We start from the raw sequence: 57,671 nt of genomic DNA, 5'->3' as shown, positions 1-57,671 counted from the left end.
TTCATTTCTTCTGTTTTCAGATTGTTTTAATAATTACAGCCGTACCACCACTTTACCCATTGTATGTCCTGTTTCGATTTGCAGATGTGCTTTTGCCATTTCATCAAATTCAAATATGTGTGAGACATAAGGTTTCAATACACCGGTTTCCAACATAGAGGCAATGTGGCGCATATCGGTATCATTGGAATAAACAGACATAAAATAACACGCATGTAAATTCTTTTCACGGGCTTTGAATTCATCCTCTTTTGTATGTCCGGAGGGTAAAGTGACAATGGTGCCGAACGGCTTCAAGACTTGTACTGATTTTTGAAAGTTAGCCCCTCCAACAGTTTCCAGTACAAAATCAATATCACACAGTATTTTTTCGAATTGCGTTGTGTGGTAGTCAATATGTTCATCAGCACCCAGTTGCAATACGAAATTCCGGTTGGAGGCCGAGCTTGTAGCAATGACATGCGCTCCGATGTGTCTGGCGATCTGTACCGCAAAATGCCCGACGCCTCCCGCAGCAGCATGAATAAGCACTTTGTCTGTCGGTCTCAATTTCCCATATTGGTCAAATACCTGCCAGGCTGTTAATGCTGCAAGCGTGCTCGCAGCAGCTTCCACATGACTAACATTTTCAGGTTTTAGTGCAAGATGTACTTCCGGAGCGGCGATGTATTCCGCGTAGGCTTGCCCATGGCCAACGAAATTGATCATACCAAATACTTCATCACCGATTTGAAACCGGGTCGCCCCCTTTCCGACCTCCACAATTTCTCCCGAAATGTCCCAACCTAAAATCAACGGATCATGTTTTGCTAGTTCTTCTGCCAATGGAGCCTGTCTGCTGCGGACTTTAACATCCACCGGATTGATGCTGATGGCTTTGACCTTGATAAGTACCTCACTTGCCTTTATTTCAGGCATTTTAACGTCTTTGTAAACCAGATTTTCAACGCCTCCAAATTGTTCTAATACGATTGCCTTCATACTAATTATTTATATTGATTTGCAAAAATAGACTGGTGAAAACATCAAAAACAGGTACATTTATAGCTTGTTTGAGTACTTTTGCATCATGGCCAGAGAAAATATCCATCAATCACTTGAAGTATTTTATGAAAAAGTAGACGACTGTCCTTTACGGGACAGGCAGTTCAATTTTTTCGAAATGGTCTATGTGATTTCTGGTACCGGAAATCATATAGTCAATGGTAATAAGTTCGCTTATTGTGCAGGAGACTTATTTCTGATCACCCCAAACGACTACCATGGATTTGATTTGGAGAGCACCTGTGAGTTTATGGTGGTGCGTTTTGGTGAAAGCTACGTCAGAGAATACCAATGGAAAAGCATTGATCACATTGAATGCCTTTTGTATTATGCATCGCATTTATCGGGTTCAGTCCTTGTAAAAAAAGATGATAAACAAATGGTCGGTTTATTGATGCAAAATTTGAAGCAAGCGGCAGATTATAAGGCCATTTACAGCGAAGATCTGGTACGTCATCTGGTGAATGCGATTATTGTTATTGCCGCCCGGAATATTGCTGTAATTAAACCAAAGGAAGTTTCTCCCAATACAGATGCCCGCGTGTTGCAAATATTGGATTACATACAGGAACATATACGTAAACCTGAATTTCTGAAAATTGCTGTGATCGCTGAAAAGTTCGGACTTTCGTCCACATATCTGAGCAGTTATTTTCGCAAACAGTGCGGTGAATCGATACAACAGTACATGTCTTCGTACCGGCTTCGGCTGATTGAGCATCGATTACGTTTCAGCGAAAGGAGAGTGCATGAAATAGCAGATGAATTTGGATTTGCGGATGAAAGCCACATCAATAAATTCTTCAAAAGGCACCATGGCCTTAGTTTGCGTGCTTACAGAAACACCTGCCTGGCTTCCTCAGCGGCTTGATTATTTGTTAATTGTTGGACACGAAATCACAGTCAAAAGCTGGTTTACGACTGGTAAGTTGCCTCCAAACGCCCTTTCAGCCCTCTATTTCAATATCGGTTTATGCCATTATCTTTGTCGGATATTGGCAGAGGTTAAGCAAGATTTGATGTTTTATTAAAAAATAGAATAAAAACACAAAATATTTATACAATAACCTTGCATAACGAAATTTTGCCTTTATATTTGCATTCAACCTTGTTGAATGAAGTGAAACAAATTATAATTTAGTAAACAAGGTTGAAACATATGTCAACAGGTGAAAGTAATACGCTTAATATCGGAGACCGGATACGAATATTAAGAACGAGCCAAAAAAGAACATTGCAGGAGGTAGCCGATGGCAGCGAATTGTCAAAAAGCATGATCTCCAAAATTGAAAATAATAAAACGGTACCATCCGTTGCGGCGCTGATTAAAATTGCCCAGACATTAGGTACCAACATTTCCAGTTTGCTGGAAACAGAAGAATGGTTGAATGCGATTTTAACGACGAAGCAAAAGGCGGAAGAGAATCTGACGAAAACGGAAAAGGGGTATTTCATTTATCCGTTTGGTCCGGAATATCATCAGAAGAAAATGCAGCCCATGCTTTTCATGGCGAAAAAAGGGGAGGTAAAACAACACGAACTTTTTCATGAAGGGGAAGAATTTATTTACGTCATTGAAGGAGAAATGAAAATGACTGTCGGAGATGCAGAGTATCTTTTGAAAGCAGGAGATAGTATGTATTTCAATTGTCTTCAAAAACATGGCATCATGCCGGTTTCTGATGAAGTTCGCTATCTGGATATATTCGTATAGATAGATACGTTCAAATATTATTACTGCACACACATATGCAGCTTTCCGTCTGGGAGCTGCCCTGAAAACTTATATTTAGTAATTAACCAAATTGCTTGTCCCGTTGCCTGCGTCACTTCACAATGATGTCAGCGAGAGCGTATTGTGTTTTTTGTTTCTAATAATTTAAACAGTTTTTATAACTGGCAGAACGCTTGTGCCCTGTCTTTCCGGTAGCCAGGGTTGTAAGATGATACTGCCCGCATCTAACTTAATTAAACTTATGAAAACAACGATACTCAGCCCTTTCAGGGATAGAAGAGTGTGTCTCTACTTTTGGGTTACTGATTTTTAGTGGTTCAAAAAGAGTGTGTTACAAGAATCAGGATTTGTCACACTGAGGACTAATTTTAGTTCATAAAAAAACAATATGACCGGGTCGCCGCGGGGCCGCCCGTGCGGTGCGATGACGCTTAAAGTGGTTGTCATGCTGAGCGGAGTCGAAGTGCGAGCGACCATATATAAATTATGAACAATCAGTCACTTACTAAATGCGCCAATGATAGCTAACGGAGTCGCCCGCCGCCATTGACACTCTTACTAAGTGCTGATTATCAATAATGCTAAATTGGTTGCCCTGGTTTCGACTCCGCTCAACCTGACAAAGATCATGTCATTTTCAAGAGATTGTTTGCTCCAAAAAAATAGATACTCAGCCTGACAAGATTAGCGTCATTTTCAATCGGACCGCAGTGATGGATTCCGTATAAATGATACCTGAAACGGGAATGTTATTTGCTCCATCCAACACACCCATTTCGCAAAAAAATTACAAATAATACACCTACGTAAACTTCAATATGAATGAAAAAACAGGTCTATTTTAAAGTCCCTGTAACAGCCTGGATTTTGCTGTTGGGATTAATATTTTATCATCCCCGGACGCTGTTTGCCCAGCAGACAACGGAAATTTCGGGAACGGTTAGAGATGCAGCCGACAAGTCGGGAATGCCTGGCGTGAATGTGCAGGTAAAAACAAGTGGTACCAATGCAGCGACGGATAGGGACGGGAAATATACTATCCGTGCGGTACCAGGTGAAGTGGTAACATTTTCTTTTGTAGGTTATGTAACTCAGGAAATTACATTGGGTCAGCAGAGTGTACTGGATATTAACCTCCAATTCAACACCGAAGCACTCGACGAGGTGGTGGTTGTAGGTTACGGTACACAGCGAAGAGCATCGGTAACGGGTGCGGTAAGTGCGATTACATCTGATAAACTGGCGCAAACTGCTGCAACAACAACGGCAGATGCGCTTGTTGGTAAAATGCAGGGGATCACAACCAGATCAACCAATAGTTATGAAGGGGATGCACGTCCAGGTTCGCCGGCTGTTTTACAGATCAGGAACATGGGAGAACCACTTTTTATCATCGATGGAATTCCTCAAACCAGCGGACAGTTCAACAACCTGAACGTAAATGATATTGAAAACATATCGATTTTGAAGGATGCCTCTGCTTCTGTTTATGGTTTCAGGGCTGCCAACGGTGTAGTGTTGGTTACAACTAAAAGAGGGCGAAACCAGACTCCTCAAATCAATATCAACGGTTATTACGGTGTTCAGAATCTTACACGCTTCCCGTTTGAAACACCTGCAAGTGCTTATCTTTTTCACCAGACAAGAGCCGAATCTCAGCAAAACCGGGGTTTGCCAGTGACGATGCCTGCGGCTGAGCTGGAAAAATGGAGACTGGGAACGGAGCCTGGTTACCAGAGTTTTAACCAGTATGACTATGTTGTGAATAATCCGAATGCAGCTCAATACAGCGCTAACGCAAGTGTTTCAGGTGGATCCGAAAAAACGACCTATTACTTTTCAGCAGGTCATGTGAATCAGGATTTCGTAATGAAAGGTCATGGCTTCAATCGTACCAACCTTCAGTCTAATCTTCAGACCACCATTGCCAAAGGTTTTACAGTTGGAACGCAGCTGAGTTACCGGATAGAAAACCGGGATAATGTTGCGATTCCGGGTAGGGAAGACCCGATCTGGAATGCTTTTCTTGGCGCAAACAGCTCATGGCCAATGGATAATCCTTATGCGAACAGCAATCCGAATTACATCAATGGGAATGTGCGTTACCTCACAAGGTTGCCTTCAACATACACCAAAGAAATTGCGGGCTGGCAAAAGGATGTATGGAATAACGCAACCGGAAACTTCTTTGCAGAATATGCTTTTCCATTCCGTCTGAAAGCCAGAGCGACATACTCACATTCGATCAAAAATAACAAGTTTGACCGTCAGCGATATAGTTATGATGCTTACCGCTACGTTCCTGAAACCGATACTTACGAGGTATACGGCGGGTTCAACAGTCCGCTTCGTAATCGCAACAGACGTGAGGTTCAGGATCGGTTTGTACAGATGCAGCTGAGTTATGATAACTCTTTCAAGGATCATTATTTTTCAGCAGTAATGGCCTACGAACGTTCGGATAACGACGACACCTACACAACTGTGCAGTCTGTACCGCCGATTAACGACAACAACCTGATCAACTTTGTGGATGTAAATGATGTGACCACTACCTGGTCCACCAACGCCCGTGCTTCGGTAATTGGTAAGATTAATTACGATTACAAAGGGAAATATCTGCTCGAACTTTTGGGTCGTTACGATGGATCGTATCTATACGCTCCACAAAAAAGATGGGGACTTTTTCCGGGAGTTTCTGCCGGATGGCGCATTTCGGAGGAAAAGTTTATGAGTGACAAACTATCTTTTATCAGCGATTTGAAACTGAGAGCATCCTGGGGACAGGCTGGCCGTGAAGAAGGCGTTTCGCCATGGGGTTATCTGGGTGGTGCAACATACGGAAGCAGTGAGTACATGCTGGACGGCCAGGTAATTGTTGGGTCTCGTCCGCGAGGTTTGCCCGTAACCAATCTGAGCTGGGTTACCAGTACTTCCAAAAACATCGGGATTGATCTTTCGCTGTTTCAAAACAAAATCACAGCGCAGTTTGATGTGTTTGAGCGTAAATTAAGTGGCTTGCCGGCTGCACGTTATGACGTACTTCTGCCAAGTGAAGTTGGTTACGCACTTCCTGCTGAAAACCTGGAATCGGAAGCAAACCGGGGTGTGGAAGGGATCATTACTTACACAGGGAAAAAGGGTGAGTTTACATACAGCGTTGGTGTAAATGCAACTTTATCACGCAGGAGAATTCTGGACCGCTACAAACCCCGCTTTGGAAACTCATGGGATGAGTATCGTAACGCTACTGAAAACCGTTGGTCCGGAGTGAACTTTGGTTATCAGGTAATTGGTCAGTTTCAGTCGATGGAGCAAATCGAAAACTATCCGATTAATAATGACGGACAGGGAAATACAACATTGTTACCCGGTGACCTCATCTATAAAGATGTAAATGGTGATGGGCTTATCAATAGCCTCGACGAAAGACCGATTGGATATGCTTTGTACGACAACCCGATTCTGGGTTTTGGTCTCACCAGTAGTTTTGGATACAAGAATATATCATTACAAGTTGATTTGGCAGGCGGAAGCATGTACTCATTCAACCAGAATCTGGAAATGCGTTTTCCTTTTCAGGGAGGTCACAATTCACCTGAATGGATGTTAAAAGACCGCTGGCATCGGGCCGATGTATACGACAACAACAGCGAATGGATTCCGGGGAAATATCCTGCAATACGTGAAAATTCAAGCCATTCCAATTACCGCAACAGCGATTACTGGCGTACCAATGTAAATTATTTACGCGTCAGAAGAATCGAAGTAGGTTATGCCCTGCCAACCAAACTGATCGAAAAAGCAAAAATGAGAGCAGCTCGGGTGTACGTTAGTGGCACCAACCTGTTCACGTTCGACAACCTGTCGCACATTGAACTTGATCCTGAACTGGCGATGGAGTCGGGTCTGCGTTATCCGTCTCAGAAAATTATCAATGTAGGTTTCAATTTGACTTTCTAATCATAAAAGTTAAACAAATGACATTTAAAAAAATGAAAGCAATATATAAACCCATACTTCTTTTCCTTCTGCTCACTTCCAGTTTCAGCTGTAACAAAGACTGGCTGGAACGTGAACCGGAAAACCTACTAACTGACGAACAGCTCTGGACCAATCCGCAACTTATTCTTAGCACCGTTGCCGATTTTTACAGCCGGTTGCCGCGTCATACCGACTTTGAGGGACCTTATGGCTGCGGTTCTGCTGGCGGATATTGTGGTTGGAAAGATTATGCCTCCTACGACGAAGCGATGTGGTCGGGCGTCAGCAATTTCGATTATGAGTTCAGGAACAGTTTGATTGACTATCCATTTAACAGGTGGAGCCTTTGGAATTACGACCTGATACGGGATATTAATCTGGCGATTGAAAATATTGAAAAGGTGAATTCACCCAAAATGACGGAGGCTGTAAAAGCGCAGTTTATTGCTGAGCTGCGTTACCTGCGGGCGTTCAACTATTTCGAGTTGGTGAAAAGAATGGGCGGTGTACCCATCATCACGAAACAGATGATCTACAATTTTGAGGGTGATCCGTCTTATTTGCAGCAACCCCGGAATTCAGAAGAGGAGGTATATCTTTTTATAGAATCGGAATTAAACGCGATTCTGGACGATTTGGGAAATACAGATAGTAAAACCCGTGCAAACAAATACACGGCGCTTGCCCTGAAAAGCCGTGCGATGTTATACGCCGGATCTCTTGCCAAATACAATAGCCTGATGGCCGCGCCTGTTGTCCTCCCGAAAGGCGAAGTAGGCATTCCAGCGTCCCGTGCGACTTATTTTTACGAATCGTCTCTTGCAGCATCCGATGCGATCATCAACAGCGGTTCGTATCAGCTATTTGAAAATAACCCGGATCGTGGGCAGAATTTCTACGAAGCATTCACGGCTAAAACCAATAACCGGGAAGTTATTCAGGCGATTGATTACTCGGTGAGTCAGGGCAGACGTCATTTGTTTACGCTGGAAAATATTCCGCGTTCATTGCGAAAAGATGTAGAAAACGTAAGCGGTTCATCCGCGCTGTCGCCATCTTTGAATCTGGTGGAATCATATGAATATCTTGATGGCTCCAATGGTGCATTGAAAGGAGTGGGAACGGGTAGTAATACCGCGGACGGACAGGCAAACTGGATTTTTTATACCAATGCAAACGACATATTTGCCAACAAAGATGCGCGTCTGGCCGGAACCATTATATACCCGGGAAGCTCATTTGGCGGACAGGCTTTGCAAATGCAGGCTGGGGTGTACGTTTGGAATGCGACTACAAATAAATATGATCGACAGGAAGGTGGGTTAAATACGAAATATACCGACGGTGGTGTATTGACAGGAGGTGACGGTCCGCTTCACAATGAAAACTATGTTTCAGCAACCGGATTTTACCTGCGAAAATACCTGGACAGCTCTCCCGCGGCAGCTACAAGTGCAGTTCGTAGTGATATTTGGTGGATACAATTCCGCCTCGGGGAAATATATCTGAATGCAGGTGAAGCGGCATTTGAGCTTGGCAAAGGGAATGCCGTAACCTACATCAACCGTGTGAGAGAAAGAGCAGGTTTTGGTGCCAACAGTCTTAAAACGCTAACGATTGAACGGATCAGGAATGAACGTAAGGTTGAGCTGGCTTTTGAAGATCACCGAGTTTGGGATTTAAGAAGGTGGAGAATTGCGCATGAAGTTTGGGATGGTACAACCGGAAATCCTTCATCCAATATTTACGCACTTTTCCCTTACAGGATCATCCGCCCCGGTCATCCGAATCACGGAAAATATGTTTTCGACAAATTCCGCTCATCTAGAAATACACGTCCGAGACATTTCCGGGACGGAAATTACTATTCGGAAATATCCCAGTCGGTGATCAATAACAACCCCAAGATCGTACGAAACCCGTTTCATTAATCTTCAAAAGCAATCTTATGAAACTGATTCATTTAAGCATCAGCTTATTTCTGCTTCTCGCATTTACATCCTGCGAAAAGGATAATTATCAATTACCCCAGGCCACACTTTCAGGTCAGGTCGTGTACAAAAACCAACCCGTGTGGCTTAGAAGCGGCGGCGTGCAACTCGAATTGTGGCAACCGGGCTTCGCTTTGAACACCAAGATTCCGGTACATGTAGACCAGGATGGTACTTTTTCGGCCTCGGTTTTTGACGGAACTTATCGGCTTACTTATCTGGCAGGAAACGGTCCGTGGGTTGTTACCAGAGATACGCTCGTGGTGGATGTGAAAGGAAATACAATGGTAAATTTTCCTGTAAAACCTTATTTCAATGTTAAAAATGAAGCGATTACTGCCGAGGCCGGGAAATTATCTGCTGCTTTCAATCTGGAAAAGGTGGACGATACACGAGCATTACAATTTGCGGGGCTCTACATTGGAACAACCACAGTGCTGGATAATATAAACAACAAACAGAAAGTAGAAGTGCAGGCCGCGAGCATTACATCTCTGACCGACCCTGTGAAACTGAGCGCAACGTTGTCAGCAGCTTTGGCATCGAGAGATTATGTTTTTGCAAGAATTGGTGTGAAAACATCGGGTGTCAATGAGCTGATTTTTTCGCCTGTTGTGAAAATTGAGCTTTGAGGCGGGTCTGTCGATGAATTGAAATCTAATTAACTCTGAATAAAAATAATATGTTACAAAAAGCGATTCGAAAGTCGGCTGCGATTGTTACCGGTTTGGCTTTGTTTTCTACCTCATTCGCAGGTGCGCCTTCCGATAGGTTACCTCAGTATTCCGTCGCCGACAGTGTGCAGACTTTGACAGTGGATCTGGATAAAAAAGTGGGTAAAATGCAGCCGATGTGGGCCTACGTAGGTTATGACGAAGGGAATTATACCTATTTGCCCGAAAGTAAAAAGCTGATGGGTGATCTGGTAAAACTGAGCCAAAGTCCTGTGTATATCAGGGCTCATAATTTGCTCAATACCAACGAAGGATCGCCGATGGCTTTGAAATGGGGATCGACCAATGCGTATACGGAAGACAAAGACGGGAACCCGGTATATGACTGGAAGACAGTCGATAAAATTGTGGATACATGGGTTAATATGGGGATCAAACCGTTGATGGAAATCGGATTTATGCCAAAAGCCCTTTCTACCAAACCAGAACCTTACAAACACAAATGGTCGCCCGGAGATGCTTACAGCGACATCTGGACTGGCTGGGCTTATCCGCCAAATAATTACGACAAATGGGAAGCCCTGATTTATGAATGGGTCAAACATTCGGTAACGCGTTATGGACAAAAAGAAGTGGAAAGCTGGTGGTGGCAACTGTGGAACGAGCCTGATGCTGGTTACTGGGCAGGTACGGATCAGGAGTATTTCAAACTTTATGATTACACAGCAAAAGCAGTCAAAAGAGCTTTGCCTTCTGCCCGCGTGGGAGGGCCTAATGTGACAGGTGGACTTTCAAAAAGACAATCACAGTTCCTGACCGATTTCCTGGAACATTGCCGCAATGGGAAAAACAATGCAACCGGCAAAAAAGGAACACAGCTTGATTTTGTTGGATTCCACGCCAAAGGTTCACCGAAAGTCGCCGAGGCGGGTCACGTTCAAATGGGTTTGTCAACGCATTTGAAACAAATAGATGCGGCATTTAAGATCATCAAATCTTTCCCTGAGTTTGCGAAACTGCCCGTTATCATCGGAGAGTCAGATCCGGAAGGTTGCGCTGCATGTTCTTCGAGTTCGGGTTATTCCAATATGGCTTACAGAAATGGAACCATGTTTTCGAGTTATTTCGCAGCTTCTTTTGCAAGAAAATATGAGCTGGCCGACAAGCACAATATCAATCTGGAAGGAGCTGTAAGCTGGACCTTCACGTTTCCCGGACAACCGTGGTTCGATGGTTTCCGTTCTTTTGCAACGCATGGCGTGGGCAAACCTGTGCTTAATGTGATGCGTATGTTCGGGCTGATGAGCGGTGATCGTGTGGCAGTAAGCCGTGCCAATGCTTACTCGGCTGAGAAAATTATGCAGCAGGGCGTTGTAGGTACCTCGGACGTGAACGCCATGGCTACACGTGATGCCAATTCGGGGTCTGTGATGGTTTGGAATTACAACGATGAAGACATTGAACTGAGCCCGGCTCGCATAGCGCTTTCGCTAAAAGGTATTCCGGTATCCCGGGTGTTGGTACATCAGTATCGCATTGACGAAACACACAGCAACTCTTTCACTGCCTGGCGGGAAATGGGTGCGCCTCAGCAGGTCACCAATGAGCAATATCGCCGTTTGGAGGAATCAAGCCAGCTCGAATTGATCTCTTCACCACAATGGGTGGATATCAAAGACGGAAAAAGTTCGATCAATTTTGAATTACCTGCTCAGGGTGTTTCACTGTTCAGAGTTACCTGGAACTAGTAAAAACGATTAAAACCAAATATCATGTTTTTGACAAAAACAAAATCACTCCTGTTAAATGCTGCATTGTGTTCGGCATTGGTTTCTCCTGCTTTTAGTCAATCGACGGCACCAGTTACCATCGACGTAAACCTGGCGGTGGTAAAAGAACCCATGAAACCGATATGGGCATTTTTTGGCTACGATGAGCCGAATTATACCTATATGAAAGATGGTAAAAAGCTGTTGACAGAAATGTCACAATTCAGCAAAGGGCCGGTTTATGTTCGTGCGCATAGTTTGCTGGTAACCGGCGACGGCGAAGCGGCACTGAAATGGGGATCAACCAATGCTTACACCGAAGATGCACAGGGCAACCCGGTTTACGACTGGACCATTGTTGACAAAATATTTGATACCTACATTGAAAGAGGCATGAAACCCATCGCACAGATTGGGTTTATGCCGCAAGCACTTTCAACAAAACCGGAGCCTTATCGTCACAACTGGAAGCCCGGAGATAATTACAACGACATTTATCTGGGTTGGGCATATCCTCCGAAAGATTATAACAAATGGTCTGAGCTGGTGTATCAGTGGGTAAAACATTCGGTTTCCCGCTACGGACAAAAAGAAGTGGAAAGCTGGTACTGGGAACTTTGGAATGAACCCAATATCAGTTACTGGAAAGGCACGATGGAAGAGTACATCAAGCTGTACGACTATACGGCTGATGCAGTAAAACGTGCGCTGCCTACTGCGAAAGTAGGTGGGCCGGAAGTAACAGGACCATCCTGGGACAAATCTCAGGTATGGATGAAAGCATTTCTGGACCACGTTACAAAAGGGAAAAACTACGCCACCGGCAAAATTGGTACGCCTATTGATTTCATTACCTATCACGCCAAAGGAGCACCTAAACTGGTAGACGGCCACGTGCAGATGAACATGGGAACGCAGATGCGGGATCTGGATAAAGGTTTTGAAATTGTTGCTTCTTACCCTACACTGAAAAAACTACCAATCATTATCGGAGAGTCCGATCCGGAAGGATGCGCGGCTTGTTCGGAAGATGTGAGTCCGCAAAATGCGTATCGGAACGGCACCATGTATTCAAGTTATACAGCGGCATCATTCGCCAGAAAATACGAATTGGCACATGCCAGAGGGGTGAATCTTCTAGGCGCGGTAAGCTGGTCGTTTGAATTTGAAGATCAGGCATGGTTCCGTGGTTTCCGGGATTTGGCAACGAATGGCGTCGACAAGCCGGTATTGAATGTGTTCAGAATGTTTGGTATGATGGAGGGAAATAGAGTGGAAGTGAAGCAGAATCTGGCTTATGACTTTAAAAGAGTGAGGGATGAAAGCGTGCGTGGCGAGGCAGATATCAACGGACTTGCATCCAAAAGTGCCAACTCTGCCGGCGTGATGGTTTGGAATTACCATGACGACAATGTTCCTGCTCCCGATGCACAAGTGAAAGTTTCGGTGAAAGGATTGCCGTCTCAGAAAATGATGCTTTACCACTACCGGATCGACAAAGAAAACAGTAATTCGTATGAGGTCTGGAAAAGCATGGGTTCTCCAAAATCGCCTTCGGAAGAGCAGATCAGAGTTCTTGAAAAAGCTGGACAACTGGAATTGCTGACTTCACCCGAATGGATCACGCCTAAAAATGGCAGTGCAACCGTCGACATGAAGCTTCCGCGCCAGGGCGTTTCCTTTCTTCACTTCAAGTGGTAGATTTTAGTCATTAAAAAGCACACGTTGATAACAAGGTTAGGCTTTTGCCATAAACTGTTTCCTGCGAGCTGTTTACAATGACCTTTTTACGATGAACTGATTTACGGTAAACTGTTTACTTGCAACTGTTTACCGTAAACTCTTCACACGTGATTCACAACTGTTAACTCCAAAAATATGAAAATTACAAAAGTAAGAACCAAGCTGTACCAATGGAACGGCCCGGTGCTGACCAGCAATACTGTGTTCGCTACACCGCTTAGTCCACTGCATTTTCAAAGTGATACACAGGCTGCATTCCGTTTTTTTAGCTGGCTTGTGGTCGAAGTAGAAACCGACGAAGGACATGTTGGTTATGGTAATGCGGGGCTAAGCCCTGATATTACCAAAGCGGTTATCGACAGTAAACTGTCATCGCTCCTGATTGGAGAAAATCCGTTAAATACAGAATATTTGTTTGAAAAAATGTACCGGTCTACGGTGGCTTATGGGAGAAAAGGGACGGTTATTGCAGCCATCAGCGCTATTGATATTGCACTTTGGGATATCAAAGGAAAAGTGATGAAACAGCCCGTGTTTATGCTCATGGGCGGACGAACCAGACCGAATATCGAAACCTATTACAGCAGATTGTATACCAGAGATCTGGACAGTTTGCAGGCAGAAGCCATTCATTACAAAGAGCAGGGTTTTTCGGGAATGAAATTACGTTGCGGTTACCCGCTTACCGAAGGTGTTGCCGGTATGCGTAAAAATGTGGAAATGGTGAAAGTGGTTAGGGAAGCAGTGGGTGATGATATAAATGTAATGCTGGAAGGTTACATGGGCTTTAATCTTGCCTATGCCAAACAGTTTCTGAAAGCATTGGAACCATACAATCTGCGTTGGGCAGAAGAACTTTTGCTGCCGGACGAAATTCACAACTTTGCCAAGCTACGCCAATATACCGACATTCCGTTATCCGGTGGCGAACATGAATACACCCGCTACGGTTTTCATGACCTTTTGCAAACTGGCGCACTGGATATTTTCCAGTTCGATACCAACAGGGTGGGCGGTTTCACCGAAGCACAGAAAATCTGTAACATGGCCCTTTCGCATGGAGTTGAAGTGATTCCGCATGGTGGGCAAATGCACAATCTGCATGTGGTGATGAGCTCGTTTGCAAGTCCGATGGCGGAGTATTTTCCGCAGACAGAAATAGAGGTTGGCAACGAAATGTTCTGGTATATTTTCGATGGAGAAGCCATTGCGGAAAATGGCCGCTTACAGCTGGATGATACACTACCGGGCGTTGGCCTCACGCTTAAAACAGAAGGACTCGAACATTTCATCATTACGGAATAGACTCAATGGAAACTCTTACAATGCAACATAGCATTCTCGACCTGTTTAAACTCAACGGACAAACTGCGCTGGTTATCGGCGGAAACCGTGGTCTGGGCCTTTCGATGGCCAAAGCGCTTGCAGAGGCAGGTGCCAATATTGTGATCGCCGCGCGTGATGAGGCTGTTAACCGTGAATCGGAACAGTTGCTCAAAGATTCTTACGATACCCGGTGCATCAGTGTGACCTGTGATGTCACATCGGAAGAAAGTATTAAAGCTGCGGTAAAATCTGCTGTGCAAACTTTTGGTAAAATTGATATTCTGGTCAATTCAGCAGGGATAAACATCCGCGGGCCTATTGAATCGCTTTCACTGGATGATTTTAATAAAGTACAGTCGGTGAACGTTACAGGAACCTGGCTTGCCTGTCGCGAAGTAGTGCCGATCATGAAAGAGAACGGATATGGACGAATTATCAACATCGGCTCCATGCTGGCGCTCACTGCCATTCCGGAGCGGACGCCTTACGCCACCAGCAAAGGTGCGATCTTGCAACTAACACGTTCGCTGGCCATGGAAGTTGCATTGGACGGTGTTACGGTGAACGCCATTTTGCCAGGCCCGTTTGCCACTGATCTCAACCTCCCGCTGATCAATGATCCGGAAAAATACAAAGCTTTTATATCCAAAATTCCGATGGGACGTTGGGGTGAACTGCACGAAATAGGAGGAATTGCTTTGTATCTCGCAAGCAAAGCTTCAAGCTACACCACGGGAGGATGTTTTTCAATTGATGGCGGATGGGTTACGCAATAACCGGTTGTCGTCAGTAAATAAGTATTCGATTTTATGAAAAATGAAATAAGGGTTGTACAGATTTTTGATGAAGATAAAGGGCGTGCAGTTGCGGTAGTGCAGGAACCATCGCTGATTTTGGTAAAAAACTTCACCTCCGTATATGCTGCTGCGTTAGAAGCGGTGCGAACCAAAACAAAGTTAACAGACCTACTGAATGCAAACCTGTCTGACACCAAACTTGACTATGATAGTGTCTACGATGGCAGAAGTTCATGGCGGTTGCTACCGGCTTTTGATTTTCCTGATAATCCTTTTGGTTGTCTGGTTGCCGGGACAGGGCTAACTCATAAAAACAGTGCCTTGAACCGGCAAATGATGCACGCTTCCGGTGGAGATTCCAAGCCGACGGATAGTATTGTGATGTATGAATGGGGAGTTAAACAGGGCTTTCCCGCAGCAGGAGAAATAGGCGTTCAGCCGGAATGGTTTTACAAAGGAAACGGTTCGGTTTTAAAAGCGCATGGCGAAAAACTGGAAGTGCCGGCATACGCCAACGACGGTGGCGAAGAACCCGAAATCGCAGGTATTTACATCGTTGATGAAGAAGGCATTCCGCACCGGATTGGCTTTGCCACTGGTAATGAATTCTCGGATCATGTGATGGAAAAGAAGAATTACCTGTATCTGGCTCCTTCCAAACTGAGACAATGCGCAATCGGTCCGGAATTGGTAATTGGCGGAGAATTTTCCGATTTGAAAGGGACTGTAAGTATATCAGACGGAGAAGCAACGAGATGGAGCTCGGCTATTAAAACGGGAGAACAAAATATGGCGCACAGTCTGGAAAATTTGGAATACCATCATTTCAAATATGCTGGTCATCGGTTGCCGTTGCAGGCACACGTTCATTTTTTCGGAGCCGATGCGTTCAGTTTTGGAAATAATGTAACTCTGCAAAACAATGATCTGATGACCGTTCACTGGGAAGGCATGGGTCGACCATTGCAAAACAGCATTTCAATTTCAAATGAAGCTGAAACGCTCGTGCCGGTTCGCCAGCTTTAAGTCCATATTCATAAGTAGCTGCTGGCAATTAGCTTTTGGCGATTAGCTATTTAAAAACTTGTATTTCAATTGGTTTTAAAGAGAAATAACCGAAACTAATTTCGCTCAAATTCATATTGCCTAAACCTTATTTTTAATGGTAGAAAATAATATACCCGTATCCCCGGCAATGAAGCTTTCCAAAATGCGCTGGGTGATGGTCGGGATGGCTTTTTTGGCTACCGTTCTGAATTACGTTCACCGGTTGTCTTTCAATTATCTGAGTGCAGAAGGAGAGTTGCGGGCGCTCATTCCGGATGAGGCTTTTGGTTATATAGGAACCGCTTTTTTCGTGGCCTATATGATCTCCAATGCTTTTTCAGGATTTCTAATCGACCGTCTTGGAACCAGGCTGGGCTATTCACTTTGCATGGCTTTCTGGACCACCGCCGGACTTGTTCACGCCTTTGCCACCACGCCGCTGCAATTTGGTATATGCCGGTTTATGCTTGGTATTGGTGAGGCAGGTAATTGGCCCGCTGCCATCAAACTGACCACCGAATGGTTTCCGCCACATGAGCGTTCAACGGCATCGGGCATTTTCAACAGCGGATCTGCTTTGGGTGCTGTTATTGTTCCGCCGCTGGTTGCCTATTTGGGTATCAGCTACGGCTGGCAAATGACTTTCATCATTCTCGCGCTTTGTGGTTATCTGTGGCTGGTCATTTTCTGGTTTTTGTACTATACCCCAAAAGAAACCGAGGTTAAAGTGAAAACCTTTACCATTCCTGCAATCAAGCTTTTGAAGACCCGGTTTGTGTTGATGTTCACCTTGTCAAAAACCTTTATGGATCCGGTTTGGTACTTTGTTACTTTCTGGATCGGGCGGTATCTGGTAGATGTGCACAATCTGGAATTGAAGGAAATTGGGATGCTCGCCGTGATTCCATTTTTGATTGCCGATGTGGGCAATCTGGCTGGTGGTTATTTTACGCAATACATCATAAAAAAAGGAACACCTATTCCGAGAGCAAGAAAAATTGCGGTAACCATTGCAGGACTGATCATGGGCGTACCACTTCTGGCGGGACCATTTGTAATTTCTTCACCCATGTCGGCGCTGCTGGTTTTTGGTTTGGCAGGATTTGGATACACGGCCTATACCGCCAATGCTTTAACCTTTCCGGCTGATGTGGTTCCTAAAAATTCAGCAGCTTCTGTATGGGGAATGGCCTGCGTTGGTACTGGTTTGGGCGGTGCTGTTTTTCAATCGGTTTCAGGTATCGTACTGAAAAATTATGCCGTTGAGATGGGTTACAATTATGCATACAGTATCCTGTTCATGGGCTTCGGGATCATTGCCTTGATTGGTCTGGCGATCATGTTGTTTTTCATGGGACCGTTGGTGCCCAACGAAGAGCTACGCAGATACGCCGAAACCGGAGGAGTTGAGGAATGAGTTGGAAAGTGCCTGCCGGTGAGCGGTAAGTCTGTAGTAAATCTCAAACTCGAATCTCAAACCACGGTGCTTTTGAAACTGGATTGGTAAAAATAAAACCCACCGCAGAACTCATTTCCAGTACTGCGGTGGGGTTTAATTTAGAAAAAGGAATTCATTATTGGCACTTTATTGCAAAATGACTTCAAACTTGCTTAAACAGCCGGAAAGCAGCAGTATCGATTTCATATCGCAGGTTCTCACAATGATGACTCCAAACTCAGATTACTCGCCTCAGATAAGGTAATGGTTTTTGCCAACGCACCGAATTCGTGCAAATCACCAAAAACTTCCATACGTATCGATTCTTCAATTTTGCCAATCCGAACCGGTTCAAATCCGTTATCATGTATGAGCTCTTCAATTTTTACATTGATACTGGTGTCATCGGTGGCATAAAACAACACCGCTTTTTCTGGCTGACGGAAAGCTGCGTCAGCTAGTGAACCTGCTCCCAATGAGCCGAGTGCTTTTGCAAGTTTTGCGCCTTTTGGTAAAAGTGAAGACAGGATTTGTCCGGCAGATTCGTGCTCGCCAATAATTTTTTTGAACCCGCCATTTTCGTCAGGAGCAATCGGGTTGGACGGATCAACGATGATCTTGTTTTGAAGCGCTGTTGCATAGGTGCCAAAAAACTCCTGAATGGTATTGAACCACAATGCTAATACGATGATGTCGGCGTTCTGAATGGCATCGGCAATTTCCTGGGGTTCAGCCAAACTTCCCAGCTCTTCTGCGTAGTTTTTGGCTTTGTCGAACGTGCGGTCTGCAACGATTATTGAACGGTTTCCTTTAACGAGATTGGACGCTACAATGCTGCCTATGTTTCCCAGGCCAATTACTGCAACTTTTGATTTAGTGCTCATATCTATTTTTTAAACGGTTGATTAATGGATACAAATTTTGCCCGATTGGGTGAATTGCTCCAATGACCTGGTTTAAGAAATAGTCTTGATGTAGATTAAGGTTTTAAAGGGTCAGCGGCTCGGCTCCTCAGGTTTCTCAGTCGGCTTAAAAATTCGGGTGTTACTCCAAGGTAAGCCGCAATCTGTACCTGCGAGAGGCGATTGACCATGTGCGGATATTGTTCCAGGAAAGATTCGTACCGCTCTTCGGCTGTGGAACTGATATTTTGAAGCAATCTTTCCTGTAAACGCACAAGGCTGTTTTCAACCAACACACGGAAAATTCTGTCAAATAAAGTGCCTTCTGTGTAAAGGAAAATGAGGTCATCCAGACTGATCTGAAACACAACGGTATCTTCGAGCGTATCAATATTCAGTGTAGATGGCTTTAGTCCGTGAAAACTACCGAGATCGTTGATCCATCGGGCTGCGGGAAGATTATTTTCAGAAGCAAATTGAAGAATATGAATATTCCCTTTTTCGTCGACTTTGTACATCCGCAGACAGCCTCTTACGACGAAATTCAACTGTGTGCACACATCACCTTCTTGGAGCACAAACTGACGCTTTCGGTAAAGACGCGGATGGAATTTGTTTTTCACCAATTCCTGATCATGCTCGCTTAATGGGATTAGTTTGTTAAAATAGTCGAGCAATGGCTCAATAGAGATTGGGTAAATGGGTTGTTTCATCTGAACTCCTGCGTTATGTTAGTAGGAGAAGTAAAAGTAAGAAAACACTTGTCAAAACGATGCAGCAGTTAAATTCGGAAGGTAGTAGCACACAACTGCTATAAACGCCAAAATGATTAAATATTTCATACAATTGCGGTCTGATGATCTTAGAAAATTGGTGATTACTGCCGCAGCGAACCAATGATGTAGATTAAGAAAACATCTTGATGTACATCAAGGATCGATGATGAAAGAGGCTGACTTTTAAAGACGAAACCCACCGCTGCACTGATTGATTTCCAGTACTGCGGTGGGTTTTAACGATATCTGCATTTAAAATACTATTTTAAACTAAATCGTGATACGACCACCCGTCGCCGGAATGGTGGCTCCTGAAACATAACTGCTTTCTTCGGATGCAAGAAATACGTATGAAGGTGCAATTTCGGCCGGTTGTCCTGGTCGGCCTACGGGTGTGTTGTCCCCAAAAATATCCGCATCTTCCCATTTGGTAGACGGAATAAGTGGTGTCCAAACGGGACCAGGTGCAACAGCATTTACCCGAATCCCTTTGCCTGCGTTCAGCAGAATCTGACTCAGGTTTGCCGTGAAATTTTGTATTGCCGCCTTGGTAGCAGCGTAGGGGAGCAGGTCATCGGATGGACTGTATGCGTTCACCGATGTAGTATTGATGATTGAGCTTCCCGGTTTCATGTGTGGTTCGGCTGCTTTACACAGGTAAAACATGCTGTGAATGTTCACGGCAAAGGTACGTACCCACTCCTCGGACGGAATGTCCTGCAAGGATTTCCTCGCCATCTGAAAGGCTGCGTTATTTACCAAAATATCGATCTGACCAAATTCCGCGACGGCTTTGGTCACAATTTCCTTACAGTGCGCTTCACTGGTTATGTCGCCTTTTACGAGAATGCATTTCCTGCCGGCTTTTTCAACATAACCAGCTGTATCATTCGCATCTTCGTCCTCTATATCACTCAGGTAGCTGATAAGTACATCCGCACCTTCGCGGGCAAATGCAATGGCTACGGCTTTACCAATACCAGAATCTCCTCCGGTAATGATTGCTTTTTTACCTTCCAGTCTCCCGGAACCCTTGTAGCTATCCTGCCCATGATCGGCCAAAGGCTGCATGGCTGCTTCCGTTCCCGGAAACTCCTGCTTTTGCTTAGGGAACGGAGGTTGAGGATACTTGGATTTTGGGTTTTGTTGTTCGGTGTTTTTGTGATTTTCTTCCATAACGGTTGTTTAGTTTAATTGCTGAGGGTAAATACTGCCAGCAACTTGAAATGTTATGGAAGAAGCTATAAAAAACCATACCGTTGAACCACCAGGAATATATTAACGGCAGCTTTCCGAAATCAAATTTTGTTTAACCAAGTGCAACATCCAGGCTCATCATGATGATAAAACCACCTATAAAACCGAGTGTTGCGATGTCGGTATTTTTGTCCTGTTGTGTTTCGGGAATCACTTCTTCCACAACTACGAAAATCATCGCTCCCGCAGCAAAGGCAAGTGCGTAGGGCAGAACGGGAGTGAAAAATGAGACTGCAACTGCACCCAAAACTCCGGCAATCGGTTCCACAATGGCACTGGCCTGCCCATACATAAAGCTCTTTCTTCGGCTCATTCCCATTCTGCGTAGCGGCATCGAAACTGCAATTCCTTCGGGAAAGTTTTGCAAACCAATTCCAATAGCCAATATCGTAGCCCCGGCAATGGAAGCCTCGGGAATTCCGGCAGCAACACCACCGAACAACACACCCACAGCCAATCCTTCGGGTATATTGTGCAGGGTGATGGCAAGCACAAGAAGCGTTGTGCGCTGCCAGGGAGATTTTACGCCCTCTGTTTCCTTGAAATTGATATGCACGTGAGGTAAAACTTTGTCCAGCGCGAAAAGGAAAAGAGCTCCGCCCAAGAATCCGATAGCGGCAGGCATTACCTTTACAAATCCATCTCCTTCGCTCATCTCAATTGCAGGAGCCAGCAAACTCCAGAAACTCGCGGCCACCATCACACCACCGGTAAATCCCAGCATGCCGTCGAGTACGGTGCGGTTCATGGTTTTGAAAAAGAAAACAAACGATGCGCCAGCGGCAGTTACCAGCCATGTGAAAACGGTCGCATACAGCGCCGCCTGTACCGGATGAATGCCTTCAAGATATTGTATTATAGACTCAAACATGGTGTAACGCTATTCCGGTTTTTATTGTGTCTGGCAAAGCTGTGCTATTTCATCTCGCTAAATAAAATAGTGCCTGTAAGTTTGCAGACCATTAATGTAGCGGGAAATTATCAAAGATTGTTTACCAGATGAAAAATTAAGGAATGCGCTGCTGCAATTTGATGATGGTTACTTTGTCTTTCCTGATACTCATCTTTAATTGCTTGGAGCTACGACGACAGGTGGGAAGTAATATTCGTCGATCTGGTTCCAGGAGTAGCGGTAGGTGATCCCACGAACTTCTTCAATAAAATCGGCTCCATCTTCGTCGGTCGTTCCGGGGCGCCATTGTGTTGTGTTCTTAATCCTGAATTTGAGAACCGAAGAAGGGGGCGGCAAATCCTCATGCGTTAATATCTTAATCTTCATAACTTCTAACTTTTTGATTTTCAGAAGTTACGACATTTTATCGGAGATAGTGTTTGATTAACGTGATAGATAGCGAATGTTTTGAAATGGGAGATAGCTTAACCATCAGAAGTAATCTATTTTTTTAATGATTATGGTTGAAATCTGACAGCATGTAGCTCTGAGCAAACTATTTTTTGGAGCAAACAAACTCTCGCTTCGGCAATCCGCCGGGTGGCCGGTGCCATTGAAAATGACATGATCCAGGTCAGTTGGAGTAACTATATCGTTCTCAACAAGCTACTTGAAAGTGACACTGATTTTGTCAGGCTGAGCGGAGTCGAAGCCCGAGCAACCAAATTAGTGCCATTGATAATCAGTATTTTATAAATGTGTCAATGGCAGCGGACGGGGCCACCCGTGCGGTCGAAGACCGGGTAAACAAATTGGCTTCATTGATTATGACGACTTTATATATCTGTCAATTGCAGCTTTCGGATCGTTAATTCGTTTTAAGCTTTTTGATTAAGTAGAAATAATCAATTATTTATATAAAGTGCCAATGATGGCTTCCAGTGCTCTTACTTTTTTCATTCGAATATAATTTTGCAAATTGTTGTTAATCAATAAATTAAATACAGTTAACAAAGTAAAATTTCATTCTCGTACTCGAAGTACAGCCCTGTGTGCTTAACTGTATTGCAAGCCAGTTTCTTGAGCGGGGTAAAACCACCAGTTAAAAGAACGGCTTTGTATCAAAATCGTTAGATTGTTTCCAACAACTTTAATTCCTTTTGTAAATAGGCAACTCGCTTAGCCTTTCTTGTCTTTTCAAATTCTGCCGCATCAAAGCCTAAATATGGTACCCGATCTTTTAGAATATGGTAAATGGCACAAAGGATCTTATGTCCTACTATTAAAAGTGCTTTTTTACTTCCTTTCCGCCCGATCATACTGTCAAATTTTGCCCGCAAATAAGTATTCTTTGTCCTGGTTGCGGCCCATGCACATTCTACTAAAACTGGCTTCAAATATTGGTTGCCATGGGTGGTTCTAGAGCTTTTTTTTTACCGCCACTTTCATTGTTACCTGGGCAAATACCAGCCCATTTGGCCAGATGTTTCTCTGATGGAAAGGCCTCAACATCTACACCGATTTCTGCCACAATGTTGGTAGCGGCCTTTTTGTCCACGCCTGGAATAGTACTTAAAAGTTCAATAACGCTCTTGTTATCCGTTAATATTTCGTCCATCTGAGCTTCTAAATCGGCTATCTCCTGCTCTAAAAACGCAATGTGTTTTTTAATTTTTCGCAACATAAACCGATGATGGTCGGTTACTCTTCCAGTGACAGCTTTTAATAAATCGGCTTTTGTTGCTTTTAACTTTTTGGTATAAATACTATTAATAAACTTCTCTAAATCGGCTTCACCTTCAATTAGTGCGTCAATTAACTTGGTTGAAACCATTCCCGAAATACTGCTTACAACGCTGCTGAGCTTTATATTGGCATCTTCAAGAATTTTCTGAATCCTGTTCTTTTCTGAGGCCGATTGCTGAATAAGTTTGGTCGAATACCTACTCAGGTCTCTGAGTTGTCTAATCTTTTCCTGTGGTACATAGCTAGCTTTTAACAGTCCACTTAGTAATAGTTTGCAAATCCACTGACTATCAATTTTGTCAGTCTTTCGACCGGGAACACTTTTCAAATGACGGGCATTGACCAATATTATGTGGAAATTCTCTTCTAAAATGTTGAATATCGGTTTCCAGTACACACCAGTACTTTCCATCGCCACATGAGTAATCCGATGTGAAGACAGCCAATCAGCTAATTCTTGCAAAGAACTGGTAAACGTATCGAACGTACGAGTTTCAAGCTTTAAGCCAATTCCATTAATGGTGGCTACAACCATTTTCTCATGTACATCCAAGCCACAGCCTCTTTCGATAATCTGCTCAAATTCAACAACCTGATACTCTTTTGATGAATCCATAACTTTGCGGTTTGTTTCCATAAAGTTGGCTATTTTCCAAAATATTCATACCCCTGTGTGTTTAAAATCAATCATGAATGCTTCTTGATAAAAAAAGTAACAAAAAAATCAAGACGAAAAAATGCTTCCACCCACATACCTACGCACACCCCGCTTTTTCGTCGGGCTACACACGCATTGTGCTTGTCGCTGCTTTGAAGCTTGTGCATCGATCCTCAGTTCTCATTTTCTTTCGAACTATATGCAGCTAACAAATCTGTCAATTGTAGCGAGCCGGGTTACAGGTGCGGCCGAAAGAATGTGCGACGATTAAGGGGGACAGTCCAAATAGAGAAGTTTATGAAATCGATAATTTGGATTTAAATACAGCGAAATTAAAGATGGGCAATGCGACTATAGAATACCAAAATTAAATATATCACCAACCTTAACATTGAGGTAATATAGAAGTTTAAAAAAAAGGTGACATTTGCGGGTTCTAACTGACACTGATTTTAACTGATTATGAGAAAGTGGATCTGCGGACTCCTTTTTACGATATTTTATTTCCATTCACAGCAAATACAAGCTCAGCGTTTCTTAATGGATATGGTGGATACCACCAATCAGATGGGGAAGGGGATGCTTTCCATTTATGAGCGATATGATCGCATTAAAATGAGTGGTTATATCCAGCCTCAGTTTCAATACATCACTAAAGAAGGTGCAGAAACTTTCAACGGAGGTAATTTTTCGTCTGTTTCCAACAACAGATTCATGCTTCGCAGGGGCCGTCTTCGGGTCGATTATGCGCATTTGAACAAAAAAGGTGAGGCGACATCGTATTTTGTTTTTCAATTTGATGGTACCGAGCGAGGTGTGGTGATCCGGGATTTCTGGGGTAGATTTTACGAGAATAAATACAAGATTTTTGCGCTTACCACGGGTATGTTCGCGCGTCCGTTTGGTCAGGAGATCAACCTTTCGTCAGCCAATCGGGAAACGCCGGAACGGGGTAGAATGTCACAGATTCTCATGAAAACGGAACGTGACATCGGTATCATGCTAACTGTAAACGACAGAAAAAGAGACAGTAAATGGTCGAACTGGAAGCTGGATTTGGGTGTATTCAACGGGCAAGGCATGGCTGGTCCTGTCGATTATGACAGTCGCAAAGATGTAATTGGTCGGGTTAGTCTCAAACCTACCAAGTTGAGAGGCATAGCGGGAACGCCTCTTTTGTCAGCCAGTGTGTCGGGATATGCTGGTGGAATTACCAGTCAATCCAACGTTTTGTATACAACACGTGACATGGGCAACGGATTCAGAATGGTGCGCGACTCATCGGCCAGCAACAACCATAAAATGACACCGAGGAACTATGCCGGAGCAGATTTTCAGCTGGTATTTCCTAATCGGGAGGGCAAGACTGAATTTCGCGCAGAATATATCGCTGGTAAGCAGACTTCCACCTTTGCCAATAGCGAATCGCCGGGTGTTTATCCTGTAACGAACGGGGTAAAAGATCCGCTTTACACCAGAAATTTCGATGGCGCGTATTTCTATTTTCTTCAACATCTTGGTAGTGAAGAGCATCAGTTTGTGATGAAATACGACTGGTATGATCCGAATAAAAAGGTGTCTGGGAAGGAAATTACTGCCGAAGCCGGTTTTAGCAAAGCCGATTTGCGGTATAATACCCTGACAATGGGTTATGTACACTATGCCAATCCATCGTTGAAATTCCTGTTTTTCTATGATATTGTACGAAATGAGAAGTCAGGGCTTGCCGCATTTACAAACGATGTTTCAGATGACATTTTTACTTGCAGGGTGCAGTACGACTTTTAATTTTCCTCCGTTCAGCCCGGCCAGCGTGGCCCGCTAAAAAGCGTCCAGATCTGAGCAACTCTTACTTCTTTTAACTCTTTAACTTCCTGTAACTTCTGTTCTCCCGGCCAGCGTGGCCCGCTAAAAAGCGTTCAGACCTGAGCAACTGTAACTTCTGTTAACTCCTTAACTTCCTGTTAACTTCTATTCCTCCCGTTCAGTCCGCTAAACAGCGTCCAGACCGGAGCAACCCTAATTTCTGTTAACTTCTTAACTACCCTTAACTTCTGTACCCGTTCAGACCTGAGCAACTGTAACTTCTGTTAACTCCTTAACTCCTCTTAACTTCTTCTTCCTCATTCCCCCCAAACCGTAACCATCAAATTTCTTGTACCTCCATAATCCCGGTGTTCGCAGAGGTAAACGCCCTGCCAGGTTCCCAGAGCAAACCTTCCGTTGCGGATCGGGATCATTACGGAACTACCCAGAATGGAGGCTTTCAAATGAGCCGGCATGTCGTCAGAGCCTTCGTAGTCGTGCTGGTATTCCGGATCATTTTCAGGGACGGATTTGCTAAAATACATCTCAAAATCGGCGCGGACAGTCGGATCTGCATTCTCGTTGATCGTTAGTGATGCAGAGGTGTGTTGAATAAAAACCTGACACATGCCGGTTTTGAATGAACCAAGCTCCGGCAAGGCTTGCAGAATTTCATTGGTAATGAGATGAAAACCTCGTCTGCGCTGTCGTAACTGAATGGGCTGTTGCAGAATTTTCATAACGTTGCATCGGGTCGTGCAGAACTCCGGTTACTTGGTTTTTACATAAAAATGGGAAGCATTGTTTTTACCGGTATGGCGCTCTTCTACCTGCAAAACCTTGATCGAGCGTATCAGATCCAGCAACTTTTTGTGACCATAATTCCTGGGGTCAAAGTCAGGACGTTTTTTTAAAATCATATTTCCCAACACGCCAAGGAAAAGCCAGCCGTCTTCATCGGCAATGTCATTGATACTTTCGGATATGAGCCTGATCAGACCTTTGTCAATTTTGGCAACAGGCGGCGTTTCTTCTTTTACTGCTGTTTTGAATTTGGAAGTTTCCTGAGTTGGAACCTCTGGTTTGGCTTCTTTTTTAAGAATTTCGATGTATATAAACTTGTTGCAGGCTGCTATAAAAGCCGCTGGTGTTTTCTTTTCTCCAATACCAAAAACAAGCATTCCCGCCTCCCGAAGTCTGGTAGCAAGCCTGGTAAAATCGCTGTCACTGGAAACAATACAAAACCCGTCGACACGGCCTGTGTACAGAATGTCCATCGCATCGATAATCAGCGCGGAGTCGGAGGAGTTTTTACCAGAGGTATAACTGTATTGCTGTACAGGCGTGATGGCATTTTCGAGTAAAACCGTTTTCCAACCCGATAAGGTAGGTTTGGTCCAGTCTCCATAAATTCGCTTAAATGTAGGTGTTCCATAAATGGCCACTTCTTCCAGCATTCCCTTGATGTTGGAATACGGCACATTGTCGGCATCAATGAGCACGGCAAGTTTGAGTTCTCTGGTGTTTTCCATAAATCAAAGTTAAAAGGAAACAAAGTAGAAACGGCAAGGCCACAAAAAAAGGGAGAAAAAGCCCAACGCCCTTTCTCCCTTTTTTATCTCTCCGGTCTGTACGCCCCTTGGCGGACTGAACGGTGCTAATTGTAAACTTTTAATTCCTACTTCCTAACCGTTCAGTCCGGCCAGCGTGGCCCGCTAAACAGCGTACAGACCGGTAACGCTAACTCCATAACTTCTCTTAACTTCTTATATCCGTTCAGTCCGCTAAACAGCGTACAGACCGGAATCGCTTACTCCTTAACTTCTTAACTTCTTAACTCCTTATAACTTCTCCCTCCTCACTTCAACTTCTCCTCAAACAACTTCAAAATCCTCTTGTACTCATCGGTCCATGACGATGGCTCTACAAATCCGTGATCTTCCATTGGGTAAGAAGCCAGTTCCCAGTTGTCTTTTCCAAGCTCAATAAGTCTTTGCGACAACCGCACCACATCCTGATAATGGACATTAACATCCACCATTCCATGACAAATAAGCAGGTTGTTTTTCAAACCTTCCGCGTGATAGATCGGTGAGCTTTTGCGGTAGGCAATGCTATCGGCCTGAGGTTCGTTGAGGATATTCGCTGTGTAGCCATGGTTGTACGCCGCCCAGTCGGTTACGGGACGCAAAGCAGCTCCCGCTTTAAATACATCAGGTGTTGTGAACAGGCCCATCAACGTAATGAAGCCGCCATATGAACCACCATAAATTCCAATTTTCTTAGTATCAATACCGTATTTTTTTACCAGCCATTTGGCTCCGTCGGTGTTGTCAGTCAGGTCTTTTCCACCCATAAAACGATAAATTCCGGTACGCCAGTCGCGGCCATAACCGGCGCTTGCACGGTAATCCATATCCAACACTGTGTATCCCATATCGGTCAGTAAGTTATGGAACATGTATTCGCGTGAGTACTGGCTCCACCATTTGTGCGCGTTTTGTAAATATCCAGCGCCATGGACAAAAATGACTGCTTTACCATTCGATTTTTTAGGCTCGTACACCCTTGCATATATATCCTGCCCGTCTGTGGCTTTAATCGTTACAATTTTTGCCTCACGCCATTTGTATGAGAAAAACTCATCGGAAGTTGATTTAGTGATTTGTTCGGGCTTGGCAGCAGGTTTGTTGTCCATCAAAAACAATTCCCACGGCGTGGTGCTGTTGGAATAACGTACTGCAAGTTTGGTTTCGTCAGGAGAAAGAATAACCTCATAAGCGCCGGTTGTTTGCGTAATGCGTTTGCGCTCGCCGCCTGTCACAGCCATGCTGTAAAAGTGCTTTTCACCCGGATGTACTTCGTTGGTGATGATGTAAAACGTCTTTTTATCCTTTGAAAGCTGCACATTCTGAACCTCAAATTTACCTGAGGTCAGCTGCGTTTTTTTGCCAGTTACCACATTTACAGTGTACAGGTGAGAATATCCGGATGCCTCACTTTGGAAGTAAATGGTTTGGTCATCAATCCACCCCAACTCACCTCCCGAGAAACCGCCAATGCCTGGTCCGCCGATCCAGGCTTCGTCTCGCTGGCGGTCAAGTAGTCGAAGCGAAAGCGAATCAGCATTCAGCGCCATTATCCATCGGTCTTTATTGTCCTGCGAGCGTATGATTACTACGCCATGCGCTCCATTGTCTGACCAAAATGGTCCCGTAACGGAAACCTCGCGTTCTTTTTTCTTCCAGGCGCTATCCAGTTTTGGGTAGTCTTTAAGATAATCCGGTTTGTCACCAAAGCCCGGAAGTTGTTTCATGCTCACTTTGCGGGCAGTGTCCTTTTTGATATCATATACCCAAAACTCATGACTGGTTGCCGGAGCGCCCACTTTGGTACGTCCGGGAATGTCTTCGGTAAAGCCAGATTCAGTTACGTAATTGGGAACAATGGTCGATTTTGCAGCTTTGTCCGGCTGCGAAAGTCGGTAGGTTACAAAGTGGCCATCAGGACTAAGTTTGATACTGTTCGCACTTTTTTCGCCTGAATATATTTCTTTCGGCGACTTCGGCTTTTCATTTTCACTGTTCTTTTTACCTGCATCCTTCTTTTCCTTGCGCTCTTTCAAAACCTGGAACATGCCGATCTGGTCCGCTTTCAAAAATTTCTCTTCGTCACTTAATTTGGGATCAGATTTCTTGTTTCCGGTTTTGAAATCGGTGTGTTGGGTGATCAGACCATTGTCCAGTGCGATGCTGTACAGGTTATTGCTTCGTTCAAAAACCACACTTTTTTCGTCCCCGCTGAAACCTGGATTACTCTCACGGTCTACCGTATTGGTAAGCTGCCTGGTTGTGTAGTTTTTGCAATCAACAACAAACAAATCTCCGTTTTTTGCAAACACACGAAGCGTTCTTGCTTTGTTATAAACGCCGTCGCTATTGAAGATTTTCAACCGGTCATCAGCAGTGGTTTTGTTAATTTTCTTGTCGAATACTTTGTAGGAGTAAAGCGAATCAGACAGGTTTTTATCGGGATTCCAGTCGAAGTAAATCGTCTGGGAATCTTCCGACCAACTGATGTTTGAAGGAGAAGTTCCGATCCACATTTTAGGATCACGCATGATCTTTTCAACGGTCAGTTTCGAAAGTTTTTGAGCCTGTAAAAGTGCAGGATTTAGGAGGAAAAGAATTAAAATGGATTTTAAAAAGTATTTCATGGATTTGAAAGATGGTTCGGTAAAAGGTTTGGTGTCTTTTTTGTTGGATTCTTAAATGTACAGATTTCAGTGTTATTTTTGTTCAACCTTTATCACTTTATCAGGACTAGAAACTGAATGAAAAAATCCTTACTTGCTGCTGTTCTATTAACCTGTTTCAGTTTTGTAAAAGCGCAATCTCTACAATTCAAATTCGCGGACAGCACCTTTCTCCCTATGAAACCTGCCGGACAACTTCACGGAATTTCGGCGATAGAATATGAGCCTTCCAAAAAGCAATGGCATCTGGCGGGCGACAGAGGGGCCTATTTTGTTTTCAGCAACATCAACACCATCCGGGACTTTGAACCGCAGGAAAAAACACTCATTGCCAAATCGACGCACAACTGGTTCGAGGCGGTGAGGTTTGATAAAACGAACGGCAGGTTTCTGTATGCAGTAGAAAACGAATACGAACCCGTTTGGGAAAATATTGATACCACCACTTTTGTTGCCTATTACGACGGTTATCCACCCAAAAGTGAGAGACCCAAGTTCCTGATTCCGCCTATGTGGCTACCTGCGGATAATAAAGGGATTGAAGGCATGGCGGTTTCGGATAGTGGGGTGGTGTGGGTAGCGCCGGAAGCTGGCTGGGCGGGAGAGACGGAAGTAGGGCAGGACACCATTCACTTTTGGAAGTTTGAAAAAAATGACATCGGTTATGTTTCTCCGCAATCGTTCAGTTATGTGATTGATCGCAGCGGATGTCCATACAGTAAAACGGAACACCGTGGAGGTATTTCGGAAATATTGTCGGTAAATGAAAAGCAGTTACTCGTGCTGGAAAGGTGCTATGACAATGGCAAAGGCGGCAGTGAAATTGTGAAAGCAAAACTTTGGCAGGTAACGGTGGAAGGAAATCATTTGAAAAAAGACCCGGAACCAGCATTCGACTTTAACAAAGGTTTACCTTTTATTCCTGACAATCTGGAAGGAATGTCGTGGTGGCCAACCGAAAGTGGAAAACGTAAATTGGTGGTGGTAAGCGATGATAATCCTGGTCTCAAAAATAAGCAGCGTACGCAATTGATTCTTTTGGAGGAGAAATAGATGGTGCTTTTTGTCGAAGTGTCAATTTGATTACCAACTTCCAATCTGTTACATCCCTAACGGGATTTGGGGTATGTGTGGGATTGATTTTTCTACCAATATTACATCGCTACGCGATTGAGTTTGCTGCATTTAAGAGCGGATTCTGGTAGAATTAGTTCAGCAACCATCGACTTTAACGTTGTCCAGAAAATGCCGTTAGGCATGAAACATGGATATGTTGCAATGTTTTATAAATGGAAATCCTCCTGAAATTTTGTTACATCCCTAACGGGATTTGGGTATGTGTGGGATTAACTTTTCTTCCAATATTGCATCGCTACGCGATTGAATTTACTGCATTTAAGTGCGGATTCTGGCGGAATTAGTTCAGCAACCATCGACTTTAACGTTGTCCAAAAATGCCGTTAGGCATGAAACGGACTTTCTTCAGTTTGGCATAGACGAAATTTTCTTCTCCAAATCAATGATTATAGTGCGCATATAGATTCTGAATAGATTTTTCGAATCCAAAGAATTGAAATGCCCTCCACCCACTAATCGAAAATTCGCTTAACTTGCTTGTGATTCAGTTCATAGTCCTGCTAGTCCGGATTATTTGCAATTTTTTAATATTCCTTTATCCTCATGCGTTGTTTCATTTCATCTTTCATAGTTGTCCTTATAATTCTTTCCGTTTCTTTTAGTTGTAAAAAACAAAGCGATCAACTTCCTGACAAAGGAGTTTCATTTGCCTTAAATGAACACCGTAAAAAGACCATCGACAGCATTCATTATGCTTTGGAACTCGACATTCCTGAGTCGAAAAAGGAGGCGATCAAAGGAAAGGAGCTGATCTCATTTTTGTTAAAAAATACTTCCGAACCTGTCACGCTGGATTTTAACGCCGACTCCTCGAATTTGATTTCGGTAAAAGTAAAGGGCAAAGACGTAGCACATACTTTCGCAAACGAACACATCGTTATCGAACCTTCTGATCTTGAAAAGGGCAGAAATGAAGTTGAAATTGAATTCGTTGCCGGAGATATGTCGCTCAACCGCAGTGAGGAATATCTGTATACACTTTTTGTCCCCGACAGGGCTTCCACCTGCTTTCCTTTGTTTGACCAACCCAATCTGAAAGCCACTTACAGCCTTACCCTGAAAACACCTGCAAGCTGGGAAGCCGTTGCCAATGGACTGCTGAAAGATAAAAAGTCAGACAGGAGCAAAAGCATTTATCAGTTTGAAAAAACCAAACCCATCAGCTCGTATCTGTTTGCATTTTCTGCCGGGAAATTTTTCAAAACGGTCAGGACTATTAAAGGTCGGGAGATGACCATGTATTACAGAGAAACCGACACAACAAAAGTAAACCGCAATGCTGATGAGGTGTTCCGCTTACACGGGCAGTCGCTGGCCTGGCTGGAAGATTATACAGACATTAAGTATCCATTTGGTAAGTTTGATTTTGTATTAATTCCGTCTTTTCAATACGGCGGAATGGAACATCCGGGTGCTATTTTCTACAATGAATCGGGGTTGTTTTTGGATGAAAATGCTTCTGTAAACAAGAAAATGGCAAGAGCCAGTGTGATTGCTCATGAATCGGCCCACATGTGGTTTGGGGACTTGGTGACGATGGATTGGTTCAATGACGTTTGGCTCAAAGAAGTGTTTGCCAATTTTATGGCGGCTAAAATTGTGCATCCAAGTTTTCCGGAAATCAACCATGATTTACGGTTTTTATTGGCCCATTATCCGTCGGCTTATGAAGTAGATCGCTCGGCAGGAACCAATCCTATCTTGCAGGAACTGGGTAATCTTAAAAATGCAGGAACCCTTTACGGTGCAATTATTTACCAGAAAGCGCCGATTGTAATGCGCCAGCTTGAACGAAAGATTGGCGAAAAGATGATGCAGGAAAGTCTGCAGGAATATCTGAAAACGTACTCGTTCGGGAATGCCCGTTGGGACGATTTGATAGGAATTATTGATAAAAAGACTCCGCTTAATATTGCAGAATGGAGCAATGTATGGGTGAAGACTTCCGGTATGCCGGAGTATGAATTGATTAGTGACAATAAAGCTGTCAGTGTTAAACAATTGACTGATTCGATCTCAGGAAGGATTTGGCAACAATCGGTAAATTCCAAATGGAAAGTTGGAGATGCTTATCGGGAGAGTAGTTTGAATCTGGTGAACGATAAATCGCTGGTGATTGGGGATGCCAAATCAATGGTTTTTCCAAATTCAAGTGGTATCGGTTATGGCTATTTTAAAATGGATAGCGAGAGTCGAAATTACTTCGCGAAAAACTATAGCGCAGAATCAGATCCGGATATGACAGATCCGGTTTTCAGGGGGGCAATACTGGTGAATATTTGGGAAGGATTTCTTCGCGGAGACGGACAGGCTCCTCAAACCATGGTGAGTAATATTTTAGGAATGCTTCCAAAAGAGGAGAATCCGTTACTGGTTGATTACCTGTTGGGCAACCTGCAAACGCTCTGGTGGTCGTTTCTACCTGATGTTACCCGACAGGCAATGCAAGTTCAAATGGAGACACAACTTTGGGAACTGCTGAATGCGACAAAGGACAAGGGAATTAAAACATCGTATTTCAAAGCATTCAAAAATGTGGCACTGTCTGATGATGGTTTGCAAAAACTGGAATCGCTTTGGAATGGAAAATTGAATGTGAAGGATTTGGTATTGTCAGAGGATGATAAAATTTCACTGGCTTGCGAAATTACTTTGAAAGGACAAAACGATCCGAAACAGGTATTGGAAACACAATTGAACAATACGAAAAATCCTGACCGCAAGCAGAAGCTGGCATTTGCGATTCCTGCATTAAGCAAAAATGAAGCTGAACGGGACGCTTTTTTTGAGTCACTTAAAAAACCTGAAAATCGTGAAAAAGAGGCTTGGGTACTGGAAGGACTGTCATACTTGCATCATCCGTTACGTCAGAAAAGTGCGGTGAAATACCTTCGGCCATCGTTGGAGATGTTGCAGGAAATCCAACTCACGGGAGATATATTTTTCCCGACCCGCTGGATGCATAACACATTTGCCGGGCATTCCGGAATTGAGGCTAAAAAGATCGCAGATGCATTTCTTACCGCAAATCCTAACTATCCTTTTTATCTAAAAAACAAGGTTTTGCAGGCTATCGATATGCTGGACAGGGCTGTGAAGTTGAAAAGGTGAATCACTTAGATTAAAAGTACAATGTAATGAAAAAGGAAATCGACATAAGGAATGCGAAGTGCTTTGAAACATTGTTGGATATCAAATATGGTAAGACAGGAACTTCCAAGCGCAAAAAGTTCGAAGCGAAAGCTCAATATTTTGTTACAACTGAAATGATGACACGAACCAGTGAAGAGCCAAGCAATCCACAAACAGGCAAAACAAAATTCGTTTAATATTGAACCATGCCTGCGAAACAATCCATACCGCTTCATTATCTGAGTGAAGAAACGAGCAAGGGCGTTTTTCTGCACCGGATAGATCAACTCGATGCGGGCAAGGTTGCTGGTATGGAAGTGCATCGCGACAACCATTGTAATTTCTTTTTTCAGGAGAAAGGCGACAGTCGGTTTATGGTCGATTTTCGAGAGATTTCTCTGACGGGATGCGGTGTATTCTGTATTTTACCCGGACAGGTTCACACGCCGTTGTCTGTCGAGAATGCCAGTGGATGGTTGCTGGCTATTGACTTAATCTCATTGGGAGATACCTACCGGGAGGTTTTTGAAGCGTACGCAGCCGAGGGTTTGCCCGTCAAACTGAACGAGTTGCAATCGGCGCAATTGGTAAGTAGCCTTCGTTTGTTATCTGAATTTTCTGGCCGGGCAGAATCCACTCCTTTTTATCAGCCCGTTCTGGACTCCATGCTTCAGGTATGTTTGGGGTTGTTTGCAGCTTTTATTCAGGATTGCACTAAACAGGAAAATATTGGTAATTCCCGACCTGCACTTATAACAAGGGAATTTAAAAGTTTGCTTGCTGAAAATTTCAGGACGATAAAAAGTCCATCTGAATATGCTCAGCTGCTGAATATCTCGCCTTCCTATTTAACAGAGATAGTAAAAGTTTCAACTGGTTTTCCGGTTAGTCACTGGATTCACCGGGAAGTGATGATGGAGGCCCGCCGGCTTTTGTACTTCACCGATCTGAGTGTGAAGGAAATTGCATTTTCACTCGGTTATGAGGATCACACCTATTTTTCCAGACTATTTAAAAAGGTAATCAATATTTCTCCCGGACAGTTCAGAAGCGAATACCGCAAATAGTCCAATCATTACCTGCCTTTCTCTATTTTTAAAAATTGCCTTTGGCCGTTGTTTTGTAACACATTATCGTTGTGGACACCGAACATTGGAATGTTCAATCTGGCGATGATGTATGTCAATTCTCAGAACGCTAATTGTAGTTTAACGATATGAATATTTTAAAACAAAAGGCGCTCAGTTTGATGGAGAGTGCATTTGCAAAAACCGGTAGGGTGATTGCGATCCGTGCCTGGGAGCCTGATTCTTTTTTTGAAGTGGATGTACATTTCCCAAATATGGATATGTCAGGTTGGGAAAAAGTGCAGCACATCAAAATCAAGGTGGGCGAAGGCCTTTACCGAGATTATACACCCGCAGGCTGGGATGATGAGACACGTACATGCACCTTGTATGTGGATGCGGTACACGAAGGACCAGGCAGTAATTGGGTGCGTCTGTTGTCGGTAGGAGATGCCATCACGTACGTCGGTGTAGGGAACACATTTCATCGTGCTGTGCCGGGCAATCTGATTGTACTGGGTGATATGAGTTCTTTGGCCCATTTTCTTGCTTTACAACAACTCGCTCATGGCAGGCAAATTTCAGGCGCCATTTCCATGGCGAAAGACGGGCACATGGTCGAATTTTTCAATAATTTCAGATGGAAAGTGCGACCTGTTAAACAAAATGATATTGGTGGATTTGAGTCATTGCTGGAATGGACCAAAGACCAGGATCTTACTTATTCAGAAGTTTACATTGTGGGTCACATTGCGACGAGCATTGCGCTCCGGAAGGAATTAAAAAAGAGAAAAGACCAGCCCAATTCGATACGGGTGCAGGGGTTTTGGTCGTGAAAGCAAAACAAGGTCGACATCACTGCCGACCTTGTTTCGTTTATAATATCAAGTTTTAAACCTACTGTGAACTTTGAACTAAAAACCTCTTCGAAACTCACTTCTGTCCCACATACCTTTCAAAAAACTCATAAATACGAAGCGTTCTGTCTATACGCTGGCGTGGGTTTCCGGTTCTGCTAAGTTCATGGGTTCCGCCCGGCATACGAACGTATTCCACGTCTCTGCCCAATATTTTCAAACTTTTATAAAGCAGTTCGCTTTGGATCACACCGGTTCTCAGATCACTTTCTCCATGTTTGATCAGCAGTGGCGTGTGAATGTTTTCAACGAAAGATTGTGGCGAATTAGCATCCATAATTTTCTTGATTTCGGCCTGCCACGGATAACCGCCGAAGTAATTGGGAACAAGATTCCACGCGTTACCCTCGCCCATAAAAGTAGTGAGCTCATATACACCTCTTTGCGCATGTGCAGCTTTAAAGCGGTTGTCGTGCCCTACGATCCAGGCTGTAAGATACCCCGCATAAGATCCGCCAGTAATAACTTGTCTTGCCGTGTCGGCCCATGCTTCTTTGGCTGCGTCGGATGCGGCAGCAAGTACGTCAGAGGCTGGTCCAGTTCCCCAGTCCTGGAAATTAGCTTTCATGAAATCCAGCCCATAACCGCCGGAACCACGCGGATTGGCATAGACAACGCCATATCCCTGCGAGCAGAAGAACTGAAACTCATGCCACATCGAAATTTCGCCAGGTCCCCACATGGCGGTCGGACCGCCATGCATTTGCAGCAGAAGCGGATATTTTTTGCCTGCTTCGGTTTGTGACGGTTTCATTACCCAGTATTCAATGGTTTGCCCCTTGGTGTTGGTCAGCGTTCTTTTTTCAGGATAACTCAAAAGTTTTCCTTTCAGCCATTCCGTGTTGTGGTTGCTGCGTTTCACTTCCGTCTGGAAACCAGTATCAGACGTGAACAGCTCCGATGGATTGGCAACTTCGGTTTTGGCAAACACTGCTGTATTTGCTGACACATCAAAGCTGTTAATCCCTGCATTGTATCCTGTTAGCTGGTTCACCCTCTTATTGATCACGTTCATTCTGTAAACCGGAAATCCACCGTTGGATGCAGCTGTGAAATAGAGTGATTTACTGTCGGCCGCCCAGGTAAGGTTTCCGGCACTGCGGTCGAACGGCGATACGTAAGGACGGGATTCTGAACCAAATGTTAAAATACCAATATGTCCCTGATCCAGTGTTGCCGGTTTCAGAGCCGCGGTGGAGGTAACATAAGCAAGATATTTATTGTCTTTCGATACCGAAGGCTGACTAAAACTGTATGCGGGATCGCTAAGCAAAACCGTTACTGCGTTTCCCTCAGCGTTGGTCCTTAATATCCGGCTGGCTTTGCTGCGATCGGGATGTTGCAGGCTGTCTCCCTGAGTTACCATAATGATCTTCCCGTCGGGTGTCCATGTTGCCTGGCCAAAACTGTAAAACCCTTTGGTGATTGATTGCGGCTTTGCTCCTTCTTTTACCTCGATTGTGTAAAGGTGGGAAAAGTTAAGTTCCGGCTGCGTAGAGGCTTCTCCCTGAAAGTTCAGCCGGTTGATCACCTTCGCTTTTTTGTCCTCTACATCCTTATTCAGATAAGCACGGATTTCTGCAATTGATCCATCCGGATTTGGTTTGATGTCCTTGTTTGGTTTGATAAAATTGTTGTCGTCAAACCCAGGTTTTTCCATAGACCAGGCTGGTACTCTTCCTCCCGGATTCAGGATCGAATCTTTCAGGATTTCAGATAACGACATGCCTGCATTAAAGAGAATTTTACTTCCATCCGGCGACCATTTGGGATTGCCCGCACCGTAGCCGATAGAGGTAAGTTGCCATGCTTCTCCACCGTTCAATGGCAATACAAACAGCTGGTTTTTTTCTTTGATTTTACGAACAAAAACAATTTTGCTCCCGTCAGGTGACCACTCGGGCTGGCTCGCACTTTCACTGCCGCGTGTGAGGGCTACGGGTTCATTTTTGTTATCCAGATCTACCAGATACAAATGCGTGCGATACTCGTATTCGAAAGGAGAGTCGGCGACAGGTTCCGTGGTGAGGAGGGTATAAATGGCCTTCTTCTCATTTGGCGCAATGGCGATGGATCCAACCTGATTGATTTTTGTAAGGTCGCTTGCTTTAATTTTTTCCTTCTGCTGAGCAAATGCCGTGAAGCATGTCGAAGTCAGCAGCAAAAAAACATATAATTTCTTCATAGGTTTTAATAATTGGGTTTGAGAATTGTGGTGGAATGACGATCCTACAATTTAAGGGAAAAGTTTGAGGATGGTGGTTTATAAAAAAGAAACACCCACATCCGGATATTTGATTTTTCCTTTGGTATGATCCAGCTGTTTCAATACCCGGATCGGGTCACCAATGGGTTCGTCTGCGAGGTCGAAGGTTCCGTAATGCATGGGAATCATCATTTTTGCTTTCGTATCCAGAAATGCCCTGAATGCATCAGCCGGTGAAGTGTGGCTTTGTCCCATGAAAAATTCAGGCTTGTAAGCGCCAATTCCAACCAGGCAATAATCAATATCCGGGAAGACTTTGGCTGCATCGGCAAAGTGACTTCCGTAACCGGAATCGCCGCAGAAGTAGATCGTTTTACCAGCACATTGAATAACAAATCCACCCCAGAGACGCAGGTTGGTGTCGCCAAGCCCTCGTTTTCCCCAATGGCGTGAAGGAACATAGGTGATTTTTAGTTTTGGATCTGTTTCATATTGCTGATACCAGCCCGCTGTTTGAATTTTAGAACTTTTGGTAAAACCACTCAGAAGCTTGGTCATATTTAATCCTGTGAGCCAGGTTGTATTCGGATTGTTGGCCGCCAGCAAACGGATGGTTTTTTCATCACAATGGTCGCGGTGATCGTGCGAGATCAGTATGTAATCGAGATTTTTGAATGATTCGATGGGAACAGGAAGCGGGCAAAGCCGGCGTAGAAATGGATTATTCACAAACACAGGATCTATCAGAATTGAAATCCCTGAGAGCCGTATAAAAAAAGATGCATGCCCCAGCCATACGATCACATCTTCCTGAGTGTTAAGGAAATCACAGCTTTCCGGCACATTAAGCCGCCACAAGTCATTTTGCTTTTCGGCTTTTTGCGGATTGCGTTGTGTCTGCCATTTCAACAGCTCAATGAGCGACTCGTTAAACGGCAATTCATGATTTACAAAACGTCCTTTTTCGGTAACGGGTGTGCCTTGCCATTCAAAAGGCAGATTGACATACGGGAGTTCGGGGTTTGATGTAAAAGGCATGAAGATGAGAATTTGCTTGTTTACCTCCCTGCTCAAAATGAAATTATTGTCACAATGCTCTTATGACAATCATTTCTACCAGTCAGGTAATGGGCGAATTTAGTAAATTTTTGCCGGAAGAAACCGTACGATATTTGGGATAATTATGAACTGCAAAATTGTGTTCGAGTGGATGGGATACGTTTTAATAAAGTTAAAATTGTATAATATTGCTAATTTGAATAACTTCGAATCTCTTCTCAGAGCATCTCGAATGCATTTCTTACCACCCGACGTTATGAAAAGACAATACACCATTCTATTTTCGCTAACCATCTGTTTCTTTGCATCATGTGATGAGAAGATGGCTCCCCGCTCAGAAACACAATGTGTTAAAGCAAGATTTGTAATGAATTATTGTCCTGCGACCGAGCCTCTCTATTTGGTGGAAATCCTGTCACCTTCTTCACTGGCGACAAAATCGGGTGATGATGCTAATCCCAGGTATACCGCAGCTATGCTGGATCTTCCCGCTTCAGTGCACGCAAGAGATACCATTTTTTACATGCAGATCCACCGCGATCCGGTAAGAGAGTCAAAAGTGACTTTAAATTTTTGTCCAGCGATTTTTGGACCAACCAATATACTTGTTTGTGAAGGTATTGTGGAGCAGCCTTGTGCTGAGTAATAATTGATTTGGTAAATTTCAAAATAACGGATTTGGAAGCATAAAAAAAGCAAGTGTTTTGCGACACTTACCTTTTAGTCAATCCATTGAGTATTACAAAAACTGGTTCAATATATCAATTAAATATCCCGTTCATCTCCGTCAATATGATCGGTGCGTTGTCCGTAACAACGATTGTGTGCTCGTGCTGAGCCATAAATCCACCTTTGTTTCCTACCATTGTCCAGCCGTCGCTTAGTTGATCTGCATATGAAGACGTGGTGGAGGTGAAGGTTTCGATAGCAACAACCGAGTTCTTTTTGAACCGTCTAATATCATGTTTGTTTTTATAATTCAGTAGTTCATCCGGCTGCTCGTGAAGACCTCTTCCAATACCATGTCCTGCCAGATTTCTGATCACTTTGAAACCGCGCTTTTTCGCCTCGGTTTCCATCAAATGACCAATATCCGCTATTTTAACACCACCTTTGATATTGCTGATTGTTTTTACCAAAATCTCCTTCGATGCGTCAACCAGCTTTTGATGTTGGTTAATATCCTGCCCAAGTACAAAAGAACCACCGTTATCGGCCCAAAAACCGTTTAGCTCAGCGGAAACGTCAATATTAATGAGGTCTCCTTCTTTCAATTTTCTTCTGGAAGGAATTCCATGGCAAAACTCATTATTCACGCTGATGCAGGTCCATCCGGGAAAGCCATACGTGGAGTGGGGAGCTGATTTTGCTCCAAACTCTTTCAATATTTTTGCCCCAAATTCATCAAGCTCTTTCGTCGTCATCCCGGGCTGAGCGTACTGTGTCATTTTCTTTAATGTATATGCTACGGCCTCGCTCGCATTCTGCATGCCTAGTAAATCGGACTCTTTGGAAATCGACATAAATCTTGTTGTAATTCGTAATAGCCTCAAATCAGGCTGCTATTTTGATTTGCAAAAATACGATTTTATTTCTTTTGCATTCCTCAAATCAGTAATGCACCTATAAAACCAATCACTTGATCGAGTGGATTTCGTGCTCTGATGCTAATTACCCGGAGCATACTTCACAATATCAATCCCTATTCCGTTCGGATCAGAGATGGTAAAATGTCTGTCTCCCCATGGTTCATCCCTCAGGTCAATTTTGATTTCTATTCCTTTCTTTTTTAAGCTTTTGTAAATCTTGTCAACATCATCCACTTCGATTGTCAGGTACATACCTTGTCCGTTGAACGGTTTGTGAAACAGCGGCTGCTGAGTTGGGTGATTGGGAAGCAAAAAGCTGATTTCATTTTGCTTGCCTGGCGTGTGCAGTAACAGGTAAAACTCATTTTCGAATGTGATGCCAAAGTCCAGAACTTCTGTATAAAAAGCTTTGGTCTCAGTCAATTTGTCGGTTACACTTCCTGCGTTCAGTTTCATAGATTCTGGTTTTTTAGATGGTAAAACAGATTGAGCAAAACAGCCTGTGGAAATACAGCAAGCTATCAGAAAAATGGTCAAGCGTTTCATAAAACAATTATTCTGTTTGATTACCATACAAATTTCGCATGCTTGGAAACAGAAAAATTGTAAAATTCGGACAACTTTCACCTTCCGTACAGTTTGCCAGGAGTTACACCATAGAAGGTTTTGAATTCCTTAATGAAATGTGCCTGGTCGTAGTATCCCGTATCAGAGAAGAGCTTATTCTGTTTCAAACTTTGTCCGGAGGGTTTTGCTCTGAGAATGTTCTGAAAACGTACAACTTTACTGAAAGTTTTGGCGGAATCACCCACATAAAATTCGAATAGTCGCCGAAGTTGTCTTGGACTTAGACCTGTGTCAAGATCCGTTTCAATGTTGATCACACCATAATTTTTCAGGATGATTTCCATTGCATTATAGAATCTTGTATCGTTGCTGAAAGCAGTATTTTGAATAAGGTTCAGGAAATAACTGTCGAAGGTTTCTTTGATCTGGGGGAATGTCAACTCGTTGGAGAAACGCTCTGAGATGAAACTTGCCGTATCGGGAATTACGGCTGATAGTTGTTCGAAGCGGTTGCTTAGTTCGGATGCATCTGTCTTAAAAAGCTGAGGGAAAATGCTTGGGAAAAAGCGTACACCCACGTAGTCAAAGGAGTTTTCGAGCGGGAATTCGGTATACTTTTTACAAAATCCCATCACGAAATTTTCCGCAGGGTTGTTCAGCTCAAAGAAGATATCAATGCAACCATCGGCAACCACCCGATAATGAAAAGGATCGGATAATGGTTCGCTGGTTTTCAGTCTCCAGTAACAATAAATGAAGTTCGATAACTCGGCAACTGGTACAATTTCCTGGTACGTTACGTGTTCAGCCGACTGCTTTACAGTAGGCTGAACGGGCATATAGAGGTTCCGGAGATTGATCATAACTTGTTACAAAAGGCGAGTTATTCGATCGTACTAACAAAATGGCGTCAAACGGACCGGTTAGGCATTCAGCAAATCCTGAAACAGATCAACATACTCACCCACGTGCAGGCCATCCATTAATGCATGATGAACGTGAATGGAAACAGGCATGGTCCTTGTGTTACCATTCGAGGTCATTTTACCAAAAGAAATTTTGGGTACACTGTCCGGAAATGCTAAATTTCTTGCGTGTGACATGGACGTGAATTTAAGCCAGGGCAACGAAGAATAATGGATTACGTCATCGGCAATGTAGTCCGGGAAAAGATTGGTCGTATTGCGAATCCTTTCAATTTCCACGTCGGAGGTATTTTTGAAAATTTCAAAATTTTCGTCAAATGGCATGTAACTGAAACCAAACGTACCGTTTTCTCTGCCTATGGTTGCGGATGCGGAAACTTTGTCGTGTATAACAATCTGTTTATCAGCGTTGATCCGGTACCGGAAGCATTCGATCTGATTAACAGCCATCAGGGATTTGTGCAGGTAGTAAAGGAAAAATGAAGTTTCTGATTCCTTCGCTTTCTGGTAAGCTTTGGTACAATCCACTTCAACGCAAATACCAAAAAGGGGTTCACTAAACTGGCTGAAAAAGTGATAATGTTCTTTTCTTGGCCAGTTATCTAAATCAAGTATTGTCATAGGTTAGTTAATGTAATTGAGCACCTCCCGGATTGTAGTAAGCTGTCTGAAATTGTCGTGTTCAATATGAGCTTCTACTTTTTCGTGTTCCCAGGTCGTGTGAAAAGGTACATGAAAACCGTGCCCTCCGATATTGAGGACAGGCAACACATCTGACTTCAACGAATTCCCGATCATCAGAAATTGCTCGGGCTGGATATCCAGATGTTTGATGAGTTTCCGGTATTCCGGTTCCTGTTTTTCAGAAACAATTTCGATGTGGTGGAAGTATTTTGCCAGTCCCGATTTATTCAGTTTTCTTTCCTGGTCCAGCAAGTCACCTTTGGTTGCCATCACCAGACGATACTTGCCATGAAGGGCTTCAAGCACATCTTCAACACCATCAATGAGTTCAATATCTTTGTCGAGCATCTCTTTTCCCAGCGCAAGAATCCGTTCAATCGTTTCAACGCCAATCCGCCTGTCTGTGATGGAAATGGCTGCTTCGATCATAGATAAAATGTATCCTTTAACACCATATCCATAATGTTTCAGGTTTTGTATTTCAATAGTGAGCAGCTCCCTGGAAAGGCTGTGGTGGGGGAGAAAATCTTCCAGCATATCACAGAATGCTTTTTCCGTTTCGAGGAAAAATGGTTCGTTTACCCAAAGTGTATCGTCAGCGTCAAAGGCGATAATCTGTATGTCGGTCATTGTAAATTTCGTGGAATTCGCTTTTTCATTTGTTGCCACGAATTACACTAATTTTCACGAATACTGCTGAATGGTGTAGGTAAATTTGTGGATATCCAGGTAGTGGTATGGTATGGAACAGTGATTCAGGTGCTTTTTTGTAATTGTTTGAACAAAATATAGACAAGGAAGCAGAGGTTATAAACAAGTAGTGGCTTACCCGACCGCAGGCCAACCACTATTTGTTTAGAAAATATATTTGCCTTTCGACGGCAGATTTTACTAAAATCAGCTTTAATCCAATCTACGTTATTTCATTTTGACAGGTATAGCAGTCTCATCCTGCATATCGTAAGGAAGCTGCCAAACGTCACCTTTACTGTTTCCAAAATATAATCTTGATTCACTCATTTTGTCAGGATTGCCATCTGCCCAAAAAAAATAAAAAGGATCTTTTCCGTTGACTACTTTGCGTACATAGTTGTGGTTACGCGGGCTGTTGCTTGTCAGTTTTTTGGTCTTTTTCCAGGTTTTGCCTTTGTCTGTGCTTTTCCACATTACAATTTCTCCGCCGCCTCCCCATTTCTGAGGACTGTTTTCGGTAGGTGCCACCACGATCCATTCCTTGCCTTTAACGAACAGACTTCCGGTGTCATAGTTGTGATCGGAGGTCGTGATTTTATGATCTTCCCATTCCTTTCCATTGTAATAGAGAATCGACCAGTCTTTTAGTCCGTTCTGAGGACCAGGCTGATGCCCCGTTCCGGATACATGGAGTGCAATGGGATTTCCTTTTTCATCAAAATTGACATCTTTGATATACACATTTTTCTTTTTGCTGTAATATTCCCGGAGCAGGGCAGGTGTGTTCATATCCGTTAAAGGAACCGGAATTTCTTTGCCATCAATGGTCGTCCAGGTCTGCCCAAAATCGGTAGTCTGCAAATAATAGATATTCGTACGCTGATCCACATCGCCGTTCGGATGCCAGTTGAAGAAGAAAGCAACCTTGTTCCCATGCTGACCGCTGATCTGGTAATGACCGCTGTTTTTGTCTCCGGGTCTTTTGATTCCCGCCAACTTTTTATCCTCCGTCCAGGTTATGCCGTCTTTACTGGTTTCAAAATACAATTCTCTTGTACCCGTGTATTTGGTAAAAAGATGCAGAAATCCTTTACCTGAAATGTACTTGGGCTGCGGATACGTCATTTCCTCATCCGTGATCTGCTGGAAGCCATCGGTGCTGTAAGGTTTATTACTTCTGTACTTAAAACCAAGCCGCGTTCTTCCTCTTCCGCTTACAAATACCCACAGATAACCTTCATCATCCATGGCCAGGCTCGGATTGTCGTGCGGATCGTTCACGCCTTTTTTGTCATAAACGACGACGGGTTTGGTAACGGTGTTGGCGGCGTGGTCGTAGCTGCCGATCATGCAAAGCAGGTACCTGTCGTTAATGCCGGTAGTGCCACCGTAAACGAAGAATGTTTTGTTCACTTTCGGAGCATAAACGGACAAAGGAATGTGTTTGGCTGTGTATGTGCCAAGCCCTCCCGAGTATTTGTCGCCGTATTCGGAAAACTGGCCAAGGGTAAACCATATCCCTTTGTAGCCATCTATTTTCCTGACCGTATCGGTTTCGGGAGCATTTTGGCCTATTGAAGCACAGTTGGAAAGCAACGGTAGGATAATAACCAGAAACAATATTCTTAGATAGTTCAGGTTACTTCTGTGAAATTCTGATGCGGTATCAACCATAGTTTTTTTCATATTAAACAAATGCAAAACTGTTATTTAAAATATCCGGATTAGTTATATCCCTGATTCTGACCAAGCCCTGGCGTTGCGTCCAAAGCGGTTTGCGGAATAGGAAACAAAGCGTGATGCGGCTGAATGGTCTTTTTTGTCAGGTAAAAAAACGCCGGCTCATCCATGCTGTATGTTTTGGTACGGTCATACCATAAACCGAGCCTGTTAAGGGTAATTCTTCTGGGCTCTTCAATAATCAGTTCGCGTGCCCGTTCGTCGAGAATGTAGGCAATGTTGACCTGAGCAGGTAATACCGGTTTTGTTTTTGCCCTGGCTCTCAGTTTGTTGATATCAGCTGCCGCCGATACCAGGTCGCCTTTCATCAGATGAGCCTCTGCACGTAGCAGATAGGTTTCGGCAAGCCGGTAAACAATGAACTTGTAGTCCGGTGTGGTACTGCTGGTCAGGCTCTCGATAATGCCTTCGCCTTTACGGACCATCGGGTAAATAAACTGTATTGTGTCAATGAGTCCTGGTGCTTTAAAATCTATTTTTTGTCCGTAGAGTGCATTGGATTTGTTGTTGTAATACCAGTCGCGCTTGATATTCCATGGAGAGTTGCGCATGTCATTTTTGTTTTCTCCTGCCCAAATATCGTAGTTGAAATAGTTGGTTGTGCGAACGTAGCCAACGGGTCGTCCACCAAGAGAATCGGCCAGCGTCATGCCCTGTTTTCCGTTAGGAGCAATCAGATTTCCGTAATAGGGCCCCCAGGTTCTGGAAAGGCTTGGTCCACCTGCGCCTCCCGGAACCCGGTTGGCGGTTTGGATAACCCAGATACTCTCCATATTTCCACCGCTTCGGTTGGCGTTGTTTTCCCAGAACAGGTCAGAAAACACATCGCCACCACCTGCAGGAAAATGACCATGATGTGTAGGATCGTTTCCGAATCGCTCGTTCATGAGGCGATAATGTCCTGAATCGATGATCCTGGAAGTTGTCGAAATGGCGTCGTCTGGCAGATTTAATTGTAGATACAAGGTGGACAAAAGCATGTCTGCGGCAGCCTTCGTCAGTTGTCCTTCGGGTATTTGCCCCGGATTTGCGGGTAAGTGCTGAGATGCAAATTCCAGATCCTGGCGTACCAGCAAGAGTATATCTTCTTTTTTTGCGCGGGTAAATTCAAATTGTGGCGTGAGTATTTCCTGGGTGATCAGCGGCACATCTCCATAAAGGTTGGCAAGGGTATAATAGGCATAAGCCCGAAGGAAGCGGGCCTGGGCGAGGATCCCGTTTTTTTCTGCATCACTTTTCCAGGGAACACCGGGTAGTTCAGCACGCGCAATAATGGTATTGGAACGCGGAATGAGCGTTTGATAGGCCTTGTTCCAAAAGTACCGGGACGCTTCATGTGTGGAATTAAACAGCGAGAAATCGACCATCAGGTAAGGGCGGTGTTTCTGACCTACACTGGCTACGTCGGTTCCTATGCGCAGATATTCGCGGTATGGATAGCCGCCGTTGTCAGTTCCGTTGTCGTTGTAAATAAAATTCCGTGCGTCGGCATACAATGTATTCACAGCGAGCTGGAAGGTTTTTGCATCAGTAAACGCATTTTCCGTACTGAAAAAATCCTTGGGAGTTTCTTTCAGGATATCGCTGTCACAGGAGTACAATCCTGTTGCAATCAGAAAAATCAGCGTTGCATTTTTACAGAAGTTCAAATATTTTGTATTCATTATCATGTCATTTGATGATTATAAACCAAGATTAATACCGGCAGTGAAGGATTTCATGGTCGGATATTGCCCACGACCGGAGCCGGTGGTTTCAGGATCCCAGCCACCCCATTTCGAAAACAGAACCGGGTTCTTAGCACTTATGTAAAACTGCAAACGGTTCATTTTTAAACTGTTCAAAATTGATTTGCCAAATTCGTAAGACAGCGATACATCCTGAATGCGGAGGAAAGAAGTGCTTTGAAGCCAGGCAATTCCATAAGAATTCTGATAGTCCATGGAGGTGTATTCGTTGCCCGGGTTTTCGGGTGTCCACCAGTTGATATGTTTGTCCCGAACACGGTATGTAAAACTCGACGCCGGATTGTAAATAGCGGCATTGTTACGCATTCCGCCAGCCATTCCACTAAACTGAACATAAAGGCCGAGACCCTTGTACCGGAGATTGGTGCTGATTCCGTAAGTAAACTTTGGAACGTTGTAACCAATAATCGATCGGTCCGCATCCGGGGTAATTTTGCCATCACCATTCAAATCTTTCAGCTTGTAGTCACCGGCACGGAAGCCCGTTGGAATTTCGTCTCCGATTTGCCAGACCCCATCCACGTCATAATTGTAATAGGCTTGAACAGACTTACCAATAAACCAGCCGTTGCTGATGTCATCCATTTCTCTGCCGGTGGCATCTTTGTTGCCGTAGAGTTTTGTGATTTTGTTGACGTTCCTGGCTATGTTGGCAGAAGTAGTCCACTCAAAATCGTCTTTCCTGATATTAACCGTATTCACCACCACTTCAATACCCTTGTTGTTGACAGCGCCAAGATTTGACAAAACGCTGGAAAAACCATTGAGTGTAGGAATGGTGCGTGATACAAGCAGGTCTTTAGTGTCCGAATGATAGAGATTCAGGTTACCGGAAATACGGTTTTTAAAGAGCTCAAAATCAACTCCCAGATTGGCGGCGTAAGTACTTTCCCATTTCAAATTCTCATTTCCCATACTTGTCTTAGCGATACCGTAGGCTGTGGCTCCACCGAAAAGGTAATTGTTGGCTGTGGAGGGTTCAATCCGGCTTAGCGACTGGTATCGGTTAATTCCCTGGTTTCCGTTTACGCCGTAGGAGAAGCGGACTTTCAGAAAGTCTATCGACTTTACATTTTTCAGGAAAGATTCGTCAGAAATTACCCAGCCGATAGCCATCGAAGGGAAGAAAGCAAACTTGTTATTGGCACTAAAAACGGAGGCGCCGTCTCTTCGTCCGGTGAATGTGAGCAGATACCTGTCTTTAAATTTATAATTAATCCGGGCCATCATGGCTATTGCCCGGTAGTCGGAGTAGGAGGCATTTGAAATCTGATTTTCACCCAGGCTGAGGCTGTAATAAGTCAGCACATCCGTTGGGAATGTATTCGCGCTGGCCGTTACCACATTCTCATAAGCGTAATTGTAGTTGTATAAAAATGTGGCATCAATGTTGTGTTGAGTTGCGAAGGTCCGGTTGTATTTAACCAGATTTTCAATATACATATCCTGCGACTCCGCCGTCATGTCACTCGCGCTTGAAACGCGGTTTAGTCCACCGGCATTGAAGGTGGGAGTGAAATTGAATTCCTTCCTGTTAATAATGTTGTTGGAATAGGTAAACCGATAGCGCAACCCAGGAATAAACGGCACATTTACTTCACCGTAAAATATCCCGAAAAGATCTTTTCGCTGGTGGGTCAGATGATTTAAAGTCGGGAGCAACGGATTGGAAACCAGCCCGTCTGTCATCGGAATAGGATTCAGGATTGTTTGGGCAGAATCAAGATACCATCTTGCAAAAGGACTAAGCTGAAATGCTGCATTCAGGTTGGCTGGTGAGTTGGATACATCTACGAATGCAAAGGAAGAATTAGTCCCGAATTTGAGCCAGTCTGTGATGCTTGTTTCCAGGTTCAGGCGTAGCGAAGCCCTTTTAAACTGATCTCCGATCACTTTTCCCTGTTGGTCTGTCCAGCTACCTGCTACGTAGTAACTGGTTTTTGCAGTTTTGGCGCCAATGTTCAGATTGTAACTTTGGATGGGTGCGCGCTGCGATACCCGTTCTATGGCGTCAGTGGTTCGTCCGTTTTCAAAGTTCTCAATTTCATCGGTATTGAGGTATTGTGCGGGATTATCCAGATTTGGCTGAGGCGCTACACCACGGTAAGCAAGCGTTTTCTGATAATTCAGTCTTTTTTGAATGTACTGTTCAGGTGTTTCCAGATCCATAGACATCAGGAAATCCTGGGTTCCTGCGTAGCTGTTAAACTGGATGGTCGGTTTTTCAGTAGTTCCCTTTTTTGTAGTGATCAAAATTACACCGTTAGCTGCTTTTGCCCCGAAGATGGCCGCAGAACTCGCATCTTTCAATACATCAATGGAGGCGATATCGTTTGGATTCAAATTGCCCAGCTGGCCGCTGTAAATAATTCCGTCCACAACAATCAATGCCGCATTATTGGCGGTCAGTGAATTCTGACCTCTAATTGAAATCTCATTTCCTGAACCCGCATTTCCACCTGCACTAATGCTCACACCAGGAACTGTTCCGCGCAATGCCTGTATGACGTTGGTATTCGGAAGGGTTTCATTTTTGGTGTTGTCAATGCTGGAAACGGCACCGGTGAGGTCCCTTTTTTTCTGTGTTCCATAGCCGATCACCACCACCTCTTCCAGTGCTTTGGTATCTGCAACGAGTTTTACATTTAAAACGGAGCTGTTGTTTACAGCTATTTCCTGAGCAATGTAGCCTACATAACTGAACACAAGAATCGACTGCTCGTTTGGAACCACCAGCTCAAATGCACCATTTACATCGGTGATGGTACCTGTTGATGTTCCCTTCACCAACACGCTTACGCCGGGAAGCCCCTCGTTATTATTCGAATCCGACACCCGGCCTTTCACACTCAGATCCGCTTTTCGCGGAGCTGTTACGGTTGGTAATTCGGTGCTGGTTTGTCCTGCATAGGCTGTTTTGCTTCTGGATAGTAATATTTGTTCCCCCATTACCTGATAACTTATGCCTAACGGAAGCAAAAGTTTTTCCAGCACAGCGGACAGTTTTTCGTTTTTGAAAGAAAGCGAAACTGTGCGGGATAACGGTAAAAGATCACGGTTGTAAGCAAAGCGTATCCTGGCTTTATTTTCTATCTGATTGAGCGCATTTTTTAGTGAGGCCTCTTTGAGGTTCAGTGTCACTCCGCGATTGAGCAGTTCCTGGGCAGGCGTGGAATGGGCATAAGCCATTGCCGACAGGAAAACAATGCACATGAGTTGATAAAAAGTTACGCGCATGATGGTCAGTAGGATTCCATATTTGGAATACAGGTGTTTCTTCATAATTTTACAAATGACTGGTTGAATGATCGGAAGAATCAGCCGCTTTTAGCGGTTTTGGTCAGTTGTCTATCAGGAGTGTCGCAACCACTCCTGATTTTTTTTGACCTGTATTGTACAGTGTATCACATCATAGGCTAGTCAGTTTACATGATTTTATTAAGGGTTCAGGAATAGTCAGTTTGCTCCGCAGCCTTGTCCCGACATGATGATATGCTGGCCTTCAATTTCGTATGTGCTTACCATCAGCGTATTCAGCATTTCAAGGATTTCGGGCAGATTTTGATTATTAAAGTCAACTTTGAGGACACAGTCCATCATGGCAGGATTGGACAGCGATATTTTGACACGGAACGTTTTCTGTAAACGGGCTACAATGTCGCCCAGGCGGGTGTCGTCAAATGTGAGCGATACCGGTTGCCATGGCTCAATATCCGTTTGTTTGTTTTTAATGGTATTTAATGTGAGGTCGTTGGTGGCTGTGGAGAATATCGCCTGCTGCTGAGGTTTTAATAATACCGTTCCGGTATCTTTCCCGCCATCAGAAGCGCTTACAGACACACTTCCTGTAACTACGGAAACCTGGTAATTGCTGTCGTTCCGGTTTGCCCTGATGTTGAAACTGGTTCCATGCACCACCGTTTTAAGTTTTCCGCTTTTGATTACAAAAGGCTGATCAGGATTTTTGGTGATATCAAAAAATGCTTCACCACTAAAACTGATCTCACGCGTTTTCGAATCAAATGTTTTGGGATGCTCAATGCTGGCTTCCGGTTGCAACCATATAATGCTGTGATCGGGCAGCTCGTACTTCAACGCTTTCTTTTGCCTATTGGTAATTAAAACCGGATGTTCACCAGTTGTTATTTCGTGCTTGCTGTCAATTTTGGATGTGTAATAAAGGAAACCAATTGACAACAAAAGCATCGCAGCTATACCGCTGGCATAAACCCACCAATTGTTAAACGTATTTCTTTTGCTATGCAGAGCAGGCTGTATTTCACTAATCTGATTTTCGATCCGGTTGAAAAGAAGCTCCTGATCTTCTTCCGTGAATTTTTCGTCCGAGGTGAGGTGAAGGGTTTTATACCAACCGTCCACCATTTCGCGCTCACCGGCGGTGCAGTCGTTGGCAAGATATCGTTTCAGAAGGTCGGAAGAAGGCGTCTTTTTATTCATATATGTATAAGTATTCCACGTTAAAATGTGACCTATACTGATACAGTCGGGGTATTGGCACAATATCCCTTAGTTGAATATGAATTTATTTTTAAAAAAATGGATAATCCGGCGTGGAGCTTCAAAGCCGGAAGAGTTTCTGGTTAAAGACAGGTGATCCCAAGCAGGGCAAAAGCAATGTAATCTTTCATTTCAATACGCAGCTGCCGAAGTGCTTTACTAATATGTGCTTCAACCGTTTTCTCGGAAATACCCATATTTTGTGCAATTTCTCTGAGACTATAACCTTTTCTGCTGAGCTCGAATGCGACGCGGCATTTTGGAGAAAGTTTGAGAAGCGACTGCTCGTAAAGTTGGCTGAGCACATTCAGGTTCAGATACTCCTGCGTATCATCAGCAAGCGGATTTTCAATCTCATCCAGAGGTATGGTCGATTTTCGCTGTTCTTTATGGTAGTGATCAATGATGTTGTTTTTGAGTATCCCGTTAAGATAAGCCTGCACATTTTTCTCGATATCAAACGTGCTGCGTTTGATCCAGAATTTGACGAAAGTGTCCTGAACAATGTCTTCGGCGGTTGACTTCAAACCGGTTTTTCTAATTGCCGTATAAACCAGCAGCTTTACATGTCTCTTGTAAAGTTCGGCAAATGCGGATTCGTCGCTCTCCCTGCAAATCATTCGCACAAGATCATCGTCCGTATATTGTTCAGCTATTTTCACTGCGGTTTTTGGAAACATCGGTTAGCATTTAAAAGACAGCCAGGGTCGCTATATACCGGACCAGATCGCCTTTAATATTCCGGATTTGGTGCTTGAATAGGTTTTTTGCCAAAAAAGGTTCAATTTAAAGGATTCAAGAATTTTACTCCGTTACAGCTTTTTACTGGTTCTATGAAAAAGATATTACTCCTTTTGGCAATCCCTTTTTTATCGCAGGCACAAACTGTTCCCGACAATATAGCAGCCAGGGCAGCCGCCATTCACAACAAAGCTTTCACCATTGATACGCATGCGGATGTTCCCATCAACATGATGAAAGAGGGATTTGATATTGCAGTGGAGCACGATTATGAAAAGGATGGGTCGCAGATCGACTTTCCAAGAATGAAAAAGGGTGGGATGGATGCCATGTTTTTTGCGGTGTATCTTGGCCAGGGAAAACGTACCAGGGAAGCAAATGCCGAAGCAAAACGCAAAGCGCTTGCCATTTTTGACAAGATACACGAGGCAGTGCGACTGAATCCGGAAGTGGCCGGAATTGCCACAACCTCCAAAGAAGGATACAAGCTTCACAAGGAAGGAAAGCGGGCGATTTTTATTGGAATGGAAAATGGCTGGCCGGTAAGTGATGACCTCAAAAATCTGAAACAGTATTATGATCTGGGGTTGAGATACATCACTCTTTCACATTCGCTCAATAATGATATCTGCGATTCGTCTACCGATCCGGACGGCCCGGAATTCAACGGTTTGAGCCCTTTTGGGGAGCAGGTGGTGAAAGAAATGAACCGTTTGGGGATTATGGTCGATATTTCACACGTTTCCGATTCTACATTTTATGATGTGATCGGACTCACGAAAGTTCCGGTGATAGCCTCGCACTCGTCGTGTCGAGCGCTGTGCGACGTACCGCGTAACATGACAGATGAAATGATAAAAGTACTGGCCAAAAACGGCGGGGTGATACAGATCAACTTTGTACCTGGTTTTGTCAAAAAACCGTCTCAGGACCAGGAAATATCAATGAAAACATTGCGTATGAAGCTGCGCCAAACGGATTTGTCGGAAGAAGAAAAAAAGGTTCTTCGTGACGAAATGAAAGCAAATAATAAAAAGTACGAAAAAGATCTGCCAACTGTTTCCGACGCAGTGGATCACATTGAGCATGTTATCAAACTGACCGGCGTGGACCACGTAGGGATTGGTATGGATTTGGATGGTGGAGGCAAAGTCATCGGTCTGAATGACGTGAGCCAGATCGGAGCCATAACGCAGGAATTGGTTCGCAGGGGTTATTCTGAGAAGGATATAACCAAGATTTGGGGAGGAAATATCATGCGTGTGCTGGATGCGGTGGAAAAGCACGCGTCGGCATCACGCTAAAAAGCGCTTGTCTGTCAACGAATTTAAATTTGGCAGACAAAAAAATATATACATTTTGAGAAATAGTTTAATAAAATTGCAAATATTACATACTAATACTGATTTTCGTAAAAAGAATAAAATCTAATGGCTAAGTCAACTGGTAAAACTAAAACTGCATCAATAGCAGAATCTCCCCAAGAGGTCAGCTCTGATTCACAAGTGCAACAATTTAATTCGGTAGAAACAATTAGCCGCTTTACAGATTTTGATATTCATCTATTTCGTCAGGGGAAACATTTCAAACTCTATGAAAAATTAGGGTCACATGTAATGGAAAATAATGGCGTTGTAGGGACTTACTTCGCCGTATGGGCACCCAATGCAGCATCCATTTCTGTGATAGGAAATTTCAATGGCTGGAACCGGGAGGGACATCAGCTTGTGCCTCGTTGGGACAGTTCGGGAATTTGGGAAGGCTGGATTCCGAACATTGGCGTGGGTGAAGTTTATAAATACTTTATCATTTCCAACGACGGTCAGCATCTCGAAAAATCAGATCCTTTTGCTTTGTGGTGTGAGGTAGCTCCCAAAACAGCCTCCATTGTGTGGGATACCTGGTATGAGTGGAGTGATGCCGAGTGGATGAAAATCAGGAAGGAGAAAAACAAACTCAACGCGCCTCATTCCGTCTATGAAGTGCACCTTGGTTCCTGGCAGCGTGATCCTTCCGATCCTGAAAGATTTTTGACCTATAAAGAAATTGCAGTAAGCCTGGTTCCCTATGTGAAGGAAATGGGCTTCACACATGTGGAACTGATGCCGATCATGGAGCATCCCTATCCACCTTCATGGGGTTATCAAATCACCGGTTATTTCTCCGTTGCCTCCCGCATGGGAACACCGCAGGAGCTGATGTATCTGATAGACGCTTTCCATCAGGAGGGAATAGGTGTGTATATGGACTGGGTACCGTCGCATTTTCCTGGGGATGCACACGGCTTGTTCCGTTTTGACGGGACGGCTTTGTATGAGCACGAAGATCCACGTAAAGGCTATCATCCTGACTGGAAAAGTTACATATTTAACTACGGACGTAATGAGGTACGCTCGTTTCTGATCAGTAATGCAATTTTCTGGATGGACAGGTACCATACAGATGGAATCAGGGTGGACGCCGTCGCATCCATGTTATACCTGGATTATTCAAGAAATCATGGCGAGTGGATACCGAATGAATTTGGCGGACGTGAGAATTTGGAAGCAATTTCTTTGTTGCGCGAGATGAATATTGCGGCCTATACAGAGTTTCCGGATATCCAGACAATTGCGGAAGAATCAACTGCATTTCCAGGCGTTTCCAGACCTGTTTTCGTCGGCGGACTTGGCTTCGGCATGAAATGGATGATGGGCTGGATGAACGATACGCTTAAATACTTCGAAAAGGATTCGGCGTTCAGAAAATGGCACCAGGATCAGCTGACTTTTAGCCTTGTTTACGCGTTCTCCGAAAATTTTATGCTTCCTTTCTCGCATGATGAGGTAGTATATGGTAAGAAGTCGTTGGTTAATAAAATGCCGGGTGACGAATGGCAGCGCTTTGCTAACCTTCGGGTTATGTTCACCTACATGTTCACACACCCGGGAACGAAGCTGATTTTTATGGGCGGTGAATTCGGACAAACCTCAGAGTGGAATTTTCAGCAAAGCCTCGACTGGCATTTGCTGGAATTTGCTCCACACAAGGGTATGAAGGAATGTGTAAAAGCACTGAACAATCTTTACAAAACAGAGCCTGCCATGTACGAACATTCATTTACTGCCGAAGGCTTTGAATGGATTGATACGCAGGACAGGGAGAACTCGGTACTGGTATACGCCAGAAAGTCCTCTGATTCGAACTTGAATATTGTCATTATTCTAAACCTTACACCAGTGCCGCGGCCGGGGTATAAAGTGGGTGTACTATCGGCAGGAAACTGGAAGGAAATTTTCAACTCCGATGCAGAAGTATTCCACGGCAGTGGTGTTGTGAACGCCGGTAGCCTGACAGCCAGTGAGGATGAGTGGCATGGAAAAGCTAATTCGGTATTGCTGGATCTGCCGCCTATGGGAGCTGTTGTTTTAAAGCGAGACTTAGGTAAAAAGCCAAAAGCAACGAAAAAATAGCTACTGCCTGAGTTTGTCTCTAGAAGAAAAATACAAATATTTATGAAGTTTATGAGGCAGAGAGATATCTCTGCCTTATTTTTTTGCACATTTTTTTACCTTTGCCACATAACTATTTTGACTATAATGAAAATCGCACGACTTGCAGTTCTGTTAATTTTGGTTTTTTCTATTAAAAGTGTCGGTCAGCAGCTTGGAAGGGTTACATCGGGCGTAGACCTGGGGCTCGGATATAAGGAAGATGTTTGGGTGCCGTCGGCAATGTATCATCAGGAATTGAGTCTTAATAATTTCCCCTGGTTCAGAATAGGATGGGGTGTAAGAGGTGCGGGGTATTATGCAAACCGAACAGATCTCGCTCCTAAAAATACAGCGATGTCAGGCGATAGCTTAAAATTTGGTAAAATCACAACAAACACCATCAGCTTTTTGGTTGGTGCAAATGTGCGCATTTGGCGGTTTGATATCGGCGCTAATACGGATTTGATCGCTATCGGTTTTGGAGCGAAGAGACGCGGTCTGTATTCAGCCGGCAAGCTGACTAACGGAGAGGGTTCGGAGTTTTATAACACCTATGTTTCCAGCGCTCCAAGCACGCTTAATGCATTGCCGCTGGTGCTGGATAATCAGAATGGCCAGTCGGAATTATTTTTGCGCTATTGGATCACCGATAGAATAGGCATTAAGCTGGGGTATGTGCATGGGAGAGTTACTTACACATCTTCTGAAAAACTTGACAACGGACAAACCCGTTTCTCTCACAGCTACGGTGTTCCGTATGCAGCCATTTCTTTTCCTTTGTATAACTAACCTGCAACGACCTTGCGATGGCCGAAAAACTCGTAGACGCGCACAAGTTTAATCTTTGGAAAAACAGACTGGAATCGAATGGACTTGACATTCATCGTATAGACGAACTTTATTCGCGCCGCAACGGCAATGGTGAAGTGCTGTTTTCTTTGCTATATACAGACGCTACCACACCGGAAGGAAATAAAATCCCGCCGATCTGCTTTCTGAAAGGCGAAGTTGTGTGCGTGCTTATATGTTTCATCAATACCCTGACAAAAGAGAAATTCCTTATTCTGGTGAGACAGAGAAGGATTTGTGATGGTTCACTTACTTACGAGCACCCTGCCGGAATGCTGGACAGTGAGAGCGACGCGGCAGAAGTTGCAGCGAGAGAAGTTTGGGAAGAAACAGGAATTGCAGTGCAGAAAGAGCAGCTGGTTCAGTTAAATTCAGAACCATTTTATCCTTCCACAGGCACCAGCGATGAGGCAATGTATTTGTATTATTGCGAATTGGAACTGGCACATGACGAAATCCAGTCTTATCATAACAAAAGCCAGGGACTGCTTTCGGACCATGAATACATTGAGACGTTCGTAGTTCCGTTTGAAGAAGGTCATAAACTGATAACCAATGTAAATGGCGTATTACTCAATTTTATGTACCTTAAAGCAGTGGGTGACTGGGAGTTATTAAAGAAAATATAAACAGACGCATTTATAGCCACCGTAAACGGAAACAATTTTATTTGAAAACTATCAAAAAAATAAAATAGAGGCTATATTTGCACCCCGTTACAACCCCGCACCCGTAGTTCAATGGATAGAATTTCGGTTTCCGGTACCGACGATATGAGTTCGAAT

Annotated in this window: 45 protein-coding genes (1 of these 45 running past the window's edge); 22 read left to right on the top strand and 23 right to left on the bottom strand. The window is 43.9% G+C overall.

Annotation, left to right across the window (positions count from 1 at the left end):
• Together LZG71_RS04405 and LZG71_RS04400 are read right to left on the bottom strand one after the other, a co-directional pair.
• A protein-coding gene (locus tag LZG71_RS04405; RefSeq protein ID WP_233817393.1) for an NAD(P)H-dependent oxidoreductase crosses the window boundary here: on the bottom strand, positions 1-5 show its start. It extends 592 nt beyond the left edge of the window; 5 of the gene's 597 nt are visible here — the first part of the coding sequence; the start codon lies at positions 3-5; the stop codon falls past the left edge of the window.
• Positions 6-33: 28 nt separating this feature from the next.
• On the bottom strand, positions 34-981 hold the full coding sequence (locus LZG71_RS04400; protein ID WP_233817391.1) for an NADP-dependent oxidoreductase: 948 nt from the start codon (positions 979-981) through the stop codon (positions 34-36).
• 88 nt (positions 982-1,069) lie between these two features.
• Between LZG71_RS04400 and LZG71_RS04395 the strand changes: the two genes are divergently transcribed.
• The 11 genes from LZG71_RS04395 to LZG71_RS04345 all read left to right on the top strand — a co-directional run bounded on the left by LZG71_RS04395 (position 1,070) and on the right by LZG71_RS04345 (position 17,527).
• Positions 1,070-1,915 carry an AraC family transcriptional regulator gene (locus LZG71_RS04395; RefSeq protein ID WP_233817389.1) on the top strand — a complete coding sequence of 282 codons (846 nt, stop codon included), beginning with the start codon at positions 1,070-1,072 and terminating at the stop codon, positions 1,913-1,915.
• 288 nt (positions 1,916-2,203) lie between these two features.
• A complete protein-coding gene (locus LZG71_RS04390; protein WP_233817387.1) occupies positions 2,204-2,758 on the top strand; it encodes a helix-turn-helix domain-containing protein in 555 nt (184 codons plus the stop codon).
• 843 nt (positions 2,759-3,601) lie between these two features.
• Positions 3,602-6,742: a SusC/RagA family TonB-linked outer membrane protein gene (locus LZG71_RS04385; RefSeq protein WP_233817385.1), complete on the top strand. Its 3,141-nt coding sequence runs from the start codon at positions 3,602-3,604 to the stop codon at positions 6,740-6,742.
• A gap of 32 nt (positions 6,743-6,774) precedes the next feature.
• Positions 6,775-8,694 carry a RagB/SusD family nutrient uptake outer membrane protein gene (locus LZG71_RS04380; protein WP_233817383.1) on the top strand — a complete coding sequence of 640 codons (1,920 nt, stop codon included), beginning with the start codon at positions 6,775-6,777 and terminating at the stop codon, positions 8,692-8,694.
• Positions 8,695-8,711: 17 nt separating this feature from the next.
• A complete protein-coding gene (locus LZG71_RS04375; protein ID WP_233817381.1) occupies positions 8,712-9,386 on the top strand; it encodes a DUF3823 domain-containing protein in 675 nt (224 codons plus the stop codon).
• 50 nt (positions 9,387-9,436) lie between these two features.
• Positions 9,437-11,176, top strand: a complete 1,740-nt coding sequence (locus LZG71_RS04370) for a GH39 family glycosyl hydrolase (protein ID WP_233817379.1) — start codon at positions 9,437-9,439, stop codon at positions 11,174-11,176.
• Positions 11,177-11,200: 24 nt separating this feature from the next.
• Positions 11,201-12,898: a GH39 family glycosyl hydrolase gene (locus tag LZG71_RS04365; protein ID WP_233817377.1), complete on the top strand. Its 1,698-nt coding sequence runs from the start codon at positions 11,201-11,203 to the stop codon at positions 12,896-12,898.
• A 177-nt stretch (positions 12,899-13,075) separates the two neighbouring features.
• The gene (locus tag LZG71_RS04360; protein WP_233817375.1) at positions 13,076-14,245 is read left to right on the top strand and encodes an enolase C-terminal domain-like protein; all 1,170 of its coding nucleotides are present in this window, start codon (positions 13,076-13,078) and stop codon (positions 14,243-14,245) included.
• Between the two features lie 20 nt (positions 14,246-14,265).
• Complete coding sequence (locus tag LZG71_RS04355) at positions 14,266-15,042, top strand: SDR family NAD(P)-dependent oxidoreductase (protein WP_233817373.1); 777 nt, start codon at positions 14,266-14,268, stop codon at positions 15,040-15,042.
• Positions 15,043-15,075: 33 nt separating this feature from the next.
• Positions 15,076-16,089, top strand: a complete 1,014-nt coding sequence (gene araD1, locus LZG71_RS04350) for an AraD1 family protein (RefSeq protein ID WP_233817371.1) — start codon at positions 15,076-15,078, stop codon at positions 16,087-16,089.
• A gap of 136 nt (positions 16,090-16,225) precedes the next feature.
• Entirely contained in the window at positions 16,226-17,527 is a 1,302-nt protein-coding gene (locus LZG71_RS04345) for an MFS transporter (protein WP_233817369.1), read from the top strand.
• A 239-nt stretch (positions 17,528-17,766) separates the two neighbouring features.
• Here LZG71_RS04345 and LZG71_RS04340 read toward each other — a convergent pair whose 3' ends face one another.
• The 6 genes from LZG71_RS04340 to LZG71_RS04315 all read right to left on the bottom strand — a co-directional run bounded on the left by LZG71_RS04340 (position 17,767) and on the right by LZG71_RS04315 (position 23,758).
• Positions 17,767-18,432 carry an NADPH-dependent F420 reductase gene (locus LZG71_RS04340; RefSeq protein ID WP_233817367.1) on the bottom strand — a complete coding sequence of 222 codons (666 nt, stop codon included), beginning with the start codon at positions 18,430-18,432 and terminating at the stop codon, positions 17,767-17,769.
• A gap of 95 nt (positions 18,433-18,527) precedes the next feature.
• Positions 18,528-19,163, bottom strand: coding sequence for a Crp/Fnr family transcriptional regulator (locus LZG71_RS04335; protein ID WP_233817365.1), 636 nt, complete (start codon positions 19,161-19,163; stop codon positions 18,528-18,530).
• A 333-nt stretch (positions 19,164-19,496) separates the two neighbouring features.
• The gene (locus tag LZG71_RS04330; protein WP_233817363.1) at positions 19,497-20,402 is read right to left on the bottom strand and encodes an SDR family oxidoreductase; all 906 of its coding nucleotides are present in this window, start codon (positions 20,400-20,402) and stop codon (positions 19,497-19,499) included.
• A gap of 133 nt (positions 20,403-20,535) precedes the next feature.
• Positions 20,536-21,354: a ZIP family metal transporter gene (locus tag LZG71_RS04325; RefSeq protein ID WP_233817361.1), complete on the bottom strand. Its 819-nt coding sequence runs from the start codon at positions 21,352-21,354 to the stop codon at positions 20,536-20,538.
• A 195-nt stretch (positions 21,355-21,549) separates the two neighbouring features.
• Entirely contained in the window at positions 21,550-21,762 is a 213-nt protein-coding gene (locus LZG71_RS04320; RefSeq protein WP_233817359.1) for a hypothetical protein, read from the bottom strand.
• A 1,006-nt stretch (positions 21,763-22,768) separates the two neighbouring features.
• Positions 22,769-23,758, bottom strand: a complete 990-nt coding sequence (locus LZG71_RS04315) for an IS110 family transposase (RefSeq protein ID WP_233817357.1) — start codon at positions 23,756-23,758, stop codon at positions 22,769-22,771.
• Between the two features lie 483 nt (positions 23,759-24,241).
• Between LZG71_RS04315 and LZG71_RS04310 the strand changes: the two genes are divergently transcribed.
• Positions 24,242-25,567, top strand: a complete 1,326-nt coding sequence (locus LZG71_RS04310; RefSeq protein ID WP_233817355.1) for a porin — start codon at positions 24,242-24,244, stop codon at positions 25,565-25,567.
• A gap of 335 nt (positions 25,568-25,902) precedes the next feature.
• Here the strand turns inward: LZG71_RS04310 and LZG71_RS04305 are convergent, their stop codons facing one another.
• From LZG71_RS04305 to LZG71_RS04295, 3 genes are all read right to left on the bottom strand, one after another.
• Complete coding sequence (locus LZG71_RS04305) at positions 25,903-26,325, bottom strand: secondary thiamine-phosphate synthase enzyme YjbQ (protein ID WP_233817353.1); 423 nt, start codon at positions 26,323-26,325, stop codon at positions 25,903-25,905.
• A gap of 30 nt (positions 26,326-26,355) precedes the next feature.
• On the bottom strand, positions 26,356-27,117 hold the full coding sequence (locus LZG71_RS04300; protein ID WP_233817351.1) for an NYN domain-containing protein: 762 nt from the start codon (positions 27,115-27,117) through the stop codon (positions 26,356-26,358).
• Positions 27,118-27,443: 326 nt separating this feature from the next.
• The gene (locus LZG71_RS04295) at positions 27,444-29,801 is read right to left on the bottom strand and encodes a prolyl oligopeptidase family serine peptidase (protein WP_233817349.1); all 2,358 of its coding nucleotides are present in this window, start codon (positions 29,799-29,801) and stop codon (positions 27,444-27,446) included.
• A 117-nt stretch (positions 29,802-29,918) separates the two neighbouring features.
• On the opposite strand from LZG71_RS04295, the gene LZG71_RS04290 reads away from it, so the two are divergent.
• The 5 genes from LZG71_RS04290 (at position 29,919) to LZG71_RS04270 (ending at position 36,012) form a co-directional block, all read left to right on the top strand.
• On the top strand, positions 29,919-30,893 hold the full coding sequence (locus LZG71_RS04290) for an esterase-like activity of phytase family protein (RefSeq protein ID WP_233817347.1): 975 nt from the start codon (positions 29,919-29,921) through the stop codon (positions 30,891-30,893).
• Between the two features lie 627 nt (positions 30,894-31,520).
• Positions 31,521-34,088, top strand: coding sequence for a M1 family aminopeptidase (locus LZG71_RS04285; RefSeq protein WP_233817345.1), 2,568 nt, complete (start codon positions 31,521-31,523; stop codon positions 34,086-34,088).
• Between the two features lie 26 nt (positions 34,089-34,114).
• The gene (locus LZG71_RS04280) at positions 34,115-34,306 is read left to right on the top strand and encodes a hypothetical protein (protein WP_233817343.1); all 192 of its coding nucleotides are present in this window, start codon (positions 34,115-34,117) and stop codon (positions 34,304-34,306) included.
• Positions 34,307-34,315: 9 nt separating this feature from the next.
• Complete coding sequence (locus tag LZG71_RS04275) at positions 34,316-35,176, top strand: AraC family transcriptional regulator (RefSeq protein WP_233817341.1); 861 nt, start codon at positions 34,316-34,318, stop codon at positions 35,174-35,176.
• A 149-nt stretch (positions 35,177-35,325) separates the two neighbouring features.
• Positions 35,326-36,012 (top strand): hypothetical protein, encoded by a 687-nt coding sequence (locus LZG71_RS04270; protein ID WP_233817339.1) that lies wholly within the window; start codon positions 35,326-35,328, stop codon positions 36,010-36,012.
• 97 nt (positions 36,013-36,109) lie between these two features.
• Here the strand turns inward: LZG71_RS04270 and LZG71_RS04265 are convergent, their stop codons facing one another.
• Together LZG71_RS04265 and LZG71_RS04260 are read right to left on the bottom strand one after the other, a co-directional pair.
• Positions 36,110-38,278 (bottom strand): S9 family peptidase, encoded by a 2,169-nt coding sequence (locus tag LZG71_RS04265; protein ID WP_233817337.1) that lies wholly within the window; start codon positions 38,276-38,278, stop codon positions 36,110-36,112.
• 78 nt (positions 38,279-38,356) lie between these two features.
• The gene (locus LZG71_RS04260; protein ID WP_233817335.1) at positions 38,357-39,337 is read right to left on the bottom strand and encodes an MBL fold metallo-hydrolase; all 981 of its coding nucleotides are present in this window, start codon (positions 39,335-39,337) and stop codon (positions 38,357-38,359) included.
• 277 nt (positions 39,338-39,614) lie between these two features.
• Here LZG71_RS04260 and LZG71_RS04255 point away from each other — a divergent pair, with 277 nt between their 5' ends.
• Positions 39,615-40,004 (top strand): hypothetical protein, encoded by a 390-nt coding sequence (locus LZG71_RS04255; protein ID WP_233817333.1) that lies wholly within the window; start codon positions 39,615-39,617, stop codon positions 40,002-40,004.
• Positions 40,005-40,119: 115 nt separating this feature from the next.
• On the opposite strand, the gene map is transcribed toward LZG71_RS04255, so the two are convergent.
• The 10 genes from map to LZG71_RS04205 all read right to left on the bottom strand — a co-directional run bounded on the left by map (position 40,120) and on the right by LZG71_RS04205 (position 52,503).
• Positions 40,120-40,881, bottom strand: coding sequence for a type I methionyl aminopeptidase (gene map, locus LZG71_RS04250; protein WP_233817331.1), 762 nt, complete (start codon positions 40,879-40,881; stop codon positions 40,120-40,122).
• A 144-nt stretch (positions 40,882-41,025) separates the two neighbouring features.
• Positions 41,026-41,403, bottom strand: coding sequence for a VOC family protein (locus tag LZG71_RS04245; protein ID WP_233817329.1), 378 nt, complete (start codon positions 41,401-41,403; stop codon positions 41,026-41,028).
• 167 nt (positions 41,404-41,570) lie between these two features.
• Positions 41,571-42,377, bottom strand: a complete 807-nt coding sequence (locus LZG71_RS04240) for a helix-turn-helix domain-containing protein (RefSeq protein ID WP_233817327.1) — start codon at positions 42,375-42,377, stop codon at positions 41,571-41,573.
• A 60-nt stretch (positions 42,378-42,437) separates the two neighbouring features.
• Positions 42,438-43,061, bottom strand: coding sequence for a chloramphenicol acetyltransferase (locus LZG71_RS04235; RefSeq protein WP_233817325.1), 624 nt, complete (start codon positions 43,059-43,061; stop codon positions 42,438-42,440).
• 3 nt (positions 43,062-43,064) lie between these two features.
• Positions 43,065-43,754: an HAD family hydrolase gene (locus tag LZG71_RS04230; protein ID WP_233817323.1), complete on the bottom strand. Its 690-nt coding sequence runs from the start codon at positions 43,752-43,754 to the stop codon at positions 43,065-43,067.
• A gap of 288 nt (positions 43,755-44,042) precedes the next feature.
• On the bottom strand, positions 44,043-45,503 hold the full coding sequence (locus LZG71_RS04225) for a BNR-4 repeat-containing protein (protein ID WP_233817321.1): 1,461 nt from the start codon (positions 45,501-45,503) through the stop codon (positions 44,043-44,045).
• Positions 45,504-45,541: 38 nt separating this feature from the next.
• Positions 45,542-47,221, bottom strand: a complete 1,680-nt coding sequence (locus LZG71_RS04220) for a RagB/SusD family nutrient uptake outer membrane protein (RefSeq protein ID WP_233817319.1) — start codon at positions 47,219-47,221, stop codon at positions 45,542-45,544.
• Between the two features lie 18 nt (positions 47,222-47,239).
• Positions 47,240-50,587, bottom strand: coding sequence for a TonB-dependent receptor (locus LZG71_RS04215; protein WP_233817317.1), 3,348 nt, complete (start codon positions 50,585-50,587; stop codon positions 47,240-47,242).
• A gap of 174 nt (positions 50,588-50,761) precedes the next feature.
• Positions 50,762-51,763: a FecR family protein gene (locus tag LZG71_RS04210; RefSeq protein WP_233817315.1), complete on the bottom strand. Its 1,002-nt coding sequence runs from the start codon at positions 51,761-51,763 to the stop codon at positions 50,762-50,764.
• A gap of 143 nt (positions 51,764-51,906) precedes the next feature.
• A complete protein-coding gene (locus tag LZG71_RS04205; RefSeq protein WP_233817313.1) occupies positions 51,907-52,503 on the bottom strand; it encodes an RNA polymerase sigma factor in 597 nt (198 codons plus the stop codon).
• A gap of 153 nt (positions 52,504-52,656) precedes the next feature.
• Between LZG71_RS04205 and LZG71_RS04200 the strand changes: the two genes are divergently transcribed.
• The 4 genes from LZG71_RS04200 (at position 52,657) to LZG71_RS04185 (ending at position 57,515) form a co-directional block, all read left to right on the top strand.
• The gene (locus LZG71_RS04200) at positions 52,657-53,868 is read left to right on the top strand and encodes a dipeptidase (RefSeq protein WP_233817311.1); all 1,212 of its coding nucleotides are present in this window, start codon (positions 52,657-52,659) and stop codon (positions 53,866-53,868) included.
• 126 nt (positions 53,869-53,994) lie between these two features.
• Positions 53,995-56,016 carry a 1,4-alpha-glucan branching protein GlgB gene (gene glgB, locus LZG71_RS04195; RefSeq protein ID WP_233817309.1) on the top strand — a complete coding sequence of 674 codons (2,022 nt, stop codon included), beginning with the start codon at positions 53,995-53,997 and terminating at the stop codon, positions 56,014-56,016.
• A 126-nt stretch (positions 56,017-56,142) separates the two neighbouring features.
• Complete coding sequence (locus LZG71_RS04190) at positions 56,143-56,826, top strand: hypothetical protein (protein ID WP_233817307.1); 684 nt, start codon at positions 56,143-56,145, stop codon at positions 56,824-56,826.
• Between the two features lie 17 nt (positions 56,827-56,843).
• Positions 56,844-57,515, top strand: a complete 672-nt coding sequence (locus tag LZG71_RS04185) for an NUDIX hydrolase (RefSeq protein ID WP_233817305.1) — start codon at positions 56,844-56,846, stop codon at positions 57,513-57,515.
• The last annotated feature ends 156 nt before the right edge of the window (positions 57,516-57,671 follow it).

The organism is Dyadobacter sp. CY312 (assembly GCF_021390535.1).
Classification (GTDB): domain Bacteria; phylum Bacteroidota; class Bacteroidia; order Cytophagales; family Spirosomataceae; genus Dyadobacter.
The sequence above is the reverse complement of the archived record's forward strand: the minus strand, read 5'-3'. Positions and strand labels throughout refer to the sequence as shown.

Bases quoted from the DNA above. Each gene is read 5' to 3' on its own strand.
- LZG71_RS04260 (WP_233817335.1), bottom strand. From the start codon at position 39,337: ATGCCTTTTACATCAAACCCCGAACTCCCGTATGTCAATCTGCCTTTT.
- LZG71_RS04215 (WP_233817317.1), bottom strand. From the start codon at position 50,587: ATGAAGAAACACCTGTATTCCAAATATGGAATCCTACTGACCATCATG.
- LZG71_RS04360 (WP_233817375.1), top strand. From the start codon at position 13,076: ATGAAAATTACAAAAGTAAGAACCAAGCTGTACCAATGGAACGGCCCG.
- LZG71_RS04325 (WP_233817361.1), bottom strand. From the start codon at position 21,354: ATGTTTGAGTCTATAATACAATATCTTGAAGGCATTCATCCGGTACAG.
- LZG71_RS04280 (WP_233817343.1), top strand. From the start codon at position 34,115: ATGAAAAAGGAAATCGACATAAGGAATGCGAAGTGCTTTGAAACATTG.
- LZG71_RS04370 (WP_233817379.1), top strand. From the start codon at position 9,437: ATGTTACAAAAAGCGATTCGAAAGTCGGCTGCGATTGTTACCGGTTTG.
- LZG71_RS04240 (WP_233817327.1), bottom strand. From the start codon at position 42,377: ATGATCAATCTCCGGAACCTCTATATGCCCGTTCAGCCTACTGTAAAG.
- LZG71_RS04310 (WP_233817355.1), top strand. From the start codon at position 24,242: ATGAGAAAGTGGATCTGCGGACTCCTTTTTACGATATTTTATTTCCAT.
- LZG71_RS04270 (WP_233817339.1), top strand. From the start codon at position 35,326: ATGAATATTTTAAAACAAAAGGCGCTCAGTTTGATGGAGAGTGCATTT.
- LZG71_RS04205 (WP_233817313.1), bottom strand. From the start codon at position 52,503: ATGTTTCCAAAAACCGCAGTGAAAATAGCTGAACAATATACGGACGAT.
- LZG71_RS04185 (WP_233817305.1), top strand. From the start codon at position 56,844: ATGGCCGAAAAACTCGTAGACGCGCACAAGTTTAATCTTTGGAAAAAC.
- LZG71_RS04235 (WP_233817325.1), bottom strand. From the start codon at position 43,061: ATGACAATACTTGATTTAGATAACTGGCCAAGAAAAGAACATTATCAC.
- LZG71_RS04190 (WP_233817307.1), top strand. From the start codon at position 56,143: ATGAAAATCGCACGACTTGCAGTTCTGTTAATTTTGGTTTTTTCTATT.
- LZG71_RS04390 (WP_233817387.1), top strand. From the start codon at position 2,204: ATGTCAACAGGTGAAAGTAATACGCTTAATATCGGAGACCGGATACGA.
- LZG71_RS04265 (WP_233817337.1), bottom strand. From the start codon at position 38,278: ATGAAGAAATTATATGTTTTTTTGCTGCTGACTTCGACATGCTTCACG.
- LZG71_RS04275 (WP_233817341.1), top strand. From the start codon at position 34,316: ATGCCTGCGAAACAATCCATACCGCTTCATTATCTGAGTGAAGAAACG.
- LZG71_RS04340 (WP_233817367.1), bottom strand. From the start codon at position 18,432: ATGAGCACTAAATCAAAAGTTGCAGTAATTGGCCTGGGAAACATAGGC.
- LZG71_RS04395 (WP_233817389.1), top strand. From the start codon at position 1,070: ATGGCCAGAGAAAATATCCATCAATCACTTGAAGTATTTTATGAAAAA.
- LZG71_RS04380 (WP_233817383.1), top strand. From the start codon at position 6,775: ATGAAAGCAATATATAAACCCATACTTCTTTTCCTTCTGCTCACTTCC.
- LZG71_RS04355 (WP_233817373.1), top strand. From the start codon at position 14,266: ATGCAACATAGCATTCTCGACCTGTTTAAACTCAACGGACAAACTGCG.
- araD1 (WP_233817371.1), top strand. From the start codon at position 15,076: ATGAAAAATGAAATAAGGGTTGTACAGATTTTTGATGAAGATAAAGGG.
- LZG71_RS04330 (WP_233817363.1), bottom strand. From the start codon at position 20,402: ATGGAAGAAAATCACAAAAACACCGAACAACAAAACCCAAAATCCAAG.
- LZG71_RS04335 (WP_233817365.1), bottom strand. From the start codon at position 19,163: ATGAAACAACCCATTTACCCAATCTCTATTGAGCCATTGCTCGACTAT.
- LZG71_RS04315 (WP_233817357.1), bottom strand. From the start codon at position 23,758: ATGGAAACAAACCGCAAAGTTATGGATTCATCAAAAGAGTATCAGGTT.
- LZG71_RS04245 (WP_233817329.1), bottom strand. From the start codon at position 41,403: ATGAAACTGAACGCAGGAAGTGTAACCGACAAATTGACTGAGACCAAA.
- LZG71_RS04295 (WP_233817349.1), bottom strand. From the start codon at position 29,801: ATGAAATACTTTTTAAAATCCATTTTAATTCTTTTCCTCCTAAATCCT.
- LZG71_RS04385 (WP_233817385.1), top strand. From the start codon at position 3,602: ATGAAAAAACAGGTCTATTTTAAAGTCCCTGTAACAGCCTGGATTTTG.
- LZG71_RS04290 (WP_233817347.1), top strand. From the start codon at position 29,919: ATGAAAAAATCCTTACTTGCTGCTGTTCTATTAACCTGTTTCAGTTTT.
- LZG71_RS04285 (WP_233817345.1), top strand. From the start codon at position 31,521: ATGCGTTGTTTCATTTCATCTTTCATAGTTGTCCTTATAATTCTTTCC.
- map (WP_233817331.1), bottom strand. From the start codon at position 40,881: ATGTCGATTTCCAAAGAGTCCGATTTACTAGGCATGCAGAATGCGAGC.
- LZG71_RS04300 (WP_233817351.1), bottom strand. From the start codon at position 27,117: ATGGAAAACACCAGAGAACTCAAACTTGCCGTGCTCATTGATGCCGAC.
- LZG71_RS04305 (WP_233817353.1), bottom strand. From the start codon at position 26,325: ATGAAAATTCTGCAACAGCCCATTCAGTTACGACAGCGCAGACGAGGT.
- glgB (WP_233817309.1), top strand. From the start codon at position 53,995: ATGGCTAAGTCAACTGGTAAAACTAAAACTGCATCAATAGCAGAATCT.
- LZG71_RS04255 (WP_233817333.1), top strand. From the start codon at position 39,615: ATGAAAAGACAATACACCATTCTATTTTCGCTAACCATCTGTTTCTTT.
- LZG71_RS04230 (WP_233817323.1), bottom strand. From the start codon at position 43,754: ATGACCGACATACAGATTATCGCCTTTGACGCTGACGATACACTTTGG.
- LZG71_RS04225 (WP_233817321.1), bottom strand. From the start codon at position 45,503: ATGAAAAAAACTATGGTTGATACCGCATCAGAATTTCACAGAAGTAAC.
- LZG71_RS04320 (WP_233817359.1), bottom strand. From the start codon at position 21,762: ATGAAGATTAAGATATTAACGCATGAGGATTTGCCGCCCCCTTCTTCG.
- LZG71_RS04220 (WP_233817319.1), bottom strand. From the start codon at position 47,221: ATGAATACAAAATATTTGAACTTCTGTAAAAATGCAACGCTGATTTTT.
- LZG71_RS04375 (WP_233817381.1), top strand. From the start codon at position 8,712: ATGAAACTGATTCATTTAAGCATCAGCTTATTTCTGCTTCTCGCATTT.
- LZG71_RS04400 (WP_233817391.1), bottom strand. From the start codon at position 981: ATGAAGGCAATCGTATTAGAACAATTTGGAGGCGTTGAAAATCTGGTT.
- LZG71_RS04345 (WP_233817369.1), top strand. From the start codon at position 16,226: ATGGTAGAAAATAATATACCCGTATCCCCGGCAATGAAGCTTTCCAAA.
- LZG71_RS04200 (WP_233817311.1), top strand. From the start codon at position 52,657: ATGAAAAAGATATTACTCCTTTTGGCAATCCCTTTTTTATCGCAGGCA.
- LZG71_RS04210 (WP_233817315.1), bottom strand. From the start codon at position 51,763: ATGAATAAAAAGACGCCTTCTTCCGACCTTCTGAAACGATATCTTGCC.
- LZG71_RS04365 (WP_233817377.1), top strand. From the start codon at position 11,201: ATGTTTTTGACAAAAACAAAATCACTCCTGTTAAATGCTGCATTGTGT.